The organism is Ramlibacter cellulosilyticus (genome assembly GCF_014297465.1).
Taxonomy (GTDB): Bacteria; Pseudomonadota; Gammaproteobacteria; order Burkholderiales; family Burkholderiaceae_C; genus Ramlibacter; species Ramlibacter cellulosilyticus.
This window is the reverse complement of the sequence record NZ_JACORT010000006.1, coordinates 275,514-325,634: the sequence shown is the minus strand read 5'-3', so window position 1 is coordinate 325,634 and position 50,121 is coordinate 275,514. Positions and strand designations below refer to the sequence as shown.

The following is a 50,121-nucleotide window of genomic DNA, read 5'->3' as shown; positions in this document are numbered from 1 at the left end:
CCGAAGGGCACCCCGGCAAGAGATCGCGTCACACGCAGGGTTGGGTTGCCCGAAGGGCACCCCGGCAAGAGATCGCGTCACACGCAGGGTTGGGTTGCCCGAAGGGCACCCCGGCAAGAGATCGCGTCACACGTGCTGGGTTGCCCGAAGGGCACCCCGGCAAGAGCGGCGACCGCCTCAGGCCAGTTGCCCCGCATTCGGCATCGTGAACCCCACCTTGTCCAGCGCCGCCTGCAGCACCTGCTGCTGCTCCGCATTCAGGTCCACCAGCGGCGGGCGCACGTGCACCCAGTCCTGGCGGCCGGTCTTCCAGGCGATGGCGGCTTTCATGGCGGGGATCAGCGGGAACTGCGCGAAGGCGGCGCGCGTCGCGTCCAGGTCCTTCTGCTGCTGGTCGGCATCGGCCTGCTTCCAGGTCTTGTACAGGCGCATGATCGCCGTCGGGTTCACGTTCGCCGTGGCCGTGATGCAGCCCGGGCCGCCCGCCCGCAGGTCGGCCAGCAGGAAGTTCTCGCTGCCGGCGAACACGTCGAAGCCCTGCGGACCGAACTCCTCGATCATCGCCTTCGTGTGGTTCCAGTCGCCGCCGCTGTCCTTCATGCCCGCGACGATGCCCGGATAGGACTTGAGCAGGCGTGCGACCACGGCGCGCGGAATCGGCGTGCTGGACACCGGCGGAATGTGGTACAGGTACACGCGCAGCCGGTCGTCGGCCACCTGGTCGATGATGGTCGCGAAGTTGCGGTACAGGCCTTCGTCGCTCACGCCCTTGTAGTAGAAGGGCGGCAGCATCAGCACGCCGCCGGCGCCTGCCTGCACGGCACGCTTCGTCAGTTCCACCGAGTCCGGGATCGCGCAGCAGCCCGTGCCGGGCATCATGCGCGCCGCGGGCAGCCCCGCTTCCAGCAGCGCGTCGAACAGCTTGCGCTTCTCCGCCACCGACATGGAATTCGCCTCCGAGTTGGTGCCGAAGATGGCCAGCCCCACCTCCTGGTCCAGCAGCCAGCGGCAGTGCCGGATGAAGCGGTCGGCATCGGGCGTGTAGTCGGCGTTGAACGGCGTCAGGACGGGCGACAGGACGCCCTGGAGGCGGGGAGTGGATGCGGTCATGGCGGAGGATTGTGGAGGGCGGGACCGCAAAACATTTTGCGTCAGAAGATAGCGGAAGCGTGTTTCCCCTCGACAGGCACCTGCGCACACTCCACCCTGGGCCATTCCAGACCAACCAGGAGACAAAGACATGCCCCAGACCTTCCGCCGCGGCCTGCTGGCCGCCCTCGTCGGCGCCGCACTGCTGCCCGCCGCCGCCCTCGCGGCCTGGCCCGAGCACCCCGTGAAGCTCGTGGTGCCTTACCCGCCGGGCGGCGCCACCGACGTGATCGGCCGCATCGTCGCCCAGCGCCTGTCCACGGCCCTCGGCCAGCAGGTGGTGGTCGACAACCGCGGCGGCGCGGGCGGCAACATCGGCGCGGACCTCGTCGCCAAGGCGAAGCCGGACGGCTACACGCTGCTGATGGGCGCGATGACCTCGCATTCGACGATGGCACGGCTGGAGCGCGGCAAGATCAGCTACGACCTGCAGAAGGACCTCACCGCCGTGCAGGTCGTGGGCTACGTACCGCTGGTGTTCATCGTGCATCCCTCGGTGCCCGCCAACAGCTTCCAGCAGCTGGTGAGCCACGCCAAGGCGAACCCGAAGAAGCTGACGTACGCGTCCTCCGGCGCCGGCGCGCCGCAGCGCATGGCCGTCGAGATGTTCCGCGTGCAAAGCGGCGCCGACATGATCCACGTGCCGTACAAGGGCAGCGGCCCGGCCATGACCGACCTCATCGGCGGCCAGGTGCTGATGGCCGCCGAGACGGTGCCCGCCGCCCTGCAGCAGATCAAGGCCGGCAAGGTGCGCGCGCTGGCCGTCACCACGCCGCAGCGCATCTCCATGCTGCCGGACGTGCCGACCGTGGAAGAGTCGGGCTGGAAGGGCTTCGACGTGGTGTCGACCTTCGGCGTGATGGCGCCCGCTGGCACCCCGGCCGATGTCCTCGCGAAACTGAACGCCGAAATCGGCAAAATCATGCAGGACCCCGCGGCCAAGGAGCAGTTCCTGCAGCAGGGCGTGTACACCCTGGCGCCGCAGACGCCCGCGGAAGCCTCCGGCCGCCTGAAGGCCGAAGTGGCGAAGTGGGCGAAGGTGATCGACGAGACCGGCGTGAAGGCCGACGAATGAATCCATGACGAAACAAGACGACGCGAGCGGGATGCGCAAGGGCCTCACCAACTACGGTGATGCCGGCTTCTCGCTCTTCCTGCGCAAGGCGTTCATCAAGGGCGCGGGCCTCACCGACCACGCCCTCGACCGGCCGGTGATCGGCATCGCCGACACGGGCAGCGGCTACAACCCCTGCCACGGCAACATGCCGCAACTGGTGGAGGCCGTGCAGCGCGGCATCATGCTGGCCGGCGGCCTGCCGGTGAAGTTCCCGACGATCTCCATCGGCGAGAGCTTCGCGGCGCCCACGAGCATGTACCTGCGCAACCTCATGTCCATGGACACCGAGGAGATGCTGCGGGCGCAACCCATGGACGCGGTGGTGCTGATCGGCGGCTGCGACAAGACCGTGCCGGCGCAGCTGATGGGCGCCGCGTCGGCGGGGCTGCCGGCGATCCAGCTGATCACCGGCTCCATGCTGACCGGCTCGCACCGCGGCGAGACCGTCGGCGCGTGCACGGACTGCCGCCGCTTCTGGGCGCGCTTCCGCGCCGAGGACATCGACCAGCAGGAGATCGACGACGTCAACAACCAGCTGGTGGCGAGCGTGGGCACCTGCTCGGTGATGGGGACGGCGAGCACGATGGCGTGCATCGCGGAAGCGCTGGGCATGACGGTGCCCGGCGGCGCGTCGCCGCCGGCGGTGACTTCGGCGCGCATGCGCGTCGCGGAGCAGACGGGCACGGTTGCCGTGCAGATGGCGAAGAGCCGCCTGACGATCGACAAGATCCTGACGGAGAAGGCCTTCGAGAACGCGATGCGCGTGCTGCTCGCGATCGGCGGGTCCACCAACGCGATCGTGCACCTCACCGCGATCGCCGGCCGCCTCGGCTTCGAGGTGGACCTGAAGGCACTGGACCGCATGGGCCGCGAGACGCCGGTGCTGGTGGACCTGAAGCCTTCGGGCCAGCATTACATGGAGCACTTCGACGCGGCGGGCGGCATGACGACGCTGCTGCGCGAGCTGAAGCCGCTGCTGCACCTCGATGCGCTGACGGTCACGGGCCGCACGCTGGGCGAGGAGCTGGAACGCGCGAGCCCTTCGTTCAAGCAGGACGTCGTGCGTCCCCGGGACAACCCCATCTACCCGCAGGGCGGCATCGCCGTGCTGCAGGGCAACCTGGCGCCCGGCGGCGCGATCATCAAGCAGTCGGCGGCGGATCCGAAGCTCATGGAGCACGAAGGCCGCGCCGTGGTGTTCGAGGGCCTGCAGGACCTGGCCGAGCGCATCGACAGCGACGACCTGGACGTGAAGGCCGACGACATCCTGGTGCTGAAGAACATCGGCCCCAAGGGCGCACCCGGCATGCCGGAGGCGGGCTATATCCCGCTGCCGCGCAAGCTGGCGAGGCAGGGCGTCAAGGACATGGTGCGCATCTCGGACGGCCGCATGAGCGGCACGGCCTTCGGCACCATCGTGCTGCACGTGACGCCGGAGTCGGCGATCGGCGGGCCCTTCGCGCAGGTGCGCACCGGGGACCGGATCCGGCTCTCGGTGGCCAACCGCGAGATCAGCCTGCTGGTGTCCGACGAGGAGCTGGCGCGCCGTGCGAAGGAGCAGCCGGTGCAGGTGCCGCGCGCCGAGCGCGGCTATCGCAAGCTGTTCCTGGAGAACGTGACGCAGGCGGACAAGGGGGTGGACTTCGAGTTCCTGGCCGCGCCGGAGGTGAAGGGGCGGGTGCCGAAGGGGTAGGCCCTTCGGTGGGGTTCGCTGGCGCTCACCTGCCGCGTTCGCGCCACCCTACAGGCGCGTTCGCGCCGCGATCCGTGCATGTGCGCGCCACCATCGGTGCATGCCCGCGCCACCATCCGTGCATGCCCGCGCCACCATCCGTGCATGTCCGGCGCCGCCATGCGTGCATGTGCGCGCGAATGCGCCTGTAGGGTGGCGCAGCGACGCTGCGGACGGTGAGCGCCAGCGAACCCCACCGTTTCAACGGCGTCCCTGCGCCGCATGCTTGCGCAGGTCCATGCACGGCGCCTTCGCCGCCGCGAACGCGGCCAGCGCGGCGAAGACCGCCAGGATGCCGAACACGATGTCGAACGCGTGCGTCACGCGTGCCGGGTCCAGCCCCTGCAGCGACAAGGTCTCGCGCGTCGCGCCTTCCCCTGGCTGCAGCAGCACGAATGCCAGCCCGCCGAAAGCGGCGGTCCCCAGCGTCGCGCCGGTCGAACGCGTCAGCGACAGCAGGGCGGCAGCCGCGCCCAGGCGCTCGCGCCCGGCGAGGATCTGCGTCGCCAGTTGCGAGCTGGGCATCACCGTGCCGAAGCCCACGCCGCACACCGCGGCCGCCGCCGTGATCACCCACGGCGCCGGCGGCAGGATGGCCAGCCCGGCGATCGCGATCGCCGCGGCGCCCAGCCCCCACGGCGGCAGCTTGCCGCTGGTGCCGGTGCGCGCGCTGAAGCGGCTGTTGAAGGTGGAGCCCACCACGATCCCGCCAGTCAGCGGCAGCAGCTGCAGCCCCGCGTCGAGGGCGCTCGAATGGCGCACCACCTGCAGGTAGATCGGCAGCAGGAAGAGCAGCGCGAACATCGTGCCGGCGAAACCGACCACGGACGCGCAGATCCAGGGCACGCCCGGCAAGCGGAGGATGTCGAGCGGCAGGAAGGAGTTGGGATGGCCGCGCTGCTGGCGCGCCAGCGCGAAGCCGGTTGCCAGCGCGAACGCTGCGAACACCGCGCTGGCGAACGACAGGAGCGGGAAGCGATGCCCCACCTGCCCGAACCACACGAGCGCACTGGTTGCGCACAGCACGAAGAGGACGAAACCGGTGGGATCGTAGGGAGCGTGCCGCGCGGCCGATGGCGCGGGCTTCGGCAGCCGGCTCATCCGCCAGAACGCGAGCAGTCCCAGCGGCAGGTTCGCGAGGAACAGCCAGCGCCAGTCGTAGTGGTGCACCACGAAGCCGCCGATCAGCGGCCCGCCGACGCTGGAGGTCGTGAAGATCAGCGCGAAGTAGCCCTGGTAGCGCGGGCGCTCCCACGGCGGCACCAGTTCTCCGATCAGGGCCTGCGACAGCACCATCAGCCCGCCGCCGCCCAGCCCTTGCAGCACGCGCGCCGCGATCAGCAGGTGCATCGTCGGCGCGAGGGCGCACGCGAGCGAGCCCAGCACGAAGACGGTCAGCGCGGCCAGCATCACGTTGCGCCGGCCGAAGCGGTCGCCGAGGCGCCCGTACATCGGCGCGGTGATCGTCGCGGCGAGCAGGTAGCCGGCGGCGATCCACGAAGTGTCGGAGAGGCCGCCGAGCTCCCGTGCGATGCGCGGCGTGGCCGTGACCAGCAGCGTCTGGTCGACGGCGCCCATGAACATCGGCAGCATGACGGCGCTGAAGAGCGCGAAGAACGTGGCGCGCTCGACGCCGGCGGGCTTGGGCGCCGGAGGCGCGGCAGGCTCGAATCCCGGGTCCTCGCCGCCGGTCGTGGACGACGGCATGCCGCCTTCGCTCAGCAGGGGAGTGTCGCGCCCGCTCGCCGGCGCGGCGCGGCCCGGCGCGGGCGGCTCGTCATCTCTCACCCGGCGATCCTAAGCGAGCGGCCGCCGGCTTGCAGCGCGGAGTCGGCCCGCTCCTACAGGCCGGCGGGCGAAAAAAAAGGACGCCGCGGCGCGGCGTCCCCTGCATGCACGGATCGGGGGATCAGTACACGACGATCTTGCCCGTGGGACGGGGGCTGTGGCAGTCGTTGTAGAAGTACTCGCCCGGCTTGTGGAACGTGAACTGCGCGGACTCTCCGGGGGCCAGCTTGAAGTTGAACAGGCCTTCGAAGAACTGCGTGGCGCAGTGCGTGTTGGCGTTGTTGGCCGGGTTGGTGAAGGTCACCGTGGTGTTGGCGGGGACGCGCATCCAGGTGGGCGTCATCGCATTGACGGCGGTGGACTCGGTCGCGCCGGGCGTGTTCGCGGCGGTCTGCACGCGGGCCAGGAACACGGTGTTCTGCGTCGGCAGGGCCGCGCCTTCCACCGGGTTGCCCGACACCGGGCGGCGCACCTCGGGCGGCGTCGGGGTCGCGGCCTGGGCCACGGTGCCGCCGATCTTGAACGCCCACAGCGAGTCACCGCGCGGAGCGGAGTTGCCGTAGGGGATGCCCGTGCCGCCGGCGTACACCGCGATGTACTGCTCGCCGTCGATCTCGTAGGCCACCGGGCTGGCGCTGATCGCCGCGCCGGTCTGGAAGCGCCACAGCTCGGCGCCGTTGTGCGCGTCCATGGCGATGAGGTTGCCGTCCGGCTGGCCGATGAACAGCAGGTCCGACGCGGTGGTCAGGATGCCGTTGCCGTGCGCCAGGGAGTAGGGCATCGGCTTCTTCCACTTCACCACGTTCGTGCTCGCGTCCACGGCGACGACGGCACCCGTCTGGTACTCGCCCGGGGGACGCAGGCCGTTGCTGGACTCGGTCAGCGAGTGCGCCGCCGCCACGTAGCCCATGCCGGTGTAGATCATCCCGGTGCGCGGGCTGAAGGACATGTGGTTCCAGTCGGCGCCGCCGCCGTGGCCGGGGATCGACAGGATCGGCACGTCCCAGTGCGCGTCGTACAGGCAGCCCTTCACGTAGTTGGGGACGGCGCGGTTCGGGTTGCCCGGGATCGCGGTGCCCAGCGGCTGGTCGACTACGCAGGTCTCGGTCCAGGCGCCCTGGCGCGGGAAGGGCTGCGTCGGGTAGCTGGCCTGGCGCGGGTCCTGCTTGACCGGCACTTCGTCGATGCCCAGCGGCGCGCTGCCGTCCTTGCGATCGAGCACGTAGTACATGCCGCTCTTGCTGCCGTAATACAGCACCTTGCGGTCGCGGCCGTGGATCTTCACGTCCGCCAGCACCGGCGCCATCACGTTGTCCATGTCCCAGATGTCGTGGTGGATGGACTGGAAGTGCCACTTGTATTCGCCGGTCTTCAGGTCGAGGGCGACCACGGAGTTGGCGAACAGGTTCATGCCGGGGCGCGTGGAGCCGTTCTGCGAGGAACCGCCGCGGGCGTTGCCGAAGGTCCAGTACACCATGTTCAGCTCGGGATCCACGGCGGGGTGGATCCACGGCGTGGCGCCGGTGCGGTTCGCCTCGGCGGCGCCGCCCCAGGTGTCGTAGCCGTACTCGCCCGGACGCGGCACGCCCCAGAACTTGGTGAGGATGTTGCCGTTGGTGGCGTCGATGGACAGCGCGGCGCCGCGGCTGCCGTCGTTGGTGCCCATGTAGAGGCGCTTGTCGTGGTAGACGACGGCGACCTTCTCCACGTTGCCCACGTACTCGGGGTCGGTGGACGAGGTCGGGTATTGCTTGACCCACTTCACCGCGCCGGTGTCCTTGTCCAGGGCGACCAGGCGGTTGTCGTTGGCGACGGTGAAGACGGTGCCCAGGTCCCTGGCGACGGCGGCGCCGCGGCGCGTGATGCCGCCGTAGGGCGTCGTCCACTTCCACTTGGTGGCGCCGGTCTTGCCGTCCACGGCGATCACGTTGCCGAGGGCGGACTCGATGTACAGCACGCCGTCGACGACGACGGTGGTGCTCTGGTTGGTGCCGGTCTTCAGGCCGCCTTCGATGTTGTTCACCCAGGCGCCGCCCAGCTGCTTCACCAGGCCCTTGTTGATCTGGCGCAGCGAGGAGTAGTTCTGGTTGCCCAGGTTGCCCCCCACCTTGGGGAAGTCCTTGTCGCCGGCGCTGCAGCAGCTCTGGAGGTCGGCCGCGGCCGCGGGTGCCGCGGGCTGCGCGAACAGGGTGGGCGGCGCGAGCACGCCGCACGACAGCAGCAGGGCTGCCAGCGATTTCAGTTTCATGGTGTCTCCATTGGGAGTGGTTGGACCGTCCGGGGCTTGGATCGTCGCCGTTCTATGCTGCAGAACGGCGTTTCAAAATAGTAGCTGCGCTGCACGTGGCGGGGCTTCGGGGGATTCCCTTAGAGACGGTGCTCGAACGGGCAGGTCGTTCTGAAGGACGCAACGCGCGGGCGTCCGGCCTCGCGAGTGGAGGGCGGGGAATGAACCCGGCGAAGCGGCGCGGGTGCGCCTGGCGGCGCCGGCGTCAGCCCGCGTGCGCGCGCGGAGACTTCGCGGGCGCGCTGCTTCGCGCCGTGGAGCGCGTGGCCGTCTTGCGCGCCGGCTTCAGCTTCCAGCCGGAGAACTCCACGGCCTCGGGGTCGCCGCCGAAGGTGCGGGTGAGGGCCTGGGCGTGCTTGAACAGCACCGGCACGATCTTCTCCTCGCCCAGCGCCTCGATCCGGTAGCGCGGGCCGGAGACGCTGATCGCGCCCACCAGCTGGTTGCCGTGGCCGAACACCGGCGCCGCGAAGGCGGCGATCTCCGGGTCGCGTTCGCCGAAGGAGGCGTCGAACATGGCGGTACGCACGCGCTCGGGGCGCTCGCCGCGCGCGCCGCGGAAGGCCCGCAGCACGTGGCCGGCCGCGCCGGCCGCCAGCGGCAGCCGGTCGCCCTCCCGCACGGAGTCGCGCACGGTACGGGAGGCATCCACCCGGTGCAGCACCACCCGGTGGTCGCCGTCGACGATGTAGAAGGAAGCGCCTTCCTGGAGCTCCTCCACGACCTTGCGCAGCACGGGCGGGACGATCTCGGAGGTGCGGAAATGGCGCTGGTAGAGGGATCCGAGGTAGAGCACCTTCGAACCCAGCCGGTAGCTGCCGTCCTCGGTGCGCAGGACGTAGCCGAACCGTTCCAGCGACTTCGTCAGCCGCAGCACCGTGCTCTTGTAGAGCCCCGTGCGCTTCGACAGCTCTGCCAGCGAGATCTTCTCGTCCGTCAGGGCATCCAGGATCGTCAGCGCGCGATCGACTGCCGCAACGCCGCCTTCATCGCTCATGGGCTTACCTCCACGGGGGGAGTCTAGCAGCGGGGCCTTTCTGGCGCCCCCCTGCCGGAGGAGGGCGGGGGGCGCGCCTGAGGGTAGACCCGGATCAGCGAAGTTTTAGAACACTGTTATGCTGTACGGAACGCTGCGACCCCGCCGGCGCACGAACGCATTGCCCTGCCCACTGACGGACCGACCATGCCCACCCTGCCACGTTTCGACCACTACATCGCCGGGGCTTCCGTGCCCCCGTCGTCCGGGGAATACCTGCCCACGGAAGATCCGTATTCCGGCGAGGTCTGGGCGGAAGTCGCCCGCGGCAACGCCGCCGATGCGGAGAAGGCGGTGGAGGCCGCGAGCCGCGCCTTCGAGTCCGGCCCGTGGCCGGCCATGACGCCGTCCGAGCGTGGCCGCCTGCTCTGGCGCCTGGCCGACGTCATCACCGCCAACGCCGAGCGCCTGGCCGTCATCGAACAGCGCGACAACGGCAAGCTTGCCGTGGAGGTGACCGCGCAGGTCCGCTACATGGCGGACTACTTCCGCTACTACGCCGGCCTCGCCGACAAGGTGCAGAGCTCGGTCATCCCGACCGACAAGAAGGGTGTCTTCGCCTATACGAAGTACGAAGCCAAGGGCGTCGTGGCGATCATCACGCCCTGGAACTCGCCCCTGACGCTCACCAGCTGGAAGCTCGCGCCCGCGCTGGCGGCCGGCTGCACCGCCGTGGTCAAGCCTTCGGAGTTCACCTCCGGCTCCATGGTGGAGTTCGCCAAGCTGTTCGCCGAAGCCGGCTTCCCGCCCGGCGTGGTCAACGTGGTCACCGGCCTGGGCCCCGAAGTGGGCGAGGCGCTGGTGCTGCACCCCAAGGTGCCCCACATCGGCTTCACCGGCGGGACGGCCGCCGGCAAGAAGATCTACGAGATGGCGGCGCGCCACCTGAAGACCGTCACGCTGGAACTGGGCGGCAAGTCGCCCAACATCGTGTTCGACGACGCCGACCTGGACCAGGCCGTCAAGGGCGTGGTGTCCGGCATCTTCGCCGCGTCCGGCCAGAGCTGCCAGGCGGGCTCGCGCCTGCTGGTGCAGGAAAGCATCCACGACCGCTTCATCGACAAGCTGCTGGCCTTCATGAAGGACGTGAAGCTGGGCGACCCGAAGGCGCCGGACACGCAGGTCGGCCCCATCGCGACGCGCCCGCAGTTCGAGAAGGTCATGGGCTACATCGAGATCGCGAAGAAGGAAGGCGCCCGCGTGGTGCTGGGCGGCAAGAGCCGGCCCGACCTCGGCGCCGGCCAGTTCGTCGAGCCCACCATCCTGACCGGCGTGCGCAACGACATGCGCATCGCGCAGGAAGAAGTGTTCGGCCCCGTGCTGTCGGTGATTCCCTTCCGGGACGAAGCCGACGCGCTGCGCATCGGCAACGACACGGTGTTCGGCCTCGCCGCGGCGGTCTGGACGAAGGACCTCAAGCGCGCCATGCTGATGACCGACAAGCTCAAGGCCGGCACGGTGTGGGTCAACAACTACCGCGCCACCAGCTTCACCTCGCCTTTCGGCGGGTACAAGGAAAGCGGCATCGGGCGCGAGTCGGGCACGGAGACCATCAAGGAGTACCTGGACACCAAGTGCGTCTGGATGTCCTCGGACCTCGACGTTCCCAACCCCTTCGTGCGGCGCTGAAGGCCACGGGAACGAACTCGGAGACCCGATGAACGACAAGGCATTGCAAGGCATCCGCGTCCTGGACCTGACCAACGTGCTGGCGGGTCCCCTGTGCGCCTACCAGCTGGCGCTGCTCGGCGCCGACGTGATCAAGGTGGAAGTCCCCGAGTCCGGCGATCTCGCGCGGCAGCTCGGAAGCGAACCGAAGCTGAACGCCGAACGCATGGGCGCCTCCTTCCTCGCGCAGAACGGCGGCAAGCGCTCCCTCACGCTGAACCTCAAGCAGGAAGAGGGCAAGGCGGTGCTGCGCCGCCTGGTGGCGACCGCGGACGTGCTGGTGGAGAACTTCCGTCCCGGCGTCATGGAGCGCCTCGGGCTGTCGTACGAGACGCTGCGCGAAGTGAACCCGCGCCTCGTGTACTGCGCGATCACCGGCTTCGGGCAGGAAGGCCCGATGCGCGATGCGCCGGCCTACGACCAGATCATCCAGGGGCTGTCCGGGATGATGAGCGTCACCGGCGACGCGAAATGCGCGCCGCTGCGTGCGGGCTACCCGGTGGCCGACACCATCAGCGGCATCATGGCGGCGTTCGCGATCTCTGCCGCGCTCGTGCGCCGGAACGCGAGCGGCCAGGGGGCCTTCGTCGACGTCTCGATGCTCGATTCGGCCCTGGTCTCCATGGGCTGGGTGATCTCCAACTTCCTCATCGCCGGCACGCAGCCGCAGCCGCACGGCAACGACAACTTCACGGCCGCGCCCTCGGGCACCTTCCGCACCGGCGCCGGCCTGCTGAACATCGCCGCGAACAAGCAGGAGCAGTTCGAGGCGCTGTGCAAGGTCGTGGGCCGCGAAGACCTCGTCTTCGACGAGCGCTTCGCCCGGCGCGAAAGCCGCAAGCAGAACCGCGCCGCGCTGACCGTGGAACTGGAGCGGGCGCTCGCCGCGCATCCCGCTTCGCATTGGGAGAAGGTGCTCGTGCGCGCCGGCGTCCCCTCGGGCGCCGTCCTCAGCCTGCCGCAGGCGCTGGACCTGGAACAGGTCGCCGTGCGCGGCCTGCTGCAGGAGTTCCCCGAAGTGCCGGGCACGGGCCGCGCGATCAAGGTGGCGCGCACCGGCTTCAAGCTCTCGGGCGCGGATCCGGAAGCTTCGCTGCCGCCGCCGCGCCTCGGCGAGCACACCGATGCGCTCCTCGCGGAGCTGGGGTATTCCGCCGCGGACATCGCGGCGCTGCGCAAGGACGGAACGGTATGAGCAAGACTCCCGGCGAGATCGTCGACGAGGCGAAGACCTGGTGGACGACGGAGATCGTCGACATCCAGCCCGGCAAGATCGGCATCCGCGGCTATCCCATCCAGCAGCTGATCGGCAACGTCAGCTTCCCCGAGATGATCTGGCTGATGCTGCGCGGCGAAGTGCCGCGCGCCGACCAGGCGAAGCTGCTGGAAGCGGCGCTGGTCGCTGCCGTGGACCACGGCCCGCATGCGCCGTCGATCGCCATCTCGCGCATGGCCGTCACCTGCGGCCTGCCGATCAACGGGGCGATGGCTTCCGCGATCAACGCGCTGGACGACATCCACGGCGGCGCCGGACAGCAGTGCATGGAACTGCTGCAGGAGATCGACCAGGCACTGGCCGGCAGCGAACCGTCGATCGAAGTCGTGGAGGCGGTCCTCGCCTCCTACGTGGAGCGCAACGGCAAGATCATCCCGGGCTTCGGCCACCGCTGGCACGGCACCGACCCGCGCGCGGTGCGCCTGGTCGCCATCGTGCGCGAAGCGCAGGCGCGCGGCACGGTCGCGGGCCGCTACACGACGATCGCCACCCTGGTGGAGGAAGCGCTGGGCCGCAAGAAGGGCACGCGCATCCCGATGAACATCGACGGCATCACCGCCGCCATCTACCTCGAGCTGGGCTTTCCCGCGCCGCTCGGCCGGGGCCTCTTCATCCTCTCGCGCTCCGTGGGCATCCTGTCGCATGCCTGGGAGCAGTCGCAGCAGGGCGGCCGCATCAAGGGCCCGATGCCGCCCAGTGTCTCCTACACCTACGCGGGCCCCGCGGCGCGCGACCTGAAACGCTGAAACCACCCCCGTCACACCACCCACAGGATCCCCCATGAAGGAACTCGTCTCCAAGCAGCTCGTGCGCTACCTCGAACGGCGCGGTGTCACCCACGTGTTCGGGCTCTGCGGCCACACCAACATCGCGGTGCTCGCCGCGATGGCCGACAGCAAGCTGACCTTCGTGAACACGCGCCACGAGCAGGTGGCCGCGCACATCGCCGACGGCTATGCGCGCGCGAGCAAGAAGACGGCGGTGATCCTGTCGCACCTGGGCCCCGGCCTGACCAATGCCTCCACCGGCGTGGCGAACGCGGCGCTGGACTCCATCCCGCTGGTGGTGATCGCGGGCGACGTGCCGAGCCACTACTACGGCAAGCACCCGCACCAGGAAGTGAACCTGCATTCGGATGCGGCGCAGTCGGAGATCTACCGCCCGTTCGTGAAGCGCGTCTGGCGCGTCGAGCGTCCCGACCTCTTCCCCGAGATCCTGCAGAAGGCCTTCCAGCTCGCCGAGAGCGGCCGCCCCGGCCCCGTGCTGGTGTCGGTGCCCATGGACATCTTCTCGATGGAAGTGGACACGAAGCTGTTCGAGCGCCTTTCCCACCACACGCAGCAGCTGCAGAAGCCCTCGATCGACGACGAGGTGGCCGAGAAGATCGTGCGCACGCTGGTCGAGGCACGCAACCCGGTGGTGTATGCCGGCGGCGGCGTGATCCTGGCCGATGCGGCGGAGGAACTGCGCCAGCTGGTGGACCACCTCTCGCTGCCCGTGGCGCACAGCCTCATGGGCAAGGGCGTGCTGCCCGACGACCATCCGCTGACGCTGGGCATGACCGGCTTCTGGGGCACGAAGTTCGTCAACGACCAGTGCCGCAACGCGGACTGGGTGTTCGGCGTGGGCACCCGCTTCGCCGAGGCCGATTGCAGTTCCTGGGAAGCCGAATACACCTTCAGCTTCCCGCCGACGAAGCTGATCCACATCGACATCGACCCCGCGGAGATCGGCCGCAACTTCCCCGTGCAGATCGGCGCGGTGGCGGACCTGAAGCAGGCGCTCACCGTCCTGAACCGCGTGGCGCGCAAGCTGTTCCCGAACGGCCGTGCCGACGACGCGCTGAAGAAGTCCATCGCCGCCTACCGCAAGGAATTTGCCGCGGGCAACGCCGGCCACATTGCAAACGAGGGCTACCCGATGCGCCCGGAGCGCATCCTGTCCACCGTGCGCGAGGTGCTGCCGCGCGACGCGATCATCACCACGGACGTGGGCTGGAACAAGAACGGCGTGGGCCAGCAGTTCCCGATCTACACCCCGGGCAGCATCCTCACCCCCGGCGGCTTCGCCACGATGGGCTTCGGCTCCCCCGCGGCCATCGGCGCCAAGATCGCCTGCCCCGACCGGGTAGTCGTCGCACTGGTGGGCGATGGCGGCTTCGGGCAGAATCCCGCCGTGCTGGCCACTGCGGCCGAGCAGGAAGTACCGGTCGTCTGGATCGTGATGAACAACAACGCCTACGGCACCATCGCCGGGCTGGAGATGGCGCACTACGGAACCGCCTTCGGGACGGTCTTCCGGCGCAAGGGGGAGCCTTACCACGTGGACTTCGCGGCCATCGCCCGTGCCTATGGCGTGGACGGCGTGCAGATCCGCACGGCGGCCGAATTCAAGCCCGCCCTGGAGAAGGCGATCGCCTCCGGCAAGCCCTGCGTGATCGATGTGGCCATGCTGAACGAACCCGTGCCGACCGCCGGCCACTGGAACATCAATGACATCTACTCGCCGGGCCGCAAGGTCTCGCACGTCGCCGTCAAGTAAGCCCGCGCGCGGCTTCACGCTGCTGGAGCTCCTGGTGGTCATGGTGATCATCGGGCTGCTCGCGGCCTACGTGGCGCCGCGCTACTTCTCACAGGTCGGCCGCTCCGAGGTGCGCAGCGCGCAGGCGCAGATCGCCGCGCTGCGCAACGCCCTGGACGCCTATCGCCTCGACGTGGGTTCGTACCCGAGCACGGAGCAGGGCCTCGCCGCGTTGTCGGCTCGCCCGCAAGGCGCGACGCGCTGGAACGGGCCCTACCTGCAGCGCGCGGTACCGCCGGACCCCTGGGGCCGGCCGTACCAGTACCGTGCCCCCGGCCAGCATGGCGAGTACGACCTGCTGTCGCTGGGCAAGGACGGCCAGCCCGGTGGCTCGGACGAGGCCGCCGACATCACGAGCTGGCAGTAGCGCCATGCGCTTCGAGGTCCGGGCCCTGAAGCCGCGCGAAGGCGTGGTGTCGCTCCTGCTGGAGGCGCCGGACGCCGGCGCGGCGCAGGAGCAGGCCCGGGCGCAGGGACTCGCCGTTCTCTCGGCGCGGCCGCTGCGCTCGTTCGGCGACGTCATCGTGCGCCGCCGCCGTGCCTTCCCGCTGCTGCAGTTCACGCAGGAACTCGTCGCGCTGCTGCGCGCGGGGCTCTCGCTGCCCGAGACGCTCGAGACCATGGTGGAGAAGGAGTCGCGGCCCGAGGTGCGCGGCACGCTGCAGGAAGTGCGCGACCGCCTGTACGAGGGCCGCTCGTTCTCCCAGGCGCTGGAAGCGCAGCCGGCCATCTTCGCGCCGCTGTACGTGGCGACCGTGCGTGCTTCCGAGCGCACCGGCGACCTCGCCGAGGCCCTCGCGCGCTACATCGACTACCAGGAGAAGCTGGACGTCCTGCGCAAGAAGATCGTCTCGGCTTCCATCTATCCCGCGGTGCTGCTGGGCGTGGGCGGCCTGGTCACGCTGTTCCTCCTGGGTTACGTGGTGCCGCGTTTCTCGGCGATCTACGCCGAGTCCGGCCGCGACCTGCCGTTCCTTTCGCGCCTGTTGCTGGACTGGGGCCAGTTGATCCAGGGGCGGGGCGACGTGCTGCTCGCCGTGCTCGTGGTGCTGGCCGTGGGCGCCGTCGCCGGCTGGTCGCGGGTGAGGCGCGCGGCGGCGGCCGGCGTGCAGCGCGTGCCCGCCTTGCGCGAACGCCTGCTGGTCTACCACCTCGCGCGCTTCTACCGCACGCTGGGCATGCTGCTGCGCGGCGGCGTGCCCATCCTGCCCGCGCTGGGCATGGTGGCGGGCCTGCTGTCGCCGGAGCTGCGCGAGAAACTTTCGGTGGCCGTCGCGCGCGTGCGCGAGGGCGTCGCCCTCTCCGATGCGATGGTCGGTGCGGGGCTCACGACGCCGGTGGCGGCGCGCATGCTGCGCGTCGGCGAGAACAGCGGCGACATGGCCGGCATGATGGAGCGCATCGCCGTCTTCCACGACGAGGAACTCGCGCGCTGGGTCGACTGGTTCACCAAGCTCTTCGAGCCGCTGCTGATGGCCGTGATCGGCGTGGTGATCGGTGCCATCGTCGTGCTGATGTACCTGCCGATCTTCGAACTGGCGGGGAGCCTGCAATGATGCGCGAGCCCGTTCAGGACCTGCAACCCATCACGCCCGAACAGGTCGCGGAGGCGCGGCGGCTCGCACCCACGCGCAACCTCAGCGTCGTCGCGACGCTGGAAGAACTCGCGGGCGACGCCCCGGAGGTCTTCACCGCGCGACTCGGCCGCTCGTTGCACTACCCGGTCGCGAGCATGCAGGACCTGCACCGTGCGCAAGCCGCGTTCGAGGTGCTTCCCTTCACCGAAGCCGCGCGCGCGCAGATCGTGCCCGTGCGCCTGGACGGCCAGCTGCGCCTGGTGCTGGGCGATCCCTTCGAGGCGCAGCGCATCGCGTGGGCCGAGGAGCGCGTGCAGGAGCCCTTCGCCTGGATGCTCGCGCACCATGCCGACGTCGCGGCCTGGCTCGCGCGGCACGAGGAAGGCCTCTCCGCCATGGCCAGCCTGCTGCCCGAAGCAGGCGAGGGCGCGGCGACGGACCTCGGCGTGGAAGACCTCTCCTTCCAGAGCATCACGGAAGACACCAGCCAGGTCGTGCGCCTCGTGCGCTCCACGCTGTACGACGCCCTCAAGGCGAACGCTTCCGACATCCACCTCGAGACCGGGCCGCAGGGGCTGGTGATCCGCTACCGCCTCGACGGCGTGCTCGTTTCCGTGGGGCAGGCGCACGGCCAGGAATTGGCGGAGCAGGCGATCTCGCGCCTGAAGGTGATGGCCGAACTGGACATCTCCGAGCGCCGCGTGCCGCAGGACGGCCGCTTCACCGTGTCGGTGCAGGGCCGGGAGATCGACTTCCGCGTGTCCATCATGCCGTCGATCTTCGGCGAGGACGCGGTACTGCGGATCCTGGACAAGCAGCGCCTGGCCGATGCCGCGCGGGGCCTGACGCTGGATTCCCTGGGCTTCGAGGGCCGCGACCGCGCGCTGATCCGCCGCTTCGCGAGCGAGCCCTACGGCATGCTGCTGGTCACCGGCCCCACCGGCAGCGGCAAGACGACGACGCTCTACGCGGCGCTGTCGGAGACGAGCACCGGCCACGACAAGGTCATCACCATCGAGGACCCGGTCGAATACCAGCTGCCGGGCGTGCTGCAGATCCCGGTGAACGAGCGCAAGGGCCTGACGTTCGCGCGCGGCCTGCGCTCCATCCTGCGCCACGACCCCGACCGCGTGATGGTGGGCGAGATCCGCGATCCCGAGACGGCGCAGATCGCCGTGCAGGCGGCGCTGACCGGCCACCTCGTGTTCACCACGGTGCACGCGAACAACGTGTTCGACGTGCTGGGGCGCTTCACCCACATGCAGGTGGACCCGTACAGCTTCGCCGCGGCGCTCACCGGGATCGTCGCCCAGCGCCTCGTGCGCCTGAACTGCCCGCATTGCAGCGAGCCGGTGACGCCGAGCGCCGAGCAGCTGCAGGTGTCGATGATCGGCAAGGAGGCGCAGGGCTTCAACTTCATGGCCGGCAAGGGCTGCGGGCATTGCCGCAGCACGGGCTACCTGGGCCGCACCGCGATCGCCGAGATCATGGTGCTGACCGACGAACTGCGCGAGATGATCGTCGCGCGGGAGCCGATCCGGGCGCTGAAGGAAGTGGCGCGCCGCGGCGGCACGCGCTTCCTGCGCGACGCCGCCGTCGAACTGGTCCGCGAGGGCCGCACCAGCCTGGAGGAGATCGACCGTGTCACCTTCGTGGCGTAGGCGCGTCGGCCTCTTCGTGGAGCCGGGCGCGGTGGGCGCGCCCGCCGTGCCGGTCCAGCGCGCGGAAGTGGCGGCCACGCTGTCCAACCAGTTGGTGCGCTACGCGCTCGTTCCCGACGCCACTGCGCTGCGCAACGACGCGGAGCGGCAGGCCGCCGCGCAGCATGCGCTGGTGCAGACGTACGGCGATGCCGCGCGCGGCTGGGACGTCGCCGTGGACCGCGCCGGCCATTTCCCGCAGCTGCTGGTGGCCGGCATCGATGCGGGGCTGCGCGAGCAGGTCGAAGTGCCGCTGCGCGAAGCCGGCGCATCGTCGGTCGTCGTGCAGCCGGCGCTCGCGAGCGCGCTGGCGGTTGCCGGCGCTCCGCCAGCGGGGTGGGTCGCCGTGCTCGAACCGGGGCGCATCGTGCTGGCCGCTTTCGGCGGCGGCGCGCTGCTGGCCGTGCGCAGCCAGCGCGTGCGCGGCGCGCTCGCGGACGACCTGCTGGTGCTGCTGCAGCAAAGCCGGCTGCTCGACGGAGTGCCTTCGGACGCGGACGAAGTGCGGGTGTGCGCCGAAGGCCTCGCGGGCGAAGTCGCGCTGCCCGGCTTCCGCGCGGTGCCCGTGCCGATGGACTTCCGCGCGCCGCAACGCCCGCCGCGGCGCAGCGACCCGGTGCAGCTGGCGTTCGGCCGCGCGCCTTCGCTCGTGCGGGGTGCCGAGCTTGCGTGGCTGGGCGTGGCGGCGCTGGTGTTCGTGGCCGCGGCCTGGCAGTACACGCAGCTCGCGGGGCAACGCAGCGCGCTGCAGGCCACGCTGGCGGAAGCGGATCGCTTCTCCCAGCGCCAGGCGACGCAGCCCCTCGACGCGTCGCGTCCCGAAGCGCGTGCGCTGGCCGCGGAAGTCGTGCGCGCCAATGCCGTGGCGGCGCGGCTGCAAGTGCCATGGGAGGCGCTGTTCACCGACCTCGAACTGGCGGCCGGCGAAGGCGTCACGCTGACCGGGCTGGAGCCCGAGGGCGGCATGCGGCGCCTGCGCATCACCGGGGAAGCGCGCCGGTTCGAGGACCTCACGCAGTACCTGCGCCGCCTCGAAGGCACGCCGGCGCTGCACAACGTCTTCCTCACGAGCCACGAGCAGCGGGATCGCGGCGTGGCCTTCACCTTGACCGCCGACTGGGTGCGCAGCGATGAACCGGTCCGTCCCTGATCCGCGCCGGCTCCTGCGCCGCATCGGCTGGCCTGCCCTCGTCGCGGGGTTGCTGGTGCTGCTGGCCGTGCTCCTCTACGCCGCCGGCGTGCGCGCGCTGCAGCGCGACGTCGCGGACCTGCAGGTGCAGGCGGAAGCCGCGCAACGCAAGTTGCGCAGCGGCACGCTGGAGACGCGCAAGGCGCCGGCCACGGTCGCCGAGCAGCTGCGCACCTTCCAGGCCTTCTTCCCGCGCGCGGACTCGCTGCCGCACTGGCTGGACACGATCAACACCATCGGCCGCGGCTCCGGCCTCCTGATCCGCTCCGGCGAGTACCGCCTCGAGCGCCCCGAGCAAGGACCCTGGCGCTACCACATCACGCTGCCGGTCTCGGGCAGCTACCTGCAGGTGCGGCAGTTCATCACCTTCGTGCTGCGCGAAGTGCCGTCGGCCTCGCTCGACGACGTGCAGCTGCGGCGCGACGCCGCGAGCGATCGCGTCGATGCGCGGCTGCGCTTCTCGCTGCACTTCACGGGATCCTGAGATGGCCCTGAGCGCACGCACCCGGTGGTGGGCCTACGGTGTCGCGGGACTCGCGACCGTGGGCGCCATGCAGTGGGTGGACCAGCGGGCCGCCGAACCCGAGGTGGTTGCGGCAGCGACGCCGCGGCGCAGCACGCCCGTGCCCGCCGGTGCCGCTTCCGCGCCGGCCGACGACACGCAGGTGCGCCTGGACTGGCTGAAGCGCCGCACCGGCGAGGACCTGCCGCGCGGCGACCCGTTCGGCACGCAGAACATGGCCGTGCAGCAGCAACAGCAGGCACAGGCCGCGGCGGCACCGCCGCCTCCGCCGCCGCCGCAGGCGCCGCCGCTGCCTTACACCTACCTGGGCAAGTGGATCGAGCAGGGCCAGACCACGATCTATCTCGCGCGCGGCGAACACCACGTCGCGGTGCGCGGCCCCGGACGGCTGGACGACACGTACACCGTGGAGTCCGTGAACGAGAACCAGATCGTGCTGAACTACGTACCGCTCGGCATCAGGCAGACGCTGCCGCTGGTGCCCGGCGCGGCGCCCACGCAGGCGGCCGCGGGCGCGGCACCGCCGGAAGAATCGACAGAGGAGACGAATTGAGCCTGCATCCCGGAACCCGGGCCCTCGTGGCGGCCGCGGTCGCGCTGCTGTGCGCCGCCTGCACCACGCCGCCCGAGCTGTCGGAAGGCCGGCAGCTGATCGCGCAGGGCCGCTACGAGGAAGGCCTTGCCCGCCTGGAGGTCGCCGCGAGGACGCATCCCCGGCACACGGAGTCGTACACCGCCTTCGTCACGCAGCGCGACGCCCTCGTGAACGCCTACGTGCGCGAAGGCGACATGCAGCGCGCAGGCGGCAACCACGACGCGGCCGAGGCGCAGTACCGGCGCGCGCAGCGGCTGGACCCGAATTCGGCCGTCGTGCAGGCGAGCCTGGATGCGAACGCCCGCGCGCGCCACAACGCGCAGCAGGTGGCGCAGGCCGAGCTGGCGCTGCGTAACGGCGACCTGGCCAGCGCCGAACGCATCACGCGCGGCGTGCTGGGCGTGGAGCCCTCGAACACGCGTGGCCGCGCGGTGATGAAGGCCATCAACGAGAGGCGCGCCAGCGCGGACGCCGTGCCCCCGCGGCTGCGCTCCGCGCTGCAGCGGCCCGTGACGCTGGACCTGCGCGATGCGCCGCTGCGGTCGATCCTCGCGGTGATGGCCACGCACGGCGACCTCAATTTCGTGTTCGACCGCGAAGTGAAGACCGACCAGCGCACCAGCATCATGGTGCGCGACATGACGCTGGACGACGTGCTGAAGGTGCTGCTGCTCACCAACCAGCTCGAACGCAAGATCCTCAACGACAACTCCATCCTGATCTACCCCGCCACGCAGGCGAAGCAGCGCGAGTACCAGGAGCTGGTGACGCGCAGCTTCTACCTGTCGAACGCCGACCCGAAGCAGACCGCCGCGATGATCCGCGCGCTCGTGAAGACGCGCGACCTGTTCGTCGACGACAAGCTGAACCTGATCATCATGCGCGACACGCCGGATGCGGTGCGCCTGGCGGAGCAGCTGGTGGCGACGCAGGACCTCGGCGAGCCCGAGGTGATGCTGGAGCTGGAGGTGCTGGAAGTCGCCTCCAGCGTGGCGCAGGAACTCGGGCTGCGCTGGCCCGAGCAGGTGGGCTTCTACCTGCCCGACGCGAACGGTGCGATCCCGGACGTGGTGGAACTGAGCAGCCGGAATTTGCGCGCGATGGTCGCCAACCCGGTGGTGCTGCTGAACCTGCGCAAGCAGGACGGCACCACCAACCTGCTGGCCAACCCGCGCATCCGCGTCAAGAACCGCGACAAGGCCAAGGTGCACATCGGCGAGCGCGTGCCGGTGATCACGACGACGTCCACGGCCAACGTCGGCGTGTCGTCCTCGGTGAGCTACCTCGAGACGGGCCTGAAGCTCGACGTCGAGCCGAACATCTTCCTGGACGACGAAGTCGCCATCAAGATCCAGCTGGAGGTGTCCAACATCCTCGAGCAACTGAACGTGTCCGGCACGGTGGCCTACCGCCTCGGCACGCGCAACGCGGCGACCACGCTGCGCCTGCGCGATGGCGAGACGCAGGTGCTCGCCGGCCTGATCAGCAGCGAGGACCGCAGGAACTTCGCCAAGGTGCCGTACGCCGGCGACATGCCCGTCCTCGGACGCCTGTTCCGCAGCGACAGCGAGCAGGGCAGCAAGAGCGAGATCGTGCTGCTGCTCACGCCGCGCATCGTGCGCAACCTGTCGCGGCCCGATACGGTCGCGGCCCAGTTCTTCTCCGGCACCGAGCTGGCGCCCGGCGCCGCGCCGCTGCGGCTCACGCCGGGGGGCCGCGTGGGCATCACGCCGGACCCGGCGCTCGCCGCCGCGCCAGCTGCCGCCGCGAACGCGCCGCGGGCTGCGACGGGTGCGCCCGTACCGCTGAACATCGTCGCTCCCGCCCAGGCACCGGTCGGCTCGGAGTTCACCCTGAGCCTGATGCTGCCGGCGGCCGACTCGCCGGTGAACGCGACGCTGCAGCTGGCCTACGACCCCGCCGTGCTGAACGTCGTGGGGGTCGTGCCGCCTCCGGCGGGCGGCGCACCGGCGCCGGACCGCGGCAGCCTCAGTGTCGACGTCGCCTCGGCCGGCATCGCCGGCACGCCGTCCACGCCGACGCAGGTGCGCTTCAAGGTCGTGGCGACCGCGCCGACCAACACCGAGATCGGCATCGAGGTCGCGAACACGAACCGGCCGATCGTGGCGCCGCCTTCGGCGCAGCCCCTCAGCATCGTGGGGCGGTGAACATGCAGGGGCGGCGGGCACGCGGGTTCACGGTGATCGAGATGGTGGTCACCGTGGCCATCATCGGCCTGCTCGCCTCCATCGCGCTGCCGCTGGCGGAGCTCACCGTGCAGCGTGCGCGCGAGCACGAGCTGCGCCGTTCCCTGCGCGAGATCCGCACCGCGATCGACGCGTACAAGCAGGCCACCGACGCGGGCCGCGTCGCCAAGCTGGCCGATGCGAGCGGCTATCCGCCCAGCCTCGACGTGCTGGTGGACGGCGTGCCGGACGCGCGCGATCCCGGCAAGCGGCCGATCTACTTCCTGCGCCGCCTGCCACGCGACCCCTTCCACGAGGCGGCGCAGGATCGCCCGGCGGACACCTGGGGCGTGCGCGCCTACGACTCGCCGCCCGATGCGCCCCGCGCGGGCAAGGACGTGTTCGACGTGTATTCGCGTTCCACGGCGACCGGCATCAACGGCGTGCCGTACCGGGAGTGGTGAGCATGAAGGCGAAGGGATTCACGCTGGTCGAGCTGCTGGTCGTCATGGCGATCATGGCGGTCCTGCTCACCGTGGCGCTGCCGCGCTACTTCAACTCCGTCGAGCGTTCGCGCGAGGTGGCGCTGCAGCAGTCGCTGAACGTCGTGCGCGATGCCATCGACAAGTACTACGGCGACCGCGGCAAGTATCCCGAGAGCCTGTCGGACCTGGTGCAGGCGCGCTACCTGCGCTCGCTGCCGGTCGACCCCGTCACGGGCACCGGCGACACCTGGGTGATCGTGCCGCCGCCCGCGGGCTCGCCGGGCGGAGGCGGCATGTACGACCTGCGCAGCGGCGCGCCCGGCAAGACGGCGGACGGGAAGTCCTTCTCGGAGCTCTGAATGCGCCAGCGGGGCTTCACCTATGTCGGCCTGCTGCTGCTCGTGGCCATGAGCAGCGCGGCGCTGGCCGCGGCCGGGACGCTGTGGAGCCTCGAATCCCGGCGCGACAAGGAGGCCGAGCTGCTGTTCGTCGGCGCGCAGTTCACGCAGGCCATCACTTCCTTCCGCGAGCGCACGCCCGCGGGCCAGATGCAGCGCTTCCCCCGCGACCTCGAGGAGCTGGTGGAGGACAAGCGCTGGCCCACGCCGCGGCGCCACCTGCGCCGCATCTACGTCGACCCCATGACCGGCCTGCGCGAGTGGGGCCTCATCGCCGCGCCCGGCGGCGGCGTGCAGGGGGTGCACAGCCTGTCCCCGGATGCGCCGCTGAAGCGCGCGAACTTCGCGCCGGAGCACGAGGAATTCGCGGTCGCGACCAGCTACCGCGAGTGGCGCTTCGTCCCCCAGACCCCCGGCGCCGGCCAGCCCGAACAGAACTGAAGCGCGGGTCACCGGGATTGACCCTAGGCGGCCCAGCGCCCCGCCGCCCTATACTTTTGGAACTGTGTTCTATCCGGCGCAACGCTCGACCGGCGCCGGCTCCCCAATGCATCCCGCCTCGGCCGCTTCCCCTTCCCACGCACCGGCGTACGACCGGATGGCGGTCGCCCTGCACTGGATCGTGGCGCTCGCGCTGGTCGGCCAGGTGCTCCTGGGCTGGTACGTGCACGAGATCCCGCGCGGCACGCCCGCGCGCGGCTGGTGGATCAACCTGCACAAGTCCACGGGCCTGCTCCTCGGGCTGCTCGTGCTGTTCCGGCTCGGATGGCGCTTGCGCCAGGGCGCCCCGGCGCGCGTCACCGGCCTGCCAGCGTGGCAGCGGTACGCCGCGGGCGCGAGCCATGCACTGCTCTATGCATGCATGCTGGCGCTGCCGCTCACGGGCTACCTCGCCTCCAACTTCAGCCGCCACGGCATCAAGTTCTTCAACACCGCGCTGCTGCCCCCCTGGGGTGCGGACGACAAGGCGGTGTATGCCGCGCTGAACGGCGCGCACGTCGCCCTCACGTGGGTGCTGGTCGCCCTCGTCGCGCTGCACGTGCTGGCCGCGCTCACGCACCTCGTCCGGCGCGACGGCGTGTTCGCGCGCATGGTGCCGGCGGCGGGATGAACACGCTCGAAGTCCAGGACCTGCGGTTTCGCTGGCCCGGAGGCGAGCCTTGCCTCGACGTGCCGGCGTTCGCGCTCGCGCCCGGCGAGTCCGTGTTCCTGCACGGCCCCAGCGGCAGCGGGAAGAGCACGCTGCTGTCGCTGCTCGCCGGCGTGCTCGCGCCGCCGGTGGGCGAGGTGCGGCTGCTCGGCCGCTCCTGGGACACCCTCTCGAGCGCGGGTCGCGACCAGGTGCGCGCGGACCACGTCGGCTACATCTTCCAGCAGTTCAACCTGCTGCCCTATCTCTCGGTACTGCGCAACGTGCTGCTGCCGTGCCGGCTTTCGAAGGCGCGCGCTCAGCGGGCGGAACGCGCCGGCGGCGAACGCGAGACGGCGCAGCAGCTGCTGCAGAACCTCGGCATCGAAGCTTCGCTGTGGCACCGGCCCGCGTCCACGCTTTCGGTGGGGCAGCAGCAGCGCGTCGCCGCCGCGCGCGCGCTCGTCGGCCAGCCCGAGCTGGTGATCGCCGACGAACCGACTTCCGCGCTGGATGCCGAGCGGCGCGACGCCTTCATGCACCTGCTGCTCGCCGCCTGCGGCCGCGCCGGCAGCACGCTGCTGTTCGTGAGCCACGACGAGCGCCTGGCCTCGCATTTCCAGCGGGTGGTGGCGCTGCGCGACATCAACCGCGTGGCGCAGAGGGTGTCCGCATGAGGGCGATGCTCGCGATCGCCTGCAGCAGCGCGTGGAACCGGCGCTTCGTCGTCGGCCTCGTGGCGCTGTCGGTGGCGCTCGCCACCTTCCTCGTGCTCACGCTGGAACGGGTGCGCGCCGACGTGCGCGAGACTTTCGCGCAGTCCGTGTCCGGGACCGACCTGGTCGTGGGACCGCGCACCGGCCGCCTCGAGCTGCTGCTGCACAGCGTCTTCCGCATCGGTGGCGCCAGCGCCACGCTGCAGTGGCGCAGCGCCGAGGCGATCGCCTCGCACAAGGCCGTGGCCTGGTGGATCCCGCTGTCGCTCGGCGACTCGCACCGCGGCTTCCCGGTGCTCGCGACCAACACCGCCTACTTCGAGCATTTCCGGCACGGCCGCCGCGAGCCGCTGCGCTTCGCCGAAGGCCGCGCGTTCGGCAAGGGGCTCGAGGCGGTGCTGGGGGCCGACGTGGCGCAGGCGCTCGGCTATCGCCTTGGAGATCGCGTGACGCTCAGTCACGGCGACGGCAGCTTCGACGCGGCCGACCACGGCGACCAGCCGTTCACCGTCACCGGCATCCTGCGCCGCACCGGCACGCCTGCGGACCGCACGGTGCACGTCGCGCTGGAATCCACCGAGGCGCTGCACAAGGAGTTCGCGGGCGGCGTGAAGCTGCCGGGCCTCGCCCTGCACGTCGAACAGCCGGCCACGATCAACGCGATGCTCGTGGGCCTCAAGGACCGCAGCGCCGTCTTCTCCGTGCAGCGCGACGTCGCCGATTTCCGCAAGGAGCCGCTGATGGCGATCCTTCCCGGCGTCGTGCTCGACGAACTGTGGACGGTCGTCGGCGGCACCGAGCGCGTGCTGCAGGTGATGACCGGTTTCGTGGCGCTCGCCAGCCTCGCTGGCCTCGTCGCCGTGGTGCTGGCCGGCCTGGAGCAGCGGCGGCGCGAGCTCGCCATCCTGCGCGCCGTCGGGGCGGGCCCGCGGCACATGCTGCAGCTGCTGTGCGCCGAAGGGGTCGTGATCATGGTCGCGGGCGTGGTGCTCGGCGTGCTCGCCCACTGGGCCGTCGTCGGCCTGCTCTCCCACTGGGTGCGCGTGCACTACGGCGTCGTGCTGACGCTTGCGGCGCCCGGCGCGAACGAACTGCTGCTGCTCGCCGCCATCCTGGGCTGCGGGCTGCTCGCCAGCCTGGTGCCCGGCTGGCGCGCGTACCGCCTCTCCCTGGCCGATGGCCTGTCTCCCAAGGTATGAAGAAGATCCTCCAGACCCTCCTGGTCGCGTTCGCGCTCGCCGTGACCGTGACCGCACCCGCGGCGTCCTTCCGCGAGATCACCTGGCTCGAGCTGGTCCCCAAGGACTGGAAGCCGCAGGACCGCCTGGACCGCAAGAAAGCCGCGTCGCTCGCCGACGGCGATGCGCTGGCGCAGGAGATGATGAAGGAGCTGCGCGAGATCCTGGACACCGCGCCCACGGTGGCCGCCATGAACGGCGTGTCCATCCGCATGCCGGGCTACGTGGTGCCGCTGGAGCAGACGAGGGACGGCATCAGCGAGTTCCTGCTGGTGCCTTACCACGGCGCCTGCATCCACACGCCGCCGCCGCCCGCCAACCAGATCGTGCACGTCAAGGCCGCCGGCCCGCTCAAGGGCGTGCAGAGCATGAGCGCGGTGTGGGTCACCGGCGTGCTGCGCACCGTGCGCAAGGACTCGGGGATGGGCGTGAGCGGCTATGCGCTGGACCTCGCCGGGATCGAGCCGTACCGGCCGAACTGAAGAAAGAAAGAAAAGGGAGAACCGCATGCCGCGCAGAGCCGTGATGACCTCGGTGGCGGACGAACACGCCGCGCCCGGAGGCGCCGCGTCCGTCGACCGCGCCGTGACGCTGCTGGGACTGTTCGCACAGAGTGGCGGGCCGTTCACGCTCAGCTCGCTCGCCGAACAGGCGCGCCTGTACAAGAGCACCGTGCTGCGCCTGCTGGCGTCGCTGGAGCACTCGGGACTGGTGCTGAAGCAGGCCGACGGGCGCTATGCGCTGGGGCCGATGGTGGCGCAGCTCTATGCGTCGTATGCCGCGTCGTTCTCGCTGGAATCGGTGGTGATGCCGGTGCTGCGCGACCTCGTCGCGCACACCTCGGAGAGCGCGGCCTTCCACGTGCGCCAGGGCGAACACCGCCTGTGCCTGTACCGCGTGGATTCGCCGCAGCCCGTGCGCGACCACGTGCGCGTCGGCGACCTCATGCCCCTGACGCAGGGCGCCGGCGGGCGCGTGCTGCTGGCGTATGCCGGCGTGCAGGGCGAGCTGTACGACCGCATCCGGCGCGAACAGGTCGCGGTGCTGTGCGGCGACCGCGTGCCGGAGCTCGCGGGCGTCTCCTCGCCCGTGTTCGATGCGGCCGGGACGCTGGTGGGCGCGCTGACGCTGACGATGCCGAAGGAGCGCCTCGCCGACGCGCACGCGCCGAACGTGGTGCGCGCAGCCCACACCTTGACGGCACGCCTCGGGGGGCGTTTTCCACCGGCAGTCACCTGATTCACGCCGCGCAGCGGCTTTTGGGGGTTTGCCCTAGGGAATCTGCGCAACCCCCCTTCCTATACTGCCTCTGCGTCAAAACAAAACGCCGTTCTATACAACAGAACGACAGGCACTCCCGGAGTTTTTCTCGATCCGCGCCCCGCGCGAAAGGAACGCACGATGATCCAAACCACCCTTCGTCTCGGCTTCGCGACCCTGGTCGCGGCCATGTCCATCGGCGCGGCGCACGCTGCCCCGGCCAACAGCTTCGCGCCCGGCCAGGAGAAGAAGGTGCCTCCGAGCAACTTCGACCCGTACTACAACGTCTGCCGCGGCACCGACCCGGCCTGCCTGGCGCAGAACAAGGGCTGGCCCGAGATGTCCGCGAGCACGAAGACGCGCGTGCTGATCTACTCGCGCACCGCCGGTCCGCGCCACGCGAACCTGGGCACCGCCGCGCCCGCCGGTTCCGGCCTGAACCCGCCCTTCGCCGCCAACAACGTCATGCAGGCCACGCTCAAGGCATGGCTGGCCGAGGAAGGCATCACCGCCGACTGGACGGAGAACCCCGCCAACTTCAGCCCGAACAACTACGCCGCCGTGATCCTGGCCAGCGGCAACCGCGACAACCTGTTCGACATCGCCCAGACCTCGCCTACCACCCCGATGACCAACCTGCGCCAGTACATGCGGCGCGGCGGCGGCGTGGTCGCGATCCACAACGCCTTCGGCGCGAACTACAACTGGCCGTACTACGAAGGCCTGCTGGGCAACGCGAACTTCTACGACCACGGCCCGAACCGCGCCGGCGTCGTGAACACGCTCGCCGACGACCCGTCCACCGCCGGGCTGCCCGCCACCTGGAACTTCCAGGACGAGTGGTACAACCTGACCCCGTTCCCCACGAACGTGAAGTTCCTGCTGTCCGCCACGGTCAACCCGGGCGGCACGGGCGCCGCCACCGTGCGCGACTTCCACCCGGTCGCCTGGTGCCAGTACTTCGACGGCGGCCGCGTGTTCGCCACGACGCTGGGCCACAACGCCAACTCCTTCGACGGCACCGGCGTCGGCGCGGCGGAGTTCAAGAAGTTCATCGTTGCCGGCATCAAGTCGGCGATGGGCCTCACCCCCTTCTGCACCGCCAACTAAGAGCCAGGGCGCCCGCGCAAGCGGGCGCGCGCAGCACGAACAGGCCGGCCGCCCCCCTCAGGCGCCGGCCTGTTCTTCTTTCCGGATCCCCCATCATGCAAGCCTCCCTCCGCCGCGCCTGCGCCGCCGCGCTCGCCCTCCTGCTGGCCCCTGCCTTCGCGCAGGACCCCGCGCGCGAAGTCCTGCCCGAACAGAGGCAGCCGCTCGCCTTCGTCGCGCCTTCCGGGCTGGTGCCCGTGGGCGACAAGCTCCTGTTCACCGCCTTCCACGTCGTCAACGGCCAGGAGCCCTGGGTCACCGACGGCACCGCGGCCGGCACGATGCTGCTGAAGGACATCCGCCCCGGCTTCCGCGGCTCCTTCCCGGCCGGCTACGTCGCCTTCGGCAAGCACGTGTACTTCACCGCCACCGATGGCCAGAGCGGCCTGGAACTCTGGCGAACCGACGGCACGGAGCAGGGCACGCAGCGCGTGACCGACCTGCGCGCCGGCGAGGAGGACGCGACGCCCAACGCGCTGACGGTCTTCCGTGGTGCGCTCTATTTCGTGGCCGACGACGGCCGCAACGGCTTCCAGCTCTGGAAGACGCTCGGCGATGCGGAGGGCACCACGCGCGTGTCGTCGATCAACACCGGGCGTGGCGCCGTCGTGCGCCAGCTCACCGTCGCGGGCGATCGCCTCTTCTTCACCGCGACGACGCCGGAGCAAGGGCATGAGCTGTGGGTGACCGAGGGCACGCCCGCCAGCACGCGCCTGGTGAAGGACGTGCGCCCCGGCCCGGAGGATTCCGGCATCCAGAACATGGTCGCGGTCGGCCGCGACCTCTTCTTCACCGCCAGCGACGGCGTGCACGGCATCGAGCTGTGGAAGAGCGACGGCAGCGAACGCGGGACCGTGCTGGTGAAAGACATCCGGCCGGGCGAGGGCGCCTCACGCCCGGCGTACCTGCTGCCTTTCCGCGGCGCCCTGTATTTCGCCGCCGACGACGGCACCCATGGCGTGGAGCTGTGGAAATCCGACGGAACCGCGACCGGCACTTCGCTGGTGAAGGACGTACGTCCCGGCCCGGGGCATGCGCTCCCGAGCTACCTCACGGAGTTCCAGGGCAGCGTGTGGTTCGCCGCCACCGACGGCGCGCAGGGCATGGAGCTCTGGCGCAGCGACGGGACCGCGGCCGGCACGGTGCTCGTGAAGGACATCGCACCGGGCGCCCCCAGTGGCTCGCCCGCGCGCTTCGCGGTCGCGGCCGGCCAGCTCTGGTTCTCCGCGAACGACGGCACGGCGGGCATGGAACCCTGGACGAGTGACGGCACGAGCGCCGGCACGCGCAGGGCGGCGGACGTGGCCGCCGGCGCGCGCGACGCATCGCCGGCGGGCTTCCGCGCGCTCGGCGACGCCGTTCTGTTCATCGCGGACGACGGCGCCGGCAACGAGCGCCTGTGGAGGCGCGGCGCCGATGGCCGCACGGTGCTCGTGGGCGATCCGCTGAAGGCGCGGCTGCGCTGAGCCGCGGGCTTTCCCTGATTCTCGAAATACAGAACGCAGTTATGCTGGACAGAACGCCGTTGCGAGATTCGCGCAATGGCGCCCCGCCCCGCATCCCCTTCCAGGACACCATGGACCGCGCGATCCGCCATCTCTCCCGCACGCTGGAATACGTGCTCGCCGCGGCGCTCGCGCTGATGGTGGTGCTCGTGTTCGGCAACGTCGTCATGCGCTATGCCTTCAACTCCGGCATCACGGTGTCCGAGGAGGTGTCCCGCTGGCTCTTCATCTGGAGCACCTTCCTCGGCGCGCTGGTGGCGCTGCGCGAGCGCGCGCACCTCGGCGTCGACATGGTCGTGGCGCGCCTGCCCGCGTGGGGCCGCAAGGCCTGCATGCTCGCGACGCACGTGCTGATGCTCGTGATCCTGGGCATGCTGTTCTCCGGCGCGCTGCAGCAGACGCGCATCAACTGGGACGTGACGGCGCCCACCACCGGCTGGTCGATGGCCATCGTGCATGCCTCCGCGGTGGTGTTCGCGGCGCTCGCCGGCCTGATCCTCCTGAACGACCTGCTGCGCTTCCTCACCGGGCGCATGGGCAACGACGAACTGGTGATGGTGCAGGAATCCGAGGAGGCCGCGCAGGTCGAGCAGGTGCTGCACCAGGCCGCCCGCGCGGAGGCGACGCGATGACTCTCACGATCTTCATGGGCTCGCTGCTCGCCGCCATGGCGATCGGCATGCCGATCGCCTTCGCGCTGCTCGCCTCCGGCGTGGCGCTGATGTGGCACATGGACATGCTGGACTTCCAGATCCTGGCGCAGAACCTGATCGGCGGCGCCGACAGCTTCCCGCTGCTGGCCGTTCCCTTCTTCATGCTCGCGGGCGAGCTGATGAACACCGGCGGGCTCTCGCGGCGCATCGTGAACCTCGCGCTCGCGCTCGTGGGCCACATCCGCGGCGGCCTGGGCTACGTGACCATCATGGCCGGCTGCCTGCTGTCGGCGCTCTCCGGTTCCGCGGTCGCGGATGCGGCGGCGCTCACCGCGCTGCTGCTGCCGATGATGATCCGCGCCGGCCACAAGGGCGATCGTTCGGCCGGCCTCATCGCGGCAACGGGCGTGGTCGGCCCGGTGATCCCGCCCAGCATCGGGCTGGTGATCTTCGGCGTCGCCGCCAACGTCTCCATTTCCAAGCTGTTCCTCGCGGCCATCGTGCCGGGACTGCTGATCGGCGGCGCGCTGTGGGTCACGTGGGCCTGGCTGGTGCGCGGCGAGCACATCCAGCCGCCGCCGCGCAAGTCGCGCGAGGAAGTCCTGCGGGCGCTGCGCGATGCCTCCTGGGCGCTGCTGCTGCCGGTGATCATCCTCGTCGGGCTGCGCATGGGCGTGTTCACGCCGACCGAGGCGGCGGTCGTCGCAGCGGTGTACGCGTTGTTCGTCTCCACCGTCATCTACCGCGAGCTGAAGTTCCCCCAACTGCTGGACGTCTTCGTCGCCGCGGCGAAGACGAGTGCGGTGGTGATGTTCCTCATCGCCGCGGCGATGGTGAGCGCCTGGCTGATCACGGTCGCCGACCTCCCGTCCAAGGTCGTGGTGCTGCTGGAGCCGCTGATCGCCAACCCGATGCTGCTGATGGCCGCCATCATGGTGCTGGTGATGGTGGTGGGCACCGCCATGGACATGACGCCCACCGTCCTGATCCTCACGCCGGTGCTGATGCCGGTGGTGCAGGCCGCCGGGATCGATCCCGTCTACTTCGGCGTGATGTTCATCATCAACAACTCGATCGGGCTCGTCACGCCGCCCGTGGGCACGGTGCTGAACGTGGTGGCCGGCGTCGGCCGCATGCGCCTGGACGACGTCACGCGCGGCGTGCTGCCTTTCATGGGCGCGCAGTTCGCGATGATGTTCCTCATGGTCCTGTTCCCCGCGCTGGTCACGGTGCCGGCGCGCTGGCTCGCGGGCTGAACTGCGAAAAAGTATGACGCCAGAACACGACACCGGGATGGAATGCCGTTCCATTCCTCCCTATGATCCGTTCCGCCGCATGGTAACCATGTGTATCCAACCCAAATGACAGGAGACCTCCCCGTGAAAGCCTTCATCCGCAGCGCCCTCGCATGCGCCCTTCTCGCTGGCGTCGCTGCCGGCGCGTCCGCCCAGGACATCCAGGAACGCACCATCAAGTTCGGCCACCTGAACAACACCGACCACCCGGTGAGCATGGGCGTCAAGAAGTTCGCCGAGATCCTGGCAGCCAAGAGCGGCGGCAAGCTGAAGGTGCAGGAGTTCCCGTCCAACCAGCTGGGCAACGAGATGCAGCAGCAGTCCGCGCTGCAGGGCGGCGTGCAGGAGATGACGGCGCCCGCCACGACGTCGCTCGCCGGCATCGTCAAGGAATTCGGCCTGATCGACTTCCCCTTCACCGTCGCGAACTTCCAGCAGGCCGACGCGCTGCTGGACGGCCCCCTGGGCCAGGCGCTGATCGCCAAGCTGCCCGAGAAGGGCCTGGTCGCCCTGGGCTACTGGGACCTGGGCTTCCGCAACGCCACCAACAGCAAGCGCCCCATCACCAAGCCCGAGGACTTCGAAGGCCTGAAGATCCGCGTGATCCCGAACCCCGTGTTCCTCGAGACCTTCAAGGCCTTCAAGGCGAACCCCGTGCCGATGCCCTTCGCGGAGCTGTACGGCGCGCTGGAAGCCAAGGCGGTGGACGGCCAGGAGAACCCGTACTCCGTGATCGCGTCCAACAAGTTCTACGAAGTGCAGAAGCACGTGAGCGCCACCAACCACGTGTACGCCGCGAACATCGTGCTGGTGAGCAAGAAGTTCTGGGATCGCCTGTCGTCGACCGAGCAGAAGATCATGCAGGACTCGTTCAACGAAGCGAAGAACTACCAGCGCACCGTGAGCCGCGCCGCCGCGCAGAAGGCCGTCGCCGACCTGCAGGCCAAGGGCATGCAGATGAACGACATCTCCCCCGCGGAGCAGAAGCGCATGCGCGACATCGCCAAGCCGGTGACCGACAAGTTCGCCGCCAGCTACGAGCCCGCCGTCGTCAAGCTGTACAACGACGAACTCGCCCGCATCCGCAAGTAAGCAGCGCGCTTTCCGCGCGCCCGCCAAGGCCGCCCATCGGGGCGGCCTTTTTCGTTGGTGAAGCACCGCGCCGGCCTTGCCGCTCACACCCCAACGGCGGCCGTCTGTCGCCCGGGATCGTGCCGTGTGACGGGTGGTAACAGAATCGCGTTTCACGCAGAAGAACAGCGCGCGGCCGCGCCGCGCGACCCGGAGGGACTCCATGTTTGCGAAGTGGAAGATGGCGGCGAAGCTTTCGCTGCTGGTGGGATTGCTCGTGGCTGCCACGCTCCTCGTCGGAGGCTTCGGCGTGTACAGCCTGCGCCAGGCGCAGGAGGCGAATGCCGCGAGCCTGCAGGTGCAGCGCGACCTGAAGGACACCCTCAACAGCGCCCGGGCCGCGGGCACTTCCTTCCGCCTGCAGATCCTCGAGTTCCGCCACCTCCTGCTGCGCGGCAACGAGAAGAGCGACTACGACCGCTTCCTCGGCTCCTTCCAGCGGCGCACGGAGGAGATCCGCAAGCACCTGGCCGACGTGCAGGATGTGATGAACCGCGCGGGCCTGCCTTCCGACGGCGTCGAGGATGCGCGCCGGCTGCACGGGAGCATCGTCGCCCAGTACCTGGAAGCGCTCAAGCTGTTCGACCCCGAGAAGGTCGAAACGCTGCGGCTCGTCGACGACCGCGTCCGCGGCAAGGACCGGCAGCTCGAAGACAAGATCGAGATGCTGGTGAACGCGCTCCAGATCTACGCGGATTCCGAAGCCACCCGCGTGCTGGACCTCACCGCGGCCGAATCGCGCCAGGCGCTGTTCGTGCTCGCCGGCGCATCGGGCGGGCTGGCGCTGCTCGCCGCCGTGCTGGGATTCGTCATCATCCGCCAGCTGCGCCGCGCGCTGGGCGGCGAGCCCGGCTACGCGAAGGAGATCGCGTCGCGCATCGCCGGCGGCGACCTCGCCACCGAAGTGCACGTGGACAAGGGTGACAACGACAGCGTGATCGCGGCGATCCGCCGCATGCAGGAGGACTTGCGCCTGGTGGTGGCCGACGTGGCCGACGGTGCGCGCGGCGTCGCGGATGCGAGCGCGCAGATCGCGCAAGGCAACCAGGACCTGTCGCGCCGCACCGAGCAGCAGGCGAGCACGCTGGAGGAGACGGCGAGCGCCATGGAGGAACTCGCCGCGAACGTGACGCACAACGCCGAGGCCGCACGCGAGGCGAGCCGCCTCGCGGCCGCCGCGGCGGAAGTGGCGGGCAAGGGCGGCGAGGTGGTGGACTCGGTGGTGCGCACCATGGGCGGCATCAGCACGTCGTCGCAGCGCATCGGCGACATCATCGGCGTGATCGACGGCATCGCCTTCCAGACCAACATCCTGGCGCTGAACGCCGCGGTGGAAGCGGCGCGCGCGGGCGAGCAGGGCCGCGGCTTCGCCGTGGTGGCCGCCGAGGTGCGCACGCTCGCGCAGCGCAGCGCCGACGCCGCCAAGGAGATCAAGGCACTGATCGGCGCGTCCGTGCGCCAGGTGGAGGATGGCAGCGCGCTGGTCGCGGCCGCGGGCAAGACGATGGGCGAGATCGTCGGCTCGGTGCAGCGCGTGAGCTCGCTGATCGCCGGCATCGCGGCGGCGTCGCAGCAGCAGAACACCGGCCTGCAGCAGGTGAGCAGCGCCGTCGGCCAGCTGGAACTGGTCGTGCAGCAGAACGCCTCGATGGTGGAGGAGGCGGCGGCCGCGACGGGTTCGATGCGCGAGCAGGCGGACGCGCTGGTGGAGGCGATCGCGCGCTTCCGCCTCGGCACGCTGGACGTGGAAGCACCCGAGCCCGAAGCGGGCGATCCGGATGCCTACGGCCACACGGAGCCGCTGTTCCTGCCGTCGCGCGCGCCGCTGGAAGCGCTGCCCGCGACCGCTTAAGCCGAGGCCGTCACCCGGATCCCGCGGATCTGGCCCGCCTGCGACGTGCGCTCCGGCCGCGGCCAGGTCTCGGGGTCGAAGCGGTGCAGCAGCTCCGCTTCACGCGCGCGTGCGAGCGCCACGTTCGCGAGCTTCACGTGGCCGAAGCCGCGCATGGACAGCGGCAAGGCGGCGATCTCCGTGGCGACTTTCAGGCGGGAAGCGTCCAGCGTGGGCAGCAGTGATTCGATGCGTGCCCGGTAGGCCTCGACCAGTTCGCGCTCCATGCGACGTTCGGCGGTGCGGCCGAAGACGTCGAGCGGGGTACCGCGCAGGCGCCGGCCGAGCGCCAGCACCTTCATGAAGGGGAGCATCCAGCCGCCGAGGCGGACCTTGCGTGGAGCCTGGCCCTGCCTGGCGCGGGAGAGCACGGGCGGGGCCATGTAGAACTCGAGCTGGATGTCGCCTTCGAACTGCTGCCGGAGGGTGCGCGTGAACTCGCCGTCGGTGTAGAGGCGGGCGACTTCGTATTCGTCCTTGTAGGACATGAGTTTGAGCAGCGCTTGCGCTGTCGCGCGGGTGAAGGGGAGGGTGCCCTGGGCCTCCGCGGAGCCTGTCCCTGCGCAGGCAGGGGCGGGGGTGACGGAGGATTCGTGTGCGCGGACACGCGCGATGAATTCGGAGAAGCGGCGAGCGTAGGCAGCATCCTGGTACGCCGTGAGATGCGCGACGCCGCGGGCGATGAGCGCATCCAGCGAATCCGGCGCGGCCGCTTCCAGCGCCTCCCCGCGCAGCAGGCCCTCGATCGCCTCCATGTCGGCGGCCGCGAGCCGCCCCAGCGAGAACGCCAGCCGGTTGTTGTCGACGGCGACGCCATTCAGCGCGATGGCGCGCAGCAGCGCCTCCAGGCTCACGGGCACCAGCCCCCGCTGCCAGGCCGAACCGAGCGCGACGATGTTCGAGAAGATGGAGTCTCCCAGGAAGGCTTCCGCCAGGGCTTGCGCGTCGAGCGTCTCCACGCGATCGGCGCCCGCGGCGAAGCGCAGCTTCTCCAGCAGCTGCGGCACCTTGAGCGACGCGTCCGGGTTGCGCAGGCTCTCCGCGACGGGCACTTCGTGCGTGTTCGCGAGGATGCGCGTCCGGCCGTGCCGCACCGTCGCCAGCGCGTCCGGCGAAGCGCCGACGACGAGGTCGCACGCGAGGATCGCGTCCGCCTGCTGCGTGTCGATGCGCACCTGGTTCAGGCGGTCGGCGCGGTCGGCGAAGCGCACGAAGCTCAGGACGGAGCCGCCCTTCTGCGCAAAACCCATGAAGTCCAGCACGCTCGCGCTCTTGCCTTCCAGGTGCGCCGCCATCGCGACCAGTGCGCCGACGGTCACGACCCCCGTGCCGCCGACGCCGGTCACCAGCAGGTCATAAGGCGCGGTCCATGCGTGCGGCGCCGGGCGCGCCAGCGCGTCCACGCGGCGGTGGAATTCCTCCGCGCCGCCGGCCAGCGCGCCCGCGCGCTTGCGCGGCTTGCCGCCCAGCACGCCGACGAAGCTGGGACAGAAGCCCTTGGCGCAGGAGTAGTCCTTGTTGCAGCTGCTCTGGTCGATCCGGCGCTTGCGCCCGAGCGGCGTCTCCAGCGGCTGGACGGCGACGCAGTTGCTCTGCACGGAGCAGTCGCCGCAGCCTTCGCAGACGCGGTCGTTGATGAACAGGCGCCGCGCCGGATCCACCATCTCGCCCTTCTTGCGGCGGCGCCGCTTCTCCGCGGCGCAGGTCTGTTCGTAGATCAGCACGGTCACGCCGGGCATCTCGCGCAGCCGGCGCTGCACGGCATCGAGCTGGTCGCGGTCGTGGAATTCGGTGCCGGCCGGGAAGCGGTCGTGCAGGCCGTCGTACTTGCCGATGTCGTCCGAGAGCACGACCACCTTCTTCACGCCTTCCGCTTCCACCTGGCGGGCGATGCCGTCGACGCTGATGATGCCGTCCACGGGCTGGCCCCCCGTCATCGCGACGGCGTCGTTGAAGAGGATCTTGTACGTGAGCGTCGCGCGCGCCGCCACGGCCTGCCGGATCGCGAGGTAGCCCGAGTGGTAGTAGGTGCCGTCGCCGAGGTTCTGGAACACGTGCGGGACCTTGGTGAACATCGCGTGCGAGACCCAGTCGACGCCCTCGCCCCCCATCTGGATCAGGCCTTCCGTCTCCCGGTTCATCCAGCTCGCCATGAAATGGCAGCCGATGCCCGCCTGCGCATGCGAGCCTTCGGGCACGCGCGTGGACGTGTTGTGCGGGCAGCCGGCGCAGAAGTAGGGCAGTCGCTTGACGCTGTCGCTGTCGTTGGAGAGCAGCTCGGGCAGGGTGAAGTCGCGCACGAACGGCCGGCGGTCCAGGTCGGCGAAGTGGCCGACCAGCCAGTTCGCGACGATCTCGATCAGGCGCGACGGGCGCAGCTCGCCGAGCCCGGAGACCAGCGGCCGCTCCTGCGCGTCGCGCTTGCCGACGATCACCGGGCGCACGGGCGCGTTGTAGAACATGGAGCGCAGCTGCTCCTCGACCACCGGGCCTTTCTCCTCGATCACGAGGATCTCCTTCAGGCCGCGCGCGAACGCCTGCATGCGCGTCGGCTCGATGGGGTAGGTGAGTCCCAGCTTGTAGATGCGCACGCCGTGCGCGGCGAGCGTCTCCAGCGAGACGTCCAGGCGCCGCAGCACTTCCATCAGGTCGTAGTGCGCCTTGCCCGCGGTGACGATGCCCACCGTCGCCGCGCCGCTCTCCACCACGTGCCGGTCGATGCTGTTGATGCGGGCGAAGGCGCGCACGGCCTCCAGCTTCGCGTGCAGGCGCTGCTCGATGGTGAGCGAAGGCAGGTCGGGCCAGCGGTAGTGCAGGCCCCCGGGCGGCGGCGCGTAGCCCGTGAGCGCGCGCACGGTGTCCGCGTCCTGCCAGGTCGCCACGCGCGCGTTCACCAGGTCCAGGTCCACGGTGGAGCCGCTCTCCACCACTTCCGACAAGGCCGTGAAGCCGACCCAGTTGCCGGAGAAACGCGACAGCGCCCAGCCATAGAGGCCGAACTCCAGGTACTCGGCGACGTTGGCCGGCGCCACGATCGGCGCGTGCCAGGACTGGAAGGCCTGGTCGCTCTGGTGGGGCATCGAGGACGACACGCAGCCGTGGTCGTCGCCCGCCACCATCAGCACGCCGCCGTGCGGCGACGCGCCGTAGGCGTTGCCGTGCTTCAGCGCATCGCCCGCGCGGTCCACGCCGGGCCCCTTGCCGTACCAGAGGGCGAAGACGCCTTCGCAAGTGCGTTCGGGGTCGGCCTCCACGCGCTGCGTGCCCAGCACCGCGGTCGCGCCCAGTTCCTCGTTGATCGCCGGCAGGAAGCGCAGGCCGGCTTCCTCGAATTTCTTTCCCGCCTTCCAGACGGCCTGGTCCACCATGCCCAGCGGCGAGCCGCGGTAGCCGCTGATGAAGCCCTGCGTCGCCAGGCCCGCGGCGGCATCGCGTGCCCGCTGCATGAGCATGAGGCGGATGAGCGCCTGCGTGCCGGTGAGGAAGATCGCGCCGCGCGGGGCCCAGAGGCTGTCCGCCAGGCGGTAATCGGGGCGCACGATGGGCGAGGTGTCGGTGAGGCTGTCCATGGCTTTGTCTCCAGGGCACAGCTTAGGTGGCGCAAGAGGAAAAGTGCTTCTTCTTTTCTCGTCTTCAGGCTCTGGAGGAGAATGCCATTCCCCGAATTCCCGGATTCAAGGAATGGACCTGCTCGACCGCCACGACGTGCTCCTGCTCGCGGAGCTTCAGCGCGATTCCCGCCAGACCGTGCAGCAGCTCGCCGACGCCGTCGGCCTCTCCAGCACGCCGTGCTGGAAGCGCGTGAAGGAGATGGAGGCCGCCGGCATCATCCGCGGCTACACCGCGCTGGTGGACCGCGAGAAGGTCGGCCTCACGCTCGCGGTGCTGGCCGAGGTGAACCTCACGCGCCACAACGAGGACGACGTGCGCCGCTTCGAGGAAGCCGTCGCCGCGTCGCCGCAGATCGTCTCCTGCTATGCGACCACGGGCCAGGCCGATTACGTGCTCAAGGTGCTGGTGCCGGACATCAAGAGCTACGAAGCCTTCCTCCACGAGACGGCGTTCAAGCTGCCGGGCGTGACGCACGTGCGCTCGAGTGTCGTGCTGAAGGAGGTGAAGGCGGAGACGCGGCTGCCTCTGCAGCCGGAGAAGCCCTCGACGGCAGCGCGGCGCCGCCCCCGCTGACGACGCGGTCTCCCACGGCGCGCTGAAATCCTCTATCATCGACCGATCGGTCGGTAAAAAGAAGCCGCCCAGGAGACGCCATGTACACGCAAGCCATGGACACGCAGGGCAAGGATCCCGCGTCCCGCCAGAAGCCCGTGCGGTCCGCCGAGGACCTGCAGAAGGAAGAGCACTTCGAGGCGCGCATCGCCGCCGGCGAGTTCATCGAGCCCAAGGACTGGATGCCGGACCACTACCGCAAGACGCTGGTGCGGCAGATCAGCCAGCATGCGCATTCGGAGATCGTCGGCATGCTGCCGGAGGGCAACTGGATCTCGCGCGCGCCGACGCTCAAGCGCAAGGCGATCCTGCTCGCCAAGGTGCAGGACGAGGGCGGCCACGGCCTCTACCTCTATTCGGCGGCCGAGACGCTCGGCACCTCGCGCGACCAGATGCTGGAAGCGCTGCACACGGGCAAGGCGAAGTACAGCTCCATCTTCAACTACCCCACGCTGACCTGGGCCGACGTGGGCGTCATCGGCTGGCTGGTGGACGGCGCGGCGATCATGAACCAGGTGCCGATCTGCCGCTGCTCGTACGGGCCCTATGCGCGGGCCATGATCCGCATCTGCAAGGAAGAGAGCTTCCACCAGCGCCAGGGCTACGAGAGCCTGCTCACCATGATGGAGAAGGGCACCGATGCGCAGCGCGCGATGGTGCAGGACGCGGTGAACCGCTGGTGGTGGCCCTCGATCATGATGTTCGGCCCGCCGGACGACCAGTCGCCGAACACGGCGCAGTCGATGCGCTGGGGCATCAAGCGCGTCTCCAACGACGAATTGCGCCAGCGCTTCGTGGACGCAACCGTCGAACAGGCGAAGGTTCTGGGCGTCACGCTGCCCGACCCCGAGCTGAAGTGGAACGAGGAGCGCCAGCACAACGACTTCGGCGCCATCGACTGGAACGAGTTCTGGAACGTCATCGCCGGCAACGGCCCGTGCAACCGCGAACGCCTCGCCGCGCGGGTGGATGCGTGGGAAGACGGCGAGTGGGTGCGCGAGGCCGCGTTGGCTTTCGCGCGCAAGCAGGCCCCTGAAGAGAAGGTGGCTTGAATGAAGGGGAAGAACGCAGAGGTCGCGGAGATGACGCAGAGGTCGCAGAGAACATCCTTCAAAGGTCTTCTCTGCGACCTCTGCGAAATCTCTGCGACCTCTGCGTTCTTCTTTCCAAACCAGCAACGGGACCCGAGATGACCGACGTGAAGCAAGAGTGGCCGCTGTGGGAAGTGTTCGTTCGCAGCCGGTCCGGCCTGGACCACAAGCACTGCGGCAGCCTGCATGCCGCGGACGCGAAGATGGCGATCCAGATGGCGCGGGATGTCTACACGCGCCGGCAGGAAGGGACGAGCGTGTGGGTGGTGCGGTCGGACCATATCGTGGCCAGCGACCCGGGCGAGAAGGGCATGTACTTCGACCCGATGGAAGACAAGGTGTACCGCCACCCGACCTTCTACCAGCTGCCCGAATCCGTGGACCACATGTGATGCAAGCCTCCATCCAGGTCAGCGCGCGCCCCGAGGTGCAGTACCTGCTGCGCATCGGGGACACCGCCCTCATCCTCGGCCAGCGCCTGGGCGAGTGGACCGGCCACGCGCCGGTGCTGGAGGAGGACATCGCCCTCGCCAACATGGCGCTGGACCTCATCGGCCAGTGCCGCGCCGTGCTCACGCACGCGGGCGCGCTCGAAGGCGCGGGGCACGACGAGGACCAGCTCGCCTTCCTGCGCGACGAGCGCGACTACCGCAACGTCACGCTGGTGGAGCTGCCGCGCGGAGACTTCGCCGTCACGGTGGTGCGCAACGCGATGATGGCGACCTTCTTCAAGCTGCTGTGGCAGCGCCTTGCCGGATCGCGCGACGCGGAGCTGGCAGCGATCGCCGGCAAGGCCGTGAAGGAAGCGCGCTACCACCAGCAGCACGCGGCCGACTGGCTGGTACGCCTGGCGGGCGGGACCGAGGAATCGCGGCGCCGCATCGACAAGGCCGTGGCGCAGCTCTGGATCTACCACGCCGAACTGTTCGCCGACGACGAGGTCGACGCGCACGCCGACGAGAGCGGCCTCGGTCCGCGCTGGAGCGCCTTGAAGGAGGGCTGGTTCGCCGAGATGGGCGAGATCTTCGCGGAAGCCGGGCTGACCATGCCGCCGGCGGTGTCCTTCCTCAGCACCGGCAAGCGCGGCGTGCACAGCGAGCACATGGGCTTCATCCTCGCGGAGATGCAGCAGCTGCAGCGCGCCTACCCTGGGGGCGTGTGGTGACACGCACCGAGCGCGCCTGGGACGTCCTGGGCGGCGTGCTCGACCCGGAAGTGCCGGCCCTGTCCGTGCGCGACCTCGGCATCGTGCGCGACGTGATCGACCACGGCGAGGAGCTGGAAGTCGTACTCACGCCGACGTATTCCGGCTGCCCGGCGACGGAGGTGATCGAGGAGAGCGTGCTCTCCGCGCTGCGCGAGCAGGGCCTCGGCCCCGCACGCGCCACCTTGCGCCGCGCGCCTGCGTGGACCACCGACTGGATCAGCCAGGACGGCAAGCGCAAGCTGCGCGAGTACGGGATCGCGCCTCCCGTCATCCCCGCGGAGGCGGGGACCCAGGGCGTCCGGCTGTTCCGGCGCAAGCCGGAAAGCGTCTCCTGTCCGCGGTGCGGCAGCCTCGCTACCGAGCAGAGCTCCGCCTTCGGCTCCACCGCCTGCAAGTCCCTCTACCGCTGCCTCGCCTGCCGCGAGCCCTTCGAGTACTTCAAGCCGCTATGAGCGTCATGTTCCACCCGCTGCGCGTGCGCGCCGTCCAGCCCGATACGTCCGAGGCCGTGATCGTCTCCTTCGATGTTCCCGAGGACCTGCGCCCCGTCTTCGGCTTCACGCAGGGCCAGTACCTCACGCTGCGCAAGGAGATCGAGGGGCAGGACCTGCGCCGCTCCTATTCCATCTGCGCCGGCGTCGACGACGGCGAGCTGCGCGTCGGCGTGCGCAAGGTGGCCGGCGGCGTGTTCTCCAACTGGATCAACGAGCACCTGAAGCCCGGCGACACGATCAACGTCATGGCCCCGCAGGGACGCTTCTTCGTGCCGATCGAGCCGCAGGCCCGCCGGCACCATCTCGGCATCGCCGGCGGCAGCGGCATCACGCCCATCCTCTCCATCATGAAGACGGTGCTGGCACGCGAGCCGCACAGCCGCTTCACGCTGGTCTACGGCAACCGCAAGCTGCGCTCCACCATGTTCAAGGAGGAGCTCGACGACCTCAAGGACAAGTACCTCACGCGCCTCGTGGTCCACCACGTGTTCTCCGACGAGCACACGGAGATGGACATCAACAGCGGCGTGATGGACCGCCGCAAGATCGGCGAGTTCCTGCAGGCGCTGGTGCCGGCCGGGGCGATCGACCATGCCTTCATCTGCGGGCCCTTCCAGATGAACGACGAGGCCGAGGCGGCGCTGCTCGCCGCCGGCGTGCCGGAAGACCGCATCCACATCGAGCGCTTCGGCATCGCGCAGCAGGCGGCGGGGCAGGTGGGCGCGATCGTGCACCAGGCGCAGCCCGGCGACGCGGCGAAGGCGCGCATCACCATCATCCGCGACGGCCGCCAGCGCGAGATCGCCTTCAGCCGCGAGCAGCCCAGCATCCTGGACGCCGCGTCGGCCGCCGGCATGGAAGTGCCGTACTCCTGCACTTCCGGCGTCTGCGGCACCTGCCGCGCCAAGCTGGTGGAAGGCAGCGTGCGCATGGAGCGCAACTTCGCCCTGGACAAGAAGGAGGTCGCCGCCGGCTTCATCCTCACCTGCCAGGCGCACCCCACCACCGAGCGCGTGGTGCTCTCCTTCGACGAGCGCTAGGGCAATGGTGGCCCCCACGCTTGCCACTTCGTGGACTGCGCTGCCCCCCGGGGGGGCTTCAGCCGCCTGGGGGCGGCCCGGCGGCGGCTGATGGGACGCGGACGCCACGCCGGCTACGAGGACCAGCGCGGGATGATCCTCGCGCAGGCAGCGGCGCTGTTCGCGCGCGGCGGCTATCCGGGCACGTCGATGAACCAGGTAGCGGAGGCCTGCGGGCTCTCCAAGGCCACGCTCTACCACTACTACCGCGACAAGTACGAACTGCTGGTCCACATCACCGAGGAGCACGTGAACCGGCTGCAGGCGATCGTCGGCGATGCGCTCGCCGAGGAAGACGCGCCGGCGGGACAGATGCGCGCCCTGATCCGCCGCCTGGTGGAGGAATACGCGAACGCGCAGAACGAGCATCGCGTGCTGACGGAGGACGTGAAGTTCCTCGCGCCGGAAGACCGCGACCGCATCCTCGGCAAAGAACGCGAGATGGTCGCCGCGTTCGCGCGCGTGGTCGCCGCCTTGCGGCCGGACCTGCGGGAAGCGGCGATGACGAAGCCGCTCACCATGCTGCTGTTCGGAATGGTGAACTGGATGTTCACGTGGATGCGGCCGGAAGGGGCGCTGGCGTACGAGGACATGGCGCCGGTGGTGGCGGACCTGTTCCTGGGCGGGCTGGAGAAGGTGCAGGTGCCGCTGAAGGCCGCGACGGTGTGAGTTTGCTGGGGTCGCTGCGCGAACCCAGCCTACGCATGCACGTCGCCGCGTAGGCTGGCCCTGTCCTGAATTTCGTGTGTGAGGCATAAAGTGACCAACTCTGGAGCTCAATATGCCGAGCAGAACGAAGCAGAAGAACGCGGAGATCGCCGCCAGGAGCGCGGCGCTTCCGAAGATTCCCAAGGAACTGATTGATCAGTTCGTCTCGGGTCCGATGACCGGTGAGGCGGTGAACGCTGCCACGATGGCGTTCAAGAAGGCGCTGATCGAGCGCGCCTTGGGCGCAGAACTGGGCCACCACTTGGGCCAGCCGCCGGCGGAGGAGGAAACCGCCGCCAACCACCGCAACGGCACCAGTCCCAAGACGGTGCTGACTGGAGAAGGGTCGGTGCGGGTGGACATTCCGCGCGACCGCAACGGCAGCTTCGAGCCGCTGCTGATCCCCAAGCACGAGCGGCGCTTCACCGGCTTTGACGACAAGATCATTGCGATGTACGCGCGCGGCATGACCATGCGCGAGATCCAGGGCTTCCTGCTGGAGTCCTACGGCGTGGAAGTGTCGCCGGAGTTCATCAGCTCGGTCACCGAGGCGGTGATGGCCGAAGTCACCGCCTGGCAGTCGCGCCCGCTGGAGCCGATGTACCCGGTGGTCTTCTTCGACGCGCTGCGGGTGAAGATCAAGGAAGACGCGGTGGTTCGCAACAAGGCGATCTATCTGGCCTTGGGCGTGCAGCGCGACGGCAGCCGCGACATCCTGGGCCTGTGGATCGAGGGCAGCGAGGGCGCCAAGTTCTGGATGAAGGTGTTCAACGACTTGAGGACGCGCGGAGTCAACGACATTCTCATCGCGGTCACCGACGGCCTCAAAGGTATGCCGGAGGCGCTGGGGGCTGTGTTTCCGGCCACGACGCTGCAGACCTGCATCGTGCATCTGATCCGCAACAGCCTGGAGTTCGCCAGCTGGAAAGACCGCAGGACCATGGCCAGGGCGCTTAGACCGATCTACACGGCTGCCACCGCAGAAGCTGCCCTGGCGCAACTGGATGCCTTTGAACGCGGGGCGTGGGGCCAGAAATTCCCCACCGCAGTAGCGGCCTGGCGGCGAGCCTGGGACCACGTGATCCCGTTCTTTGCATTCCCCCCGGACATTCGCCGGGTGATCTACACGACCAATGCGATCGAAAGCGTGCACGCGCGGCTGCGCAAGATCATCAAGAGCCGCGGGCACTTCCCCAGCGACGACGCCGCATCCAAACTGATCTGGCTGGCGCTCAAGAACATCACGGCCGATTGGGGCCGAGCTGCAAAGGAGTGGAAGGACGCCATGAACCAGTTCGCGATCCTTTATGAAGATCGCTTCACGAAAGTTGCCGCATAACATGCGACACCGACTTGCCCACCGCGTCGGTCGTTCGTCGCAAGCGACGCCCGCCGCCCTGGATAAGTCTCAGGGCCTCACACACAAAAATTCAGACAACCCCGGGTCGCTGCGCGAACCCAGCCTACGCATGCACGTCGCCGCGTAGGCTGGGTTCGCGCAGCGACCCCAGCAACGGCTCCCACTCGGCCCCGGCCGCTGCCTCGACCCGCAAGCCCCCCAGCTCCATCCACTCGCAATGCAGCCACAGCCGCGACACTCCCAGCCACTGCGCGACCGCGCGGTTGTGCGCGCCCTTGCCATGCGTCGTGTCCCCCACCAGCGGATGCGCGATGTGCTTGAAGTGCCGCCGGATCTGGTGCCGGCGCCCCGTGAGCGGCTCCACTTCCATCAGCGCGTAGCGGCTTGTCGCATGACGCGCATCCACCTGGAAGGGCCAGTCGAAGCAGGCGAGCCGCCGGTAGCGCGTGGCCGCCGCGAGCCGCTCCTGCCCCGTCGAAGGCAACTCTGGATCGCGAGCGAGCGGCTGCGCGATCTCGCCCGCCGCATCGGGCCAGCCGCGCACCAGGGCGAGATAGCGCTTGGCGACGCGCCCCTCGGCGAACGCGAGTCCCCACTCGCGTGCGGCGTCCGCATCGCGCGCGAACAGCAGCACGCCGCTCGTGGCCTTGTCCAGGCGGTGCAAGGGCCAGAGGCGTTCGCCGAGCTGGTCGCGCAGCAGCTGCAGCGCCGTGCGTTCCTCCTGCGCATCCAGGCCGCTGGGGTGCACCAGCAATCCCGCGGGCTTGTCGATGGCGACGAGCCTGTCATCGAGGTGCAATACGCGAAGGGGAGAATCGATCATCGGGAAGCTGCAACCAATCGTAGGATGATTCCCACAGGAACGGTGGAGAAGCCTGTGGACAAGCAGGTGAGCAAGTGCGCGGAGCCGCGCCGGCATTGGGTTTGGACGCGGTGACCATTCCGCGAGCAGCACCGTCACACCCGCGAAATGTCCTCTTGACAGTGCCGCATGTTAGGGTCGCGGCCATGAAAAGGTTGCGGTGGACGCTCTCCGTGTTGTGCTATGTCGGCTTGCTTGCGGCGTGCAGCGAGAAAGCCCCCGACGGCCAACTGCGCATCGCCACCGACGACCCCGCCGTGCTCGCCACGGGCCAGGCCGTCTACGCGCAGCATTGCGCGGCGTGCCACGGCGCGAAGCGCGAAGGCCAGCCCCGCTGGCGCGAACGCGATGCCTCCGGCCGCCTGCCTGCTCCGCCGCACGATGCCAGCGGCCACACCTGGCACCACCCGGACCAGGTGCTGTTCGACATCACCAAGCACGGCGTCGCGAAGGCGGCGAAGCTCCCGGGCTACGAATCCGCGATGCCCGCCTACGCCGGCGTGTTGAGCGATGCGGAGATCGTCGCGGTGCTCGCCTGGATCCGCTCCACGTGGCCGCCGGACATCCGGCGGCAGCAGGAGGAAGTGAACGCGCAGGCCTTGCGCAACGCCGCTACGCGTTAGCCGATGCGGCGGGCTGCACCACCGTCGGCGTCGGGGCGTGCTGCGCATGCGCGGACGCGGGCGGCGTGGCTTCCGGCGCTTCGCGCGCGAGCTCGAAGAGACGGAACGCCGGCTCGTCCGGACGGCTGCGCAGCAGCAGCGGCCGGGCGACATTGAACACCGGCACGCCGTTGATGGTCTTCGCTTCCAGCGTGCCGCGGTGCGCGTGCCCGTGGAACACGGCATCGACGGGGTAGCGCAGCAGGGGTTCCTCGAGGCGGCTGCTGCCGAGGAAGGGGAAGATCTCCACCGGTTCCCCCGCCACGGTTCCGGCAATGGGCGAGTAGTGCAGCAGCGCGATCTTGCGCGGGGTGCGCAGCTTGGCGAGCGCGGATTCGAGCTTCATCGCCTCGTGCAGCGCCTCCTGCACGAACATCTTGATCGCGGGCTCGCCCCACGCGCCGAGCGAGCCGCGGCCGAACCCGCCGGCGAAGCCCTTGATGCCGGCGATGCCCACGCCCTCGATCTCGCAGGCTTCGCCATCGAGCACGCGCACGCCGGCCTTGGTGAGTGCTTCCACCACGACCTCCGGCGTGCCCGACTCGAAGTCGTGGTTGCCCAGCACCGCGACGATGGGAACCTTCACCACCGACAGCTCTTCGGCGAGCACGTGCGCTTCTTCGGCCGTGCCGTAGTCCGTGAGGTCGCCGCAAAGAAGCAAGGCGTCCGCCGCCTCCGCGGCCTGCGCGAACAGCGCGCGCAGTGTCCCCCCCGCATCCTTGGTGACGTGGAGGTCGCCGACGGCGGCGAAACGGACGGTGCTGGCGGACTTGGCCATGGAAACTTTCCGGATGAGACGTCCGCCATACTGCCGCGACACGGGGCTGACGCGTGTAGGCCGGTACTGACGTTGCGTGAGGTTCCCTGTCCCTCCCCGATGGCGCGTCGGCCGAGATGAAGGAAGAGCACCTTTGCGTAATGTGGGACGCATGTGTTCCACCATCCCGCTCGCACCGTCGCTGGAGGAAGAGGTCGCCCCCCTCACGGCGGAGTTCTATCGCCGCGCGCTGCGCGTGCTGGTGGACGCCGACGTGCCCTTCCTCGTGGGCGGCGCCTTCGCGCACGCCTGCTTCACCGGCATCCGGCGTTCCACCAAGGACCTCGACCTGTTCATCCGCCGCGAGGACTATGACCGCGTGGCCGCGCTCATGCAGGCCGAAGGCTGGCGCAACGAGATGCCTTACCCGCACTGGCTCGCCAAGGTCTACGCGGGCGAGGACTTCATCGACCTGATCTTCAACTCGGGCAACGGCCTCACCCCGGTGGACGACGCCTGGTTCCACGACAACGCGCAGGCCGAGATCCTCGGCGTGCCGGTGCGCGTGGCGAACATGGAAGACGGGCTGCTGTCCAAGTCCTTCATCATGGAACGCGAGCGCTACGACGGCGCCGACGTGGCGCACACGATCCAGGCGAACGCCGAACGCATCGACTGGGACCGGCTCGTGGAGCGCTTCGGCCCGCACTGGCGCGTGCTGCTCGCGCACCTCACGCTGTTCGGCTTCATCTACCCCGGCGAGCGGGACCGCATCCCGGCCTGGGTGATGCAGCACCTGATGCGCAAGCTCGCGGACGAGACGCAGCACCCGCCCGAGGAAGACCTGCGCATCTGCGGCGGCACGCTGCTGTCGCGCGAGCAGTACCTGCACGACGTGGAGAACCTCGGCTACGTGGACGGGCGCCTGACGCCGGTCAGCACGATGACGCCCGACGACGTGCGCACGTGGACCGAAGCGATCCCCGCGCGGCAGGCCGCCGCGGCCGAAGCCGCCGAAGCCGCGGAGCGACCGGCCTGCGAACTCGCGCCCCTGGGCATCGCCCTCGAGCCGCGCATCCCGCCCTTCGCCTGATCCGCGTCAGCGGATGAACTTGCCGCCCGCGTCCACCATCGTGATCTCCACGAAGCTGGACCCGTGGCGCCGGTGCTCGCCCCAGGCGAGGCGGTAGCCGCCGAGGTCCAGGTCCGGCAGCTTCTCCAGCGTCGCCTGCACCGCTGCGGCGGTCGGCTTCGGCCCGGCGCGGCGCAGCACTTCCACCAGCACGGACGCATTCAGGTAGCCCCACATGCGGTCGTAGGTCGGCGCGAGGCCCGCGGCGCTCACCGCCGCGCCGAACCTGCGCGTAAGGGGCGTCACCTGCCGCATGGGGTACGGCACGACCTGCGTGAACGCCATGCCGCGCGCCACCGGACCCAGTTGCTCCAGCAGCGCCGACGTCCCGGCGAGCGACAGCGCATAGACGGGAACGCGGGCGCCCGGGGGCAGCGCCTTCATGAAGCCCAGCACCGCGGCGCCGCCCGCGAGCAGCAGCACGGCCTGCGGCTCCGCCTTCGCCACGGCCGCCGTCGCGGCGAGTGCGTTGGAACCATCGGGCTCCACCGCCACCTTGGCCGCCAGCGCTACCTGGTGCTCCGCGGCGACGGCATCGATCTGGGGCAGCATGAAGCGCCCGAGCTCGTTGTTCTGGTAGGCGACCGCGAGCTTGCGCGTGTTGAGCGTCGCCAGCGTGCGCACCATCGCGGCGATCTCGTCGCGCAGGCTCGCCGTGGTGGTGAACAGCCAGGGGTGCGGCTCCTTGCGCACGATGTCCGCGCCGTTGTAGATGCCCAGGAGCGGCACGCGGCGTTCGTCCAGCAGGGGCAGCGTGCGCACGAGGCCCGGGACGAATGCATAGCCGAACAGGCTCGCGACGCCCTCGTCCAGCAGCTTCTGCGTGAGTTCCGCGGTGCGCGCGGGCTGGGCGGCGTCGTCCAGCGTGACGAGTTCCACGGGCGCGCCGTGCACGCCGCCCTGCGCATTCACGGCATCGATCATCAGCTTCTGCCCCTCGGCGATCGGCCGCACCACCGGTCCCAGCGGCCCGGTGAGCGGCAGGCACTGGCCGATGCGGATCGGTGCCGGCGCGGCTGCGCGCGCGCGCGCGAAAGGCAGCGCGCATGCCGCGGCCAGGAGGCTGCGGCGGGCGAGCAGGGCTGGCTGGTCTTGGCGGCGGGTTCCCAACATGGACGTCTCCTCTCGTGCTTAGGGAGCGACCGTACGGCAGCCTAGGTGGGCCGCTTCCCACCCGCGGCGGGGGGGATGGTGACAACCCGGGTACGCTGCCGGTACCTTGCCACGGCCGCGGCCGCCCCAAAATGCACGGGATGGTCCCCCTTTCCGTCCTCGATCTCTCGCCCATCCTG

At 69.9% G+C, this 50,121-nt stretch carries 46 protein-coding genes (1 of these 46 cut by a window edge); 38 read left to right on the top strand and 8 right to left on the bottom strand.

Features of this window, described 5'->3' with window-relative positions; genetic code table 11:
* Positions 1-177 precede the first annotated feature (177 nt).
* On the bottom strand, positions 178-1,110 hold the full coding sequence (locus tag H8N03_RS16105; protein ID WP_187077212.1) for a dihydrodipicolinate synthase family protein: 933 nt from the start codon (positions 1,108-1,110) through the stop codon (positions 178-180).
* A gap of 130 nt (positions 1,111-1,240) precedes the next feature.
* Between H8N03_RS16105 and H8N03_RS16100 the strand changes: the two genes are divergently transcribed.
* Both H8N03_RS16100 and H8N03_RS16095 read left to right on the top strand, forming a co-directional pair.
* The gene (locus H8N03_RS16100; RefSeq protein WP_187077211.1) at positions 1,241-2,224 is read left to right on the top strand and encodes a Bug family tripartite tricarboxylate transporter substrate binding protein; all 984 of its coding nucleotides are present in this window, start codon (positions 1,241-1,243) and stop codon (positions 2,222-2,224) included.
* A gap of 4 nt (positions 2,225-2,228) precedes the next feature.
* Positions 2,229-3,959, top strand: a complete 1,731-nt coding sequence (locus H8N03_RS16095; protein ID WP_187077210.1) for an IlvD/Edd family dehydratase — start codon at positions 2,229-2,231, stop codon at positions 3,957-3,959.
* A gap of 240 nt (positions 3,960-4,199) precedes the next feature.
* Here H8N03_RS16095 and H8N03_RS16090 read toward each other — a convergent pair whose 3' ends face one another.
* The 3 genes from H8N03_RS16090 to H8N03_RS16080 form a co-directional block, all read right to left on the bottom strand.
* Positions 4,200-5,786, bottom strand: coding sequence for an MFS transporter (locus H8N03_RS16090; RefSeq protein ID WP_187077209.1), 1,587 nt, complete (start codon positions 5,784-5,786; stop codon positions 4,200-4,202).
* A gap of 121 nt (positions 5,787-5,907) precedes the next feature.
* Positions 5,908-8,034 carry an outer membrane protein assembly factor BamB family protein gene (locus H8N03_RS16085; RefSeq protein WP_187077208.1) on the bottom strand — a complete coding sequence of 709 codons (2,127 nt, stop codon included), beginning with the start codon at positions 8,032-8,034 and terminating at the stop codon, positions 5,908-5,910.
* A gap of 244 nt (positions 8,035-8,278) precedes the next feature.
* Positions 8,279-9,070 carry an IclR family transcriptional regulator gene (locus H8N03_RS16080; protein WP_187077207.1) on the bottom strand — a complete coding sequence of 264 codons (792 nt, stop codon included), beginning with the start codon at positions 9,068-9,070 and terminating at the stop codon, positions 8,279-8,281.
* 186 nt (positions 9,071-9,256) lie between these two features.
* On the opposite strand from H8N03_RS16080, the gene H8N03_RS16075 reads away from it, so the two are divergent.
* The 25 genes from H8N03_RS16075 (at position 9,257) to H8N03_RS26535 (ending at position 35,214) form a co-directional block, all read left to right on the top strand.
* The gene (locus H8N03_RS16075; RefSeq protein ID WP_187077206.1) at positions 9,257-10,738 is read left to right on the top strand and encodes an aldehyde dehydrogenase; all 1,482 of its coding nucleotides are present in this window, start codon (positions 9,257-9,259) and stop codon (positions 10,736-10,738) included.
* 28 nt (positions 10,739-10,766) lie between these two features.
* Positions 10,767-11,972 (top strand): CaiB/BaiF CoA transferase family protein, encoded by a 1,206-nt coding sequence (locus H8N03_RS16070; protein WP_187077205.1) that lies wholly within the window; start codon positions 10,767-10,769, stop codon positions 11,970-11,972.
* A complete protein-coding gene (locus H8N03_RS16065) occupies positions 11,969-12,799 on the top strand; it encodes a citryl-CoA lyase (RefSeq protein WP_187077204.1) in 831 nt (276 codons plus the stop codon). Before H8N03_RS16070 ends, H8N03_RS16065 begins: the two co-directional genes overlap by 4 nt.
* Positions 12,800-12,833: 34 nt before the next feature.
* Positions 12,834-14,594: a thiamine pyrophosphate-binding protein gene (locus tag H8N03_RS16060; protein ID WP_187077203.1), complete on the top strand. Its 1,761-nt coding sequence runs from the start codon at positions 12,834-12,836 to the stop codon at positions 14,592-14,594.
* Entirely contained in the window at positions 14,545-15,000 is a 456-nt protein-coding gene (gspG, locus tag H8N03_RS16055; protein WP_187077202.1) for a type II secretion system major pseudopilin GspG, read from the top strand. The genes H8N03_RS16060 and gspG overlap by 50 nt, the downstream gene beginning before the upstream one ends.
* 4 nt (positions 15,001-15,004) lie before the next feature.
* Entirely contained in the window at positions 15,005-16,189 is a 1,185-nt protein-coding gene (locus H8N03_RS16050) for a type II secretion system F family protein (protein ID WP_187077201.1), read from the top strand.
* The gene (locus H8N03_RS16045; RefSeq protein WP_255428239.1) at positions 16,189-17,871 is read left to right on the top strand and encodes a GspE/PulE family protein; all 1,683 of its coding nucleotides are present in this window, start codon (positions 16,189-16,191) and stop codon (positions 17,869-17,871) included. The genes H8N03_RS16050 and H8N03_RS16045 overlap by 1 nt, the downstream gene beginning before the upstream one ends.
* Positions 17,852-19,060, top strand: coding sequence for a PilN domain-containing protein (locus H8N03_RS26630; RefSeq protein ID WP_187077199.1), 1,209 nt, complete (start codon positions 17,852-17,854; stop codon positions 19,058-19,060). Before H8N03_RS16045 ends, H8N03_RS26630 begins: the two co-directional genes overlap by 20 nt.
* The gene (locus H8N03_RS16035) at positions 19,041-19,583 is read left to right on the top strand and encodes a type 4a pilus biogenesis protein PilO (protein ID WP_187077198.1); all 543 of its coding nucleotides are present in this window, start codon (positions 19,041-19,043) and stop codon (positions 19,581-19,583) included. The genes H8N03_RS26630 and H8N03_RS16035 overlap by 20 nt, the downstream gene beginning before the upstream one ends.
* A gap of 1 nt (position 19,584) precedes the next feature.
* On the top strand, positions 19,585-20,175 hold the full coding sequence (locus tag H8N03_RS16030) for a hypothetical protein (RefSeq protein WP_187077197.1): 591 nt from the start codon (positions 19,585-19,587) through the stop codon (positions 20,173-20,175).
* Entirely contained in the window at positions 20,172-22,385 is a 2,214-nt protein-coding gene (locus H8N03_RS16025) for a secretin GspD/PilQ domain-containing protein (RefSeq protein ID WP_187077196.1), read from the top strand. The genes H8N03_RS16030 and H8N03_RS16025 overlap by 4 nt, the downstream gene beginning before the upstream one ends.
* Before the next feature lie 2 nt (positions 22,386-22,387).
* On the top strand, positions 22,388-22,867 hold the full coding sequence (locus H8N03_RS16020) for a type II secretion system protein (protein WP_187077227.1): 480 nt from the start codon (positions 22,388-22,390) through the stop codon (positions 22,865-22,867).
* Positions 22,868-22,869: 2 nt separating this feature from the next.
* Entirely contained in the window at positions 22,870-23,247 is a 378-nt protein-coding gene (locus tag H8N03_RS16015) for a type II secretion system protein (RefSeq protein WP_187077195.1), read from the top strand.
* Positions 23,248-23,727, top strand: coding sequence for a type II secretion system protein (locus H8N03_RS16010; protein ID WP_187077194.1), 480 nt, complete (start codon positions 23,248-23,250; stop codon positions 23,725-23,727). It begins immediately after the preceding gene.
* Positions 23,728-23,884: 157 nt separating this feature from the next.
* Positions 23,885-24,397, top strand: coding sequence for a cytochrome b (locus tag H8N03_RS16005; protein WP_255428238.1), 513 nt, complete (start codon positions 23,885-23,887; stop codon positions 24,395-24,397).
* Complete coding sequence (locus tag H8N03_RS16000) at positions 24,394-25,092, top strand: ABC transporter ATP-binding protein (RefSeq protein WP_187077192.1); 699 nt, start codon at positions 24,394-24,396, stop codon at positions 25,090-25,092. Before H8N03_RS16005 ends, H8N03_RS16000 begins: the two co-directional genes overlap by 4 nt.
* Entirely contained in the window at positions 25,089-26,330 is a 1,242-nt protein-coding gene (locus tag H8N03_RS15995; protein WP_187077191.1) for an ABC transporter permease, read from the top strand. Before H8N03_RS16000 ends, H8N03_RS15995 begins: the two co-directional genes overlap by 4 nt.
* Positions 26,327-26,851 (top strand): DUF3299 domain-containing protein, encoded by a 525-nt coding sequence (locus H8N03_RS15990; protein WP_187077190.1) that lies wholly within the window; start codon positions 26,327-26,329, stop codon positions 26,849-26,851. Before H8N03_RS15995 ends, H8N03_RS15990 begins: the two co-directional genes overlap by 4 nt.
* 25 nt (positions 26,852-26,876) lie before the next feature.
* Entirely contained in the window at positions 26,877-27,608 is a 732-nt protein-coding gene (locus H8N03_RS15985) for an IclR family transcriptional regulator (protein WP_187077189.1), read from the top strand.
* A 162-nt stretch (positions 27,609-27,770) separates the two neighbouring features.
* Positions 27,771-28,739, top strand: a complete 969-nt coding sequence (locus H8N03_RS15980; RefSeq protein WP_187077188.1) for a ThuA domain-containing protein — start codon at positions 27,771-27,773, stop codon at positions 28,737-28,739.
* A 95-nt stretch (positions 28,740-28,834) separates the two neighbouring features.
* Positions 28,835-30,244 (top strand): ELWxxDGT repeat protein, encoded by a 1,410-nt coding sequence (locus H8N03_RS15975; protein WP_187077187.1) that lies wholly within the window; start codon positions 28,835-28,837, stop codon positions 30,242-30,244.
* A 41-nt stretch (positions 30,245-30,285) separates the two neighbouring features.
* Positions 30,286-30,915: a TRAP transporter small permease gene (locus H8N03_RS15970; protein WP_435531670.1), complete on the top strand. Its 630-nt coding sequence runs from the start codon at positions 30,286-30,288 to the stop codon at positions 30,913-30,915.
* Complete coding sequence (locus H8N03_RS15965) at positions 30,912-32,192, top strand: TRAP transporter large permease (RefSeq protein ID WP_187077186.1); 1,281 nt, start codon at positions 30,912-30,914, stop codon at positions 32,190-32,192. Before H8N03_RS15970 ends, H8N03_RS15965 begins: the two co-directional genes overlap by 4 nt.
* Before the next feature lie 123 nt (positions 32,193-32,315).
* Positions 32,316-33,323 (top strand): TRAP transporter substrate-binding protein, encoded by a 1,008-nt coding sequence (locus H8N03_RS15960; RefSeq protein WP_354005135.1) that lies wholly within the window; start codon positions 32,316-32,318, stop codon positions 33,321-33,323.
* A gap of 202 nt (positions 33,324-33,525) precedes the next feature.
* Entirely contained in the window at positions 33,526-35,214 is a 1,689-nt protein-coding gene (locus H8N03_RS26535) for a methyl-accepting chemotaxis protein (protein WP_187077184.1), read from the top strand.
* Here H8N03_RS26535 and H8N03_RS15950 read toward each other — a convergent pair.
* Positions 35,211-38,822, bottom strand: a complete 3,612-nt coding sequence (locus tag H8N03_RS15950) for an indolepyruvate ferredoxin oxidoreductase family protein (RefSeq protein WP_187077183.1) — start codon at positions 38,820-38,822, stop codon at positions 35,211-35,213. The genes H8N03_RS26535 and H8N03_RS15950 overlap by 4 nt on opposite strands.
* Positions 38,823-38,934: 112 nt before the next feature.
* On the opposite strand from H8N03_RS15950, the gene H8N03_RS15945 reads away from it, so the two are divergent.
* From H8N03_RS15945 to H8N03_RS15910, 8 genes are all read left to right on the top strand, one after another.
* Entirely contained in the window at positions 38,935-39,438 is a 504-nt protein-coding gene (locus tag H8N03_RS15945; RefSeq protein ID WP_187077182.1) for an Lrp/AsnC family transcriptional regulator, read from the top strand.
* An 80-nt stretch (positions 39,439-39,518) separates the two neighbouring features.
* Positions 39,519-40,529, top strand: a complete 1,011-nt coding sequence (gene paaA / locus H8N03_RS15940) for a 1,2-phenylacetyl-CoA epoxidase subunit PaaA (protein ID WP_187077181.1) — start codon at positions 39,519-39,521, stop codon at positions 40,527-40,529.
* Positions 40,530-40,666: 137 nt separating this feature from the next.
* Complete coding sequence (gene paaB, locus H8N03_RS15935) at positions 40,667-40,960, top strand: 1,2-phenylacetyl-CoA epoxidase subunit PaaB (RefSeq protein WP_187077180.1); 294 nt, start codon at positions 40,667-40,669, stop codon at positions 40,958-40,960.
* The gene (gene paaC / locus H8N03_RS15930; protein ID WP_187077179.1) at positions 40,960-41,733 is read left to right on the top strand and encodes a 1,2-phenylacetyl-CoA epoxidase subunit PaaC; all 774 of its coding nucleotides are present in this window, start codon (positions 40,960-40,962) and stop codon (positions 41,731-41,733) included. The genes paaB and paaC overlap by 1 nt, the downstream gene beginning before the upstream one ends.
* Positions 41,727-42,227, top strand: a complete 501-nt coding sequence (gene paaD / locus H8N03_RS15925) for a 1,2-phenylacetyl-CoA epoxidase subunit PaaD (RefSeq protein WP_187077178.1) — start codon at positions 41,727-41,729, stop codon at positions 42,225-42,227. Before paaC ends, paaD begins: the two co-directional genes overlap by 7 nt.
* Entirely contained in the window at positions 42,224-43,309 is a 1,086-nt protein-coding gene (gene paaE, locus H8N03_RS15920; RefSeq protein ID WP_187077177.1) for a 1,2-phenylacetyl-CoA epoxidase subunit PaaE, read from the top strand. Before paaD ends, paaE begins: the two co-directional genes overlap by 4 nt.
* 90 nt (positions 43,310-43,399) lie before the next feature.
* Positions 43,400-44,017 (top strand): TetR/AcrR family transcriptional regulator, encoded by a 618-nt coding sequence (locus tag H8N03_RS15915; RefSeq protein WP_187077176.1) that lies wholly within the window; start codon positions 43,400-43,402, stop codon positions 44,015-44,017.
* A gap of 112 nt (positions 44,018-44,129) precedes the next feature.
* A complete protein-coding gene (locus H8N03_RS15910; RefSeq protein ID WP_187077175.1) occupies positions 44,130-45,395 on the top strand; it encodes an IS256 family transposase in 1,266 nt (421 codons plus the stop codon).
* 124 nt (positions 45,396-45,519) lie between these two features.
* On the opposite strand, the gene H8N03_RS15905 is transcribed toward H8N03_RS15910, so the two are convergent.
* On the bottom strand, positions 45,520-46,215 hold the full coding sequence (locus H8N03_RS15905) for a pseudouridine synthase (protein ID WP_255428237.1): 696 nt from the start codon (positions 46,213-46,215) through the stop codon (positions 45,520-45,522).
* A 209-nt stretch (positions 46,216-46,424) separates the two neighbouring features.
* Here H8N03_RS15905 and H8N03_RS15900 point away from each other — a divergent pair, with 209 nt between their 5' ends.
* Positions 46,425-46,901 (top strand): c-type cytochrome, encoded by a 477-nt coding sequence (locus H8N03_RS15900; protein WP_187077173.1) that lies wholly within the window; start codon positions 46,425-46,427, stop codon positions 46,899-46,901.
* Here the strand turns inward: H8N03_RS15900 and H8N03_RS15895 are convergent.
* Entirely contained in the window at positions 46,891-47,718 is an 828-nt protein-coding gene (locus H8N03_RS15895) for a metallophosphoesterase family protein (RefSeq protein WP_187077172.1), read from the bottom strand. The two genes, H8N03_RS15900 and H8N03_RS15895, sit on opposite strands and share 11 nt — an antisense overlap.
* 151 nt (positions 47,719-47,869) lie before the next feature.
* On the opposite strand from H8N03_RS15895, the gene H8N03_RS15890 reads away from it, so the two are divergent.
* Positions 47,870-48,790: a nucleotidyltransferase gene (locus tag H8N03_RS15890; RefSeq protein ID WP_187077171.1), complete on the top strand. Its 921-nt coding sequence runs from the start codon at positions 47,870-47,872 to the stop codon at positions 48,788-48,790.
* Between the two features lie 6 nt (positions 48,791-48,796).
* Here H8N03_RS15890 and H8N03_RS15885 read toward each other — a convergent pair whose 3' ends face one another.
* Entirely contained in the window at positions 48,797-49,942 is a 1,146-nt protein-coding gene (locus H8N03_RS15885; RefSeq protein WP_187077170.1) for an ABC transporter substrate-binding protein, read from the bottom strand.
* A 140-nt stretch (positions 49,943-50,082) separates the two neighbouring features.
* On the opposite strand from H8N03_RS15885, the gene H8N03_RS15880 reads away from it, so the two are divergent.
* Positions 50,083-50,121, top strand: the beginning of a protein-coding gene (locus H8N03_RS15880) for an LLM class flavin-dependent oxidoreductase (RefSeq protein WP_187077169.1). Its footprint extends 948 nt past the window's final position; only the first 39 of its 987 coding nucleotides appear in the window; its start codon is at positions 50,083-50,085; its stop codon lies off the right edge, out of view.

Coding starts and splice junctions, on each gene's coding strand:
- H8N03_RS16005 (WP_255428238.1), top strand. CDS start 23,885: ATGGCGGTCGCCCTGCACTGGATCGTGGCGCTCGCGCTGGTCGGCCAG.
- H8N03_RS15885 (WP_187077170.1), bottom strand. CDS start 49,942: ATGTTGGGAACCCGCCGCCAAGACCAGCCAGCCCTGCTCGCCCGCCGC.
- H8N03_RS16020 (WP_187077227.1), top strand. CDS start 22,388: ATGCAGGGGCGGCGGGCACGCGGGTTCACGGTGATCGAGATGGTGGTC.
- paaA (WP_187077181.1), top strand. CDS start 39,519: ATGTACACGCAAGCCATGGACACGCAGGGCAAGGATCCCGCGTCCCGC.
- H8N03_RS15965 (WP_187077186.1), top strand. CDS start 30,912: ATGACTCTCACGATCTTCATGGGCTCGCTGCTCGCCGCCATGGCGATC.
- H8N03_RS16000 (WP_187077192.1), top strand. CDS start 24,394: ATGAACACGCTCGAAGTCCAGGACCTGCGGTTTCGCTGGCCCGGAGGC.
- H8N03_RS16065 (WP_187077204.1), top strand. CDS start 11,969: ATGAGCAAGACTCCCGGCGAGATCGTCGACGAGGCGAAGACCTGGTGG.
- H8N03_RS15910 (WP_187077175.1), top strand. CDS start 44,130: ATGCCGAGCAGAACGAAGCAGAAGAACGCGGAGATCGCCGCCAGGAGC.
- H8N03_RS16100 (WP_187077211.1), top strand. CDS start 1,241: ATGCCCCAGACCTTCCGCCGCGGCCTGCTGGCCGCCCTCGTCGGCGCC.
- H8N03_RS16030 (WP_187077197.1), top strand. CDS start 19,585: ATGGCCCTGAGCGCACGCACCCGGTGGTGGGCCTACGGTGTCGCGGGA.
- H8N03_RS15950 (WP_187077183.1), bottom strand. CDS start 38,822: ATGGACAGCCTCACCGACACCTCGCCCATCGTGCGCCCCGATTACCGC.
- H8N03_RS15895 (WP_187077172.1), bottom strand. CDS start 47,718: ATGGCCAAGTCCGCCAGCACCGTCCGTTTCGCCGCCGTCGGCGACCTC.
- H8N03_RS16105 (WP_187077212.1), bottom strand. CDS start 1,110: ATGACCGCATCCACTCCCCGCCTCCAGGGCGTCCTGTCGCCCGTCCTG.
- H8N03_RS15890 (WP_187077171.1), top strand. CDS start 47,870: ATGTGTTCCACCATCCCGCTCGCACCGTCGCTGGAGGAAGAGGTCGCC.
- H8N03_RS15980 (WP_187077188.1), top strand. CDS start 27,771: ATGATCCAAACCACCCTTCGTCTCGGCTTCGCGACCCTGGTCGCGGCC.
- H8N03_RS16085 (WP_187077208.1), bottom strand. CDS start 8,034: ATGAAACTGAAATCGCTGGCAGCCCTGCTGCTGTCGTGCGGCGTGCTC.
- paaC (WP_187077179.1), top strand. CDS start 40,960: ATGCAAGCCTCCATCCAGGTCAGCGCGCGCCCCGAGGTGCAGTACCTG.
- H8N03_RS16050 (WP_187077201.1), top strand. CDS start 15,005: ATGCGCTTCGAGGTCCGGGCCCTGAAGCCGCGCGAAGGCGTGGTGTCG.
- H8N03_RS16015 (WP_187077195.1), top strand. CDS start 22,870: ATGAAGGCGAAGGGATTCACGCTGGTCGAGCTGCTGGTCGTCATGGCG.
- H8N03_RS15985 (WP_187077189.1), top strand. CDS start 26,877: ATGCCGCGCAGAGCCGTGATGACCTCGGTGGCGGACGAACACGCCGCG.
- H8N03_RS16060 (WP_187077203.1), top strand. CDS start 12,834: ATGAAGGAACTCGTCTCCAAGCAGCTCGTGCGCTACCTCGAACGGCGC.
- gspG (WP_187077202.1), top strand. CDS start 14,545: ATGACATCTACTCGCCGGGCCGCAAGGTCTCGCACGTCGCCGTCAAGT.
- H8N03_RS15995 (WP_187077191.1), top strand. CDS start 25,089: ATGAGGGCGATGCTCGCGATCGCCTGCAGCAGCGCGTGGAACCGGCGC.
- H8N03_RS16010 (WP_187077194.1), top strand. CDS start 23,248: ATGCGCCAGCGGGGCTTCACCTATGTCGGCCTGCTGCTGCTCGTGGCC.
- H8N03_RS15945 (WP_187077182.1), top strand. CDS start 38,935: ATGGACCTGCTCGACCGCCACGACGTGCTCCTGCTCGCGGAGCTTCAG.
- H8N03_RS15990 (WP_187077190.1), top strand. CDS start 26,327: ATGAAGAAGATCCTCCAGACCCTCCTGGTCGCGTTCGCGCTCGCCGTG.
- H8N03_RS16045 (WP_255428239.1), top strand. CDS start 16,189: ATGCGCGAGCCCGTTCAGGACCTGCAACCCATCACGCCCGAACAGGTC.
- H8N03_RS16035 (WP_187077198.1), top strand. CDS start 19,041: ATGAACCGGTCCGTCCCTGATCCGCGCCGGCTCCTGCGCCGCATCGGC.
- H8N03_RS16080 (WP_187077207.1), bottom strand. CDS start 9,070: ATGAGCGATGAAGGCGGCGTTGCGGCAGTCGATCGCGCGCTGACGATC.
- H8N03_RS16070 (WP_187077205.1), top strand. CDS start 10,767: ATGAACGACAAGGCATTGCAAGGCATCCGCGTCCTGGACCTGACCAAC.
- paaB (WP_187077180.1), top strand. CDS start 40,667: ATGACCGACGTGAAGCAAGAGTGGCCGCTGTGGGAAGTGTTCGTTCGC.
- H8N03_RS16095 (WP_187077210.1), top strand. CDS start 2,229: ATGACGAAACAAGACGACGCGAGCGGGATGCGCAAGGGCCTCACCAAC.
- H8N03_RS26535 (WP_187077184.1), top strand. CDS start 33,526: ATGTTTGCGAAGTGGAAGATGGCGGCGAAGCTTTCGCTGCTGGTGGGA.
- H8N03_RS15900 (WP_187077173.1), top strand. CDS start 46,425: ATGAAAAGGTTGCGGTGGACGCTCTCCGTGTTGTGCTATGTCGGCTTG.
- H8N03_RS16075 (WP_187077206.1), top strand. CDS start 9,257: ATGCCCACCCTGCCACGTTTCGACCACTACATCGCCGGGGCTTCCGTG.
- paaE (WP_187077177.1), top strand. CDS start 42,224: ATGAGCGTCATGTTCCACCCGCTGCGCGTGCGCGCCGTCCAGCCCGAT.
- H8N03_RS15970 (WP_435531670.1), top strand. CDS start 30,286: ATGCTGGACAGAACGCCGTTGCGAGATTCGCGCAATGGCGCCCCGCCC.
- H8N03_RS15975 (WP_187077187.1), top strand. CDS start 28,835: ATGCAAGCCTCCCTCCGCCGCGCCTGCGCCGCCGCGCTCGCCCTCCTG.
- H8N03_RS15915 (WP_187077176.1), top strand. CDS start 43,400: ATGGGACGCGGACGCCACGCCGGCTACGAGGACCAGCGCGGGATGATC.